The 57671-nt window shown below is 61.4% G+C and carries 49 protein-coding genes, 1 other RNA gene and 1 pseudogene (2 of these 51 only partly in view); 16 read left to right on the plus strand and 35 right to left on the minus strand.

The window, feature by feature from the left end; translation table 11 throughout:
- From guaD to xdhA, 4 genes are all read right to left on the minus strand, one after another.
- Positions 1-401: the beginning of a guanine deaminase gene (gene guaD / locus DYL59_RS07275; protein ID WP_135288558.1), read on the minus strand. Its footprint begins 904 nt before the window's first position; the window shows 401 of its 1305 coding nt (coding positions 1-401); the start codon lies at positions 399-401; its stop codon lies beyond the left edge, outside the window.
- Positions 402-408: 7 nt separating this feature from the next.
- Positions 409-1266 carry a xanthine dehydrogenase accessory protein XdhC gene (gene xdhC, locus DYL59_RS07280; RefSeq protein WP_135288559.1) on the minus strand — a complete coding sequence of 286 codons (858 nt, stop codon included), beginning with the start codon at positions 1264-1266 and terminating at the stop codon, positions 409-411.
- A 123-nt stretch (positions 1267-1389) separates the two neighbouring features.
- A complete protein-coding gene (xdhB, locus tag DYL59_RS07285; protein WP_135288560.1) occupies positions 1390-3789 on the minus strand; it encodes a xanthine dehydrogenase molybdopterin binding subunit in 2400 nt (799 codons plus the stop codon).
- On the minus strand, positions 3782-5230 hold the full coding sequence (gene xdhA / locus DYL59_RS07290) for a xanthine dehydrogenase small subunit (protein WP_135288561.1): 1449 nt from the start codon (positions 5228-5230) through the stop codon (positions 3782-3784). Before xdhA ends, xdhB begins: the two co-directional genes overlap by 8 nt.
- Before the next feature lie 280 nt (positions 5231-5510).
- Here xdhA and DYL59_RS07295 point away from each other — a divergent pair, with 280 nt between their 5' ends.
- From DYL59_RS07295 to ligA, 4 genes are all read left to right on the plus strand, one after another.
- Entirely contained in the window at positions 5511-6170 is a 660-nt protein-coding gene (locus DYL59_RS07295; RefSeq protein WP_135288562.1) for a GntR family transcriptional regulator, read from the plus strand.
- A 2-nt stretch (positions 6171-6172) separates the two neighbouring features.
- Positions 6173-9661, plus strand: a complete 3489-nt coding sequence (smc, locus tag DYL59_RS07300; protein ID WP_135288563.1) for a chromosome segregation protein SMC — start codon at positions 6173-6175, stop codon at positions 9659-9661.
- A 259-nt stretch (positions 9662-9920) separates the two neighbouring features.
- The gene (zipA, locus tag DYL59_RS07305) at positions 9921-10784 is read left to right on the plus strand and encodes a cell division protein ZipA (protein ID WP_135288564.1); all 864 of its coding nucleotides are present in this window, start codon (positions 9921-9923) and stop codon (positions 10782-10784) included.
- A 62-nt stretch (positions 10785-10846) separates the two neighbouring features.
- Positions 10847-13204, plus strand: coding sequence for an NAD-dependent DNA ligase LigA (gene ligA / locus DYL59_RS07310; RefSeq protein ID WP_135288565.1), 2358 nt, complete (start codon positions 10847-10849; stop codon positions 13202-13204).
- 8 nt (positions 13205-13212) lie between these two features.
- Here the strand turns inward: ligA and DYL59_RS32225 are convergent.
- Positions 13213-13323: pseudogene (locus tag DYL59_RS32225) on the minus strand (outer membrane lipoprotein carrier protein LolA); the annotation flags it as partial.
- 57 nt (positions 13324-13380) lie between these two features.
- Between DYL59_RS32225 and DYL59_RS07320 the strand changes: the two are divergent.
- Together DYL59_RS07320 and ffs are read left to right on the plus strand one after the other, a co-directional pair.
- Entirely contained in the window at positions 13381-14544 is a 1164-nt protein-coding gene (locus DYL59_RS07320) for a zinc-binding metallopeptidase family protein (RefSeq protein ID WP_135288566.1), read from the plus strand.
- 237 nt (positions 14545-14781) lie between these two features.
- Positions 14782-14878: signal recognition particle sRNA small type (gene ffs, locus DYL59_RS07325), an RNA gene on the plus strand.
- Between the two features lie 108 nt (positions 14879-14986).
- Here the strand turns inward: ffs and DYL59_RS07330 are convergent.
- Positions 14987-15550 carry a hypothetical protein gene (locus DYL59_RS07330; protein ID WP_135288567.1) on the minus strand — a complete coding sequence of 188 codons (564 nt, stop codon included), beginning with the start codon at positions 15548-15550 and terminating at the stop codon, positions 14987-14989.
- A 247-nt stretch (positions 15551-15797) separates the two neighbouring features.
- Here DYL59_RS07330 and DYL59_RS07335 point away from each other — a divergent pair, with 247 nt between their 5' ends.
- Together DYL59_RS07335 and DYL59_RS07340 are read left to right on the plus strand one after the other, a co-directional pair.
- On the plus strand, positions 15798-16844 hold the full coding sequence (locus tag DYL59_RS07335) for an N-acetylmuramidase family protein (RefSeq protein WP_135288568.1): 1047 nt from the start codon (positions 15798-15800) through the stop codon (positions 16842-16844).
- A gap of 1 nt (position 16845) precedes the next feature.
- Positions 16846-17442 carry a hypothetical protein gene (locus DYL59_RS07340; protein WP_135288569.1) on the plus strand — a complete coding sequence of 199 codons (597 nt, stop codon included), beginning with the start codon at positions 16846-16848 and terminating at the stop codon, positions 17440-17442.
- Between the two features lie 59 nt (positions 17443-17501).
- Here the strand turns inward: DYL59_RS07340 and DYL59_RS07345 are convergent, their stop codons facing one another.
- Both DYL59_RS07345 and DYL59_RS07350 read right to left on the minus strand, forming a co-directional pair.
- On the minus strand, positions 17502-18404 hold the full coding sequence (locus DYL59_RS07345) for a DUF2167 domain-containing protein (RefSeq protein ID WP_135288570.1): 903 nt from the start codon (positions 18402-18404) through the stop codon (positions 17502-17504).
- A 61-nt stretch (positions 18405-18465) separates the two neighbouring features.
- Positions 18466-19329, minus strand: coding sequence for a LysR family transcriptional regulator (locus tag DYL59_RS07350; protein ID WP_135288571.1), 864 nt, complete (start codon positions 19327-19329; stop codon positions 18466-18468).
- 102 nt (positions 19330-19431) lie between these two features.
- Here DYL59_RS07350 and DYL59_RS07355 point away from each other — a divergent pair, with 102 nt between their 5' ends.
- Positions 19432-20328 (plus strand): DMT family transporter, encoded by an 897-nt coding sequence (locus DYL59_RS07355; RefSeq protein WP_135288572.1) that lies wholly within the window; start codon positions 19432-19434, stop codon positions 20326-20328.
- On the opposite strand, the gene DYL59_RS07360 is transcribed toward DYL59_RS07355, so the two are convergent.
- Positions 20282-21040, minus strand: a complete 759-nt coding sequence (locus tag DYL59_RS07360; RefSeq protein ID WP_135288573.1) for a substrate-binding periplasmic protein — start codon at positions 21038-21040, stop codon at positions 20282-20284. The genes DYL59_RS07355 and DYL59_RS07360 overlap by 47 nt on opposite strands.
- 133 nt (positions 21041-21173) lie before the next feature.
- On the opposite strand from DYL59_RS07360, the gene dnaX reads away from it, so the two are divergent.
- The 4 genes from dnaX to recR all read left to right on the plus strand — a co-directional run bounded on the left by dnaX (position 21174) and on the right by recR (position 25401).
- A complete protein-coding gene (gene dnaX / locus DYL59_RS07365; RefSeq protein WP_135288574.1) occupies positions 21174-23183 on the plus strand; it encodes a DNA polymerase III subunit gamma/tau in 2010 nt (669 codons plus the stop codon).
- A gap of 43 nt (positions 23184-23226) precedes the next feature.
- Positions 23227-23565, plus strand: coding sequence for a YbaB/EbfC family nucleoid-associated protein (locus DYL59_RS07370; RefSeq protein WP_003175481.1), 339 nt, complete (start codon positions 23227-23229; stop codon positions 23563-23565).
- 132 nt (positions 23566-23697) lie between these two features.
- Positions 23698-24732, plus strand: coding sequence for an NADP-dependent oxidoreductase (locus DYL59_RS07375; RefSeq protein WP_135288575.1), 1035 nt, complete (start codon positions 23698-23700; stop codon positions 24730-24732).
- 66 nt (positions 24733-24798) lie between these two features.
- Positions 24799-25401 (plus strand): recombination mediator RecR, encoded by a 603-nt coding sequence (gene recR, locus DYL59_RS07380; protein ID WP_027603720.1) that lies wholly within the window; start codon positions 24799-24801, stop codon positions 25399-25401.
- 241 nt (positions 25402-25642) lie between these two features.
- Here recR and DYL59_RS07385 read toward each other — a convergent pair whose 3' ends face one another.
- Together DYL59_RS07385 and fnr are read right to left on the minus strand one after the other, a co-directional pair.
- Positions 25643-26191, minus strand: coding sequence for an adenine phosphoribosyltransferase (locus tag DYL59_RS07385; protein ID WP_135288576.1), 549 nt, complete (start codon positions 26189-26191; stop codon positions 25643-25645).
- Between the two features lie 79 nt (positions 26192-26270).
- Complete coding sequence (fnr, locus tag DYL59_RS07390; protein WP_016979302.1) at positions 26271-27005, minus strand: fumarate/nitrate reduction transcriptional regulator Fnr; 735 nt, start codon at positions 27003-27005, stop codon at positions 26271-26273.
- Between the two features lie 153 nt (positions 27006-27158).
- Between fnr and DYL59_RS07395 the strand changes: the two genes are divergently transcribed.
- Complete coding sequence (locus tag DYL59_RS07395) at positions 27159-27623, plus strand: hypothetical protein (protein ID WP_135288577.1); 465 nt, start codon at positions 27159-27161, stop codon at positions 27621-27623.
- Positions 27624-27629: 6 nt separating this feature from the next.
- On the opposite strand, the gene hemN is transcribed toward DYL59_RS07395, so the two are convergent.
- The 14 genes from hemN to ccoN (DYL59_RS07465) all read right to left on the minus strand — a co-directional run bounded on the left by hemN (position 27630) and on the right by ccoN (DYL59_RS07465) (position 41754).
- Positions 27630-29012, minus strand: a complete 1383-nt coding sequence (gene hemN, locus DYL59_RS07400) for an oxygen-independent coproporphyrinogen III oxidase (RefSeq protein WP_135288578.1) — start codon at positions 29010-29012, stop codon at positions 27630-27632.
- Between the two features lie 103 nt (positions 29013-29115).
- Positions 29116-29799: a sulfite exporter TauE/SafE family protein gene (locus DYL59_RS07405; RefSeq protein WP_135288579.1), complete on the minus strand. Its 684-nt coding sequence runs from the start codon at positions 29797-29799 to the stop codon at positions 29116-29118.
- The gene (gene ccoS / locus DYL59_RS07410; RefSeq protein ID WP_135288580.1) at positions 29792-30004 is read right to left on the minus strand and encodes a cbb3-type cytochrome oxidase assembly protein CcoS; all 213 of its coding nucleotides are present in this window, start codon (positions 30002-30004) and stop codon (positions 29792-29794) included. The genes DYL59_RS07405 and ccoS overlap by 8 nt, the downstream gene beginning before the upstream one ends.
- A 22-nt stretch (positions 30005-30026) precedes the next feature.
- Positions 30027-32471 carry a heavy metal translocating P-type ATPase gene (locus tag DYL59_RS07415; protein WP_135288581.1) on the minus strand — a complete coding sequence of 815 codons (2445 nt, stop codon included), beginning with the start codon at positions 32469-32471 and terminating at the stop codon, positions 30027-30029.
- Between the two features lie 137 nt (positions 32472-32608).
- On the minus strand, positions 32609-33148 hold the full coding sequence (locus DYL59_RS07420) for a FixH family protein (protein WP_135288582.1): 540 nt from the start codon (positions 33146-33148) through the stop codon (positions 32609-32611).
- Positions 33149-33163: 15 nt separating this feature from the next.
- Positions 33164-34567 (minus strand): cytochrome c oxidase accessory protein CcoG, encoded by a 1404-nt coding sequence (ccoG, locus tag DYL59_RS07425; protein ID WP_135288583.1) that lies wholly within the window; start codon positions 34565-34567, stop codon positions 33164-33166.
- Between the two features lie 309 nt (positions 34568-34876).
- The gene (ccoP, locus tag DYL59_RS07430; protein ID WP_135288584.1) at positions 34877-35854 is read right to left on the minus strand and encodes a cytochrome-c oxidase, cbb3-type subunit III; all 978 of its coding nucleotides are present in this window, start codon (positions 35852-35854) and stop codon (positions 34877-34879) included.
- Positions 35851-36036 (minus strand): CcoQ/FixQ family Cbb3-type cytochrome c oxidase assembly chaperone, encoded by a 186-nt coding sequence (locus DYL59_RS07435; protein WP_003193169.1) that lies wholly within the window; start codon positions 36034-36036, stop codon positions 35851-35853. Before DYL59_RS07435 ends, ccoP (DYL59_RS07430) begins: the two co-directional genes overlap by 4 nt.
- A gap of 5 nt (positions 36037-36041) precedes the next feature.
- A complete protein-coding gene (gene ccoO, locus DYL59_RS07440; protein ID WP_025854274.1) occupies positions 36042-36650 on the minus strand; it encodes a cytochrome-c oxidase, cbb3-type subunit II in 609 nt (202 codons plus the stop codon).
- Positions 36650-38092, minus strand: a complete 1443-nt coding sequence (gene ccoN / locus DYL59_RS07445) for a cytochrome-c oxidase, cbb3-type subunit I (protein WP_135288585.1) — start codon at positions 38090-38092, stop codon at positions 36650-36652. Before ccoN (DYL59_RS07445) ends, ccoO (DYL59_RS07440) begins: the two co-directional genes overlap by 1 nt.
- A gap of 470 nt (positions 38093-38562) precedes the next feature.
- On the minus strand, positions 38563-39510 hold the full coding sequence (gene ccoP / locus DYL59_RS07450; RefSeq protein WP_135288586.1) for a cytochrome-c oxidase, cbb3-type subunit III: 948 nt from the start codon (positions 39508-39510) through the stop codon (positions 38563-38565).
- Positions 39507-39707 (minus strand): cbb3-type cytochrome oxidase subunit 3, encoded by a 201-nt coding sequence (locus DYL59_RS07455; RefSeq protein WP_065909612.1) that lies wholly within the window; start codon positions 39705-39707, stop codon positions 39507-39509. The genes ccoP (DYL59_RS07450) and DYL59_RS07455 overlap by 4 nt, the downstream gene beginning before the upstream one ends.
- A gap of 3 nt (positions 39708-39710) precedes the next feature.
- Positions 39711-40319, minus strand: coding sequence for a cytochrome-c oxidase, cbb3-type subunit II (gene ccoO, locus DYL59_RS07460; RefSeq protein WP_135288587.1), 609 nt, complete (start codon positions 40317-40319; stop codon positions 39711-39713).
- Positions 40320-40329: 10 nt separating this feature from the next.
- Positions 40330-41754, minus strand: coding sequence for a cytochrome-c oxidase, cbb3-type subunit I (gene ccoN, locus DYL59_RS07465; protein ID WP_135288588.1), 1425 nt, complete (start codon positions 41752-41754; stop codon positions 40330-40332).
- Between the two features lie 79 nt (positions 41755-41833).
- Between ccoN (DYL59_RS07465) and DYL59_RS07470 the strand changes: the two genes are divergently transcribed.
- Positions 41834-42526 (plus strand): alpha/beta family hydrolase, encoded by a 693-nt coding sequence (locus tag DYL59_RS07470; protein ID WP_135288589.1) that lies wholly within the window; start codon positions 41834-41836, stop codon positions 42524-42526.
- A gap of 94 nt (positions 42527-42620) precedes the next feature.
- On the opposite strand, the gene DYL59_RS07475 is transcribed toward DYL59_RS07470, so the two are convergent.
- From DYL59_RS07475 to DYL59_RS07520, 10 genes are all read right to left on the minus strand, one after another.
- Positions 42621-44186 (minus strand): methyl-accepting chemotaxis protein, encoded by a 1566-nt coding sequence (locus tag DYL59_RS07475; RefSeq protein ID WP_135288590.1) that lies wholly within the window; start codon positions 44184-44186, stop codon positions 42621-42623.
- 100 nt (positions 44187-44286) lie between these two features.
- The gene (locus DYL59_RS07480; protein ID WP_135288591.1) at positions 44287-45462 is read right to left on the minus strand and encodes a glycosyltransferase family 4 protein; all 1176 of its coding nucleotides are present in this window, start codon (positions 45460-45462) and stop codon (positions 44287-44289) included.
- The gene (locus DYL59_RS07485) at positions 45459-46655 is read right to left on the minus strand and encodes a glycosyltransferase family 4 protein (RefSeq protein ID WP_135288592.1); all 1197 of its coding nucleotides are present in this window, start codon (positions 46653-46655) and stop codon (positions 45459-45461) included. Before DYL59_RS07485 ends, DYL59_RS07480 begins: the two co-directional genes overlap by 4 nt.
- A gap of 28 nt (positions 46656-46683) precedes the next feature.
- Positions 46684-47505 carry a hypothetical protein gene (locus tag DYL59_RS07490; RefSeq protein ID WP_135288593.1) on the minus strand — a complete coding sequence of 274 codons (822 nt, stop codon included), beginning with the start codon at positions 47503-47505 and terminating at the stop codon, positions 46684-46686.
- Positions 47502-51056 carry a glycosyltransferase gene (locus tag DYL59_RS07495; protein ID WP_167496664.1) on the minus strand — a complete coding sequence of 1185 codons (3555 nt, stop codon included), beginning with the start codon at positions 51054-51056 and terminating at the stop codon, positions 47502-47504. Before DYL59_RS07495 ends, DYL59_RS07490 begins: the two co-directional genes overlap by 4 nt.
- Entirely contained in the window at positions 51043-52314 is a 1272-nt protein-coding gene (gene wecC / locus DYL59_RS07500) for a UDP-N-acetyl-D-mannosamine dehydrogenase (RefSeq protein WP_135288595.1), read from the minus strand. Before wecC ends, DYL59_RS07495 begins: the two co-directional genes overlap by 14 nt.
- Entirely contained in the window at positions 52311-53462 is a 1152-nt protein-coding gene (gene wecB / locus DYL59_RS07505) for a non-hydrolyzing UDP-N-acetylglucosamine 2-epimerase (protein ID WP_135288596.1), read from the minus strand. Before wecB ends, wecC begins: the two co-directional genes overlap by 4 nt.
- 211 nt (positions 53463-53673) lie before the next feature.
- Positions 53674-54465, minus strand: a complete 792-nt coding sequence (locus tag DYL59_RS07510; protein WP_135288597.1) for a CPBP family intramembrane glutamic endopeptidase — start codon at positions 54463-54465, stop codon at positions 53674-53676.
- Positions 54466-54610: 145 nt separating this feature from the next.
- The gene (locus DYL59_RS07515; RefSeq protein ID WP_135288598.1) at positions 54611-55495 is read right to left on the minus strand and encodes a DMT family transporter; all 885 of its coding nucleotides are present in this window, start codon (positions 55493-55495) and stop codon (positions 54611-54613) included.
- A 52-nt stretch (positions 55496-55547) separates the two neighbouring features.
- Positions 55548-57173, minus strand: a complete 1626-nt coding sequence (locus DYL59_RS07520; protein WP_135288599.1) for a methyl-accepting chemotaxis protein — start codon at positions 57171-57173, stop codon at positions 55548-55550.
- Between the two features lie 391 nt (positions 57174-57564).
- On the opposite strand from DYL59_RS07520, the gene aceK reads away from it, so the two are divergent.
- Positions 57565-57671 carry the 5' portion of a bifunctional isocitrate dehydrogenase kinase/phosphatase gene (gene aceK / locus DYL59_RS07525; protein ID WP_135288600.1) on the plus strand. The gene runs 1609 nt beyond the window's last position, so the window shows 107 of its 1716 coding nt (coding positions 1-107); the start codon lies at positions 57565-57567; its stop codon lies off the right edge, out of view.

The raw sequence follows: 57671 nt of genomic DNA on the forward strand, positions 1-57671 counted from the left end.
GCGGTGGTGGTGCCGTTGCGCAGCAGTTCCTTGATGAAGATATCGGCGACTTCCTCGGCGTGGGCCTTGTCGGCGAACTGGCTTTCGCACGGGAAGGTGTAGGTGTTGAGCCAGTCCAGCAACTGCTCGCCATAAGCGCCGACCATGCCGGTTTGCGGCAGGTGAATGTGGGTGTCGATCAGGCCGGGGGTGATCAGCGCGTCCTGGTAATGGGTGACTTCGATATCGGCAGGCAGGGTCGGGAGCAAATCACCGGCATGGCCGACGGCGCTGATCTGGCCGTTTTCGATCACCAGCAGGCCGTCTTCGAAATACTCACAGGAAGCGTCGATGCCCACTTCGGCGGGGTCGGCGATGCTGTGCAGGATGGCAGCACGGTAGGCTTTGCGAGTCAAAGGCATGGTGGTCTCAGTTCTTGGCAAAAGAAGAAGTGGCTTGGCTGCGGCGTGAAGCCGGCAGCAGTTTGGCAATGGGTTCGGCATTGGCTGTGTGCTGGCCGAAATTGGCGTTGTAGGTGGCGATGATTTCGCCGGCGATGGAGATGGCGATCTCCACCGGCAATTTGCCCTTCACCTCGGTGAGGCCCATGGGGCAGCGCATGCGTTGCAGCTGTGCGGCGTCGAAACCTCGGTCACGCAGGCGGTGTTCGAACTTGACGCGCTTGGTCTTGGAGCCGATCAGGCCGAAGTAGGTGAAGTCATTGCGCTTGAGCAGGGCGGCGGTGAGTTCCAGGTCCAGCGCGTGATTGTGGGTCATGACGATGCAGTAACTGCCCGCTGGCAGGTCGGCAATTTCATCCACCGGCTCTTCGCTGACGATTTTACGCACGCCTTGGGGGATATGTTCTGGAAACTCCTGTTCGCGCGAATCGATCCAGCGCACCCGGCACGGCAGGCTTGCCAGCAGCGGCACCAGCGCGCGACCGACGTGGCCGGCGCCAAACACCGCGATCTGCGCCTGTACCTGGCCCATGGGTTCGAACAGCAGCACGGTCACGCCGCCGCAGCACTGGCCCAGGCTGGCACCGAGGCTGAAGCGCTCCAGGTGGGTGCTCTGCTGGCCACGCACGAGCATGTCGCGGGCGATCTGCATCGCCTTGTATTCCAGGTGCCCGCCGCCGATGGTGTCGAAGCTCTGGGCGGCGCTGATGACCATCTTGGAACCGGCGTTGCGCGGGGTTGAGCCGAGTTCTTCGATGATGGTCACCAGTACGCAGGGTTCGCCGCTGGTTTGCAGGTGGGCGAGGGCGCTGAGCCAATTGTTCATGTCTACCTCAACATCTCTGTTGTCAGTTCGTCCGTCTTCGCGAGCAAGCCCGCTCCCACACTCGAATGTATTCACAAATCGAAATGTGGGAGCGGGCTTGCTCGCGAAGGCAGCACCTCGGTCTTAGAGCGAAGCCATCTCGGTGTCAGCCTCAACCACCTTCGCAACACTCATCTGCCGCATCTGCTCACACCCCCACAACACCCGCTCCGGTGTCGCTGGCGCATCGATCTTCGGCTGATGGCGATAACCACCCAGGCTCGCCACCGCATCCTTGATCGCACACCACGAGGCGATCCCCAGCATGAATGGCGGCTCACCCACGGCCTTGGAATGGAAGACGGTGTCTTCCGGGTTCTTGCGGTTCTCCACCAGCTTCACCCGCAAATCCAGCGGCATATCGGCAACGGCGGGGATCTTGTAGCTGGCCGGGCCATTGGTCATCAGCTTGCCCTTGTTGTTCCACACCAGCTCTTCCATGGTCAGCCAGCCCATGCCCTGGATAAACCCCCCTTCCACCTGGCCGATATCGATGGCCGGGTTCAGCGAGGCGCCCACGTCGTGGAGGATGTCGGTGCGCAGCATTTTGTATTCGCCGGTCAGCGTGTCGACGATCACCTCGCAGCACGCCGCGCCGAACGCGAAGTAGTAGAACGGCCGCCCACGGGATTGGCTGCGGTCGTAGAAGATTTTCGGGGTCTTGTAGAACCCGGTGCTGGAGAGCGACACCTGGGCGAAATACGCCTGCTGGATCAGCGCCTCAAACGTGAGGATCTGGTCACGCACTCGCACATGGCCGTTGTGAAATTCCACATCCGCTTCGCTCACATCGAACTTGCGCGCGGCAAATTCCACCAGGCGCTGCTTGATGGTTTCGGCGGCATTCTGCGCGGCCTTGCCATTCAGGTCGGCACCGCTGGAGGCAGCGGTTGGCGAGGTGTTGGGCACCTTGTCGGTGTTGGTGGCAGTGATCTGTACGCGGTCGATGTCCACCTGGAACACTTCGGCCACCACCTGCGCGACCTTGGTGTTCAAGCCCTGGCCCATCTCGGTGCCGCCGTGGTTGAGGTGGATACTGCCGTCGGTGTAGATGTGGATCAAGGCGCCTGCCTGGTTGAGGAAGCTGGCGGTAAACGAAATGCCGAATTTTACCGGTGTCAGCGCCAGGCCTTTTTTCAGGATCGGGCTGTGGGCGTTGTACAGGCGGATCGCTTCGCGGCGCTCGGCGTATTGGCTGCTGGCCTCAAGCTCGGCGGTCATCTCTTCGAGCATGTTGTGCTCGACGGTCTGGTAATAGTGGGTGACGTTGCGCTCGGTCTTGCCGTAGTAGTTGGCCTTGCGCACCGCCAGCGGATCCAGCGCCAGGTGGCGGGCGATAGCGTCCATCACTTCCTCGATGGCGACCATGCCTTGCGGGCCGCCGAAGCCACGGTAGGCGGTATTGGAGGCGGTGTTGGTCTTGCAGCGATGCCCGTTGACCGTGGCGTCGCCCAGGTAATACGAGTTGTCGGCGTGGAACATGGCACGGTCGACGATCGAGTTGGACAGGTCCGGCGAGCAACCGCAGTTACCCGCGAGGTCCAGGTTGATCCCGTGCAAGCGGCCGGTGTCGTCAAAGCCCACGTCGTATTCGATATAGAAGGGGTGGCGCTTGCCGGTCATCAGCATGTCTTCCACACGCGGCAAGCGCATCTTGGTCGGCTGGCCGGTGAGGCGCGCCACCACGGCGCACAGGCAGGCGGGGCTGGCGGCCTGGGTTTCCTTGCCGCCAAAACCACCGCCCATGCGGCGCATGTCCACCACGATTTTATTCATCGACACGTCCAGCACTTCGGCCACCAGTTTCTGCACTTCGGTGGGGTTTTGCGTGGAGCAGTAGACGATCATGCCGCCGTCTTCGGTGGGCATTACCGAGGAGATCTGGGTTTCCAGGTAGAAGTGTTCCTGGCCACCGATATGCAGGGTGCCCTGGATGCGGTTTTTGGCGCTCGCCAGTGCGCTTGCCGAATCACCGCGCTGATGGGTATGGCTGTCGAGCACGAAGTGTTTTTTGCGAAAGGCCTCGACCACGTCCAGCACCGGTTCCAGGTCTTCGTATTCGATCACCGCTGCCATGGCGGCTTTGCGTGCGGTGTCCAGGTCCCGCGCGGCCACGGCCAGCACCACTTGGCCAACGAACTGTACGGTGTCGATGGCCAGCAACGGGTCGCCGGGCATCAGCGGGCCGATGTCTTTCAGGCCTGGCACGTCTTCGTGGGTGATGGCGATACGTACGCCTTCAAAGGCGTAGCAGGGCGCTGTGTCGATGCTGATGATCCGGGCGTGGGCGCGGTCAGACATGCGTGCATACAGGTGCAGTTGATTGGGGAATTCCAGGCGGTCATCGATGTACTGCGCCTCGCCGGATACGTGTTTGGCGGCGCTGTCATGCTTGACGCTGCGGCCCACGCCCGAGGTGAGGTCCTGGGCGAACAGCTCGGCCAGCTCGGCCTGGGTTTTAACGACGGCGTGATGGTTAGACATAAGCGGTCACCCGAGTCTCGATGTGTGGCGTTTGCAACTCGATAAAGTACTTGCGCAGCAGGTTCTGCGCGCTGAGCAGGCGGTATTCCTTGCTGGCGCGGAAGTCCGACAGCGGGGTGAAATCCTCGGCCAGGGCCGCGCAGGCTTTTTCCACGGTGGCGGCGTTCCAGGTGGCGCCGACCAGCACGGCTTCGCAGCTTTTTGCGCGTTTTGGCGTAGCGGCCATGCCCCCGAAGGCCACGCGGGCCTCGCTGATCACACCGTTGTCGATCTTCAAGTTGAACGCGGCGCACACGGCGGAAATATCGTCGTCCAGGCGCTTGGACACCTTGTAGGCACGGAACAGTGTGTGGCCCTTGGGCACGATGATCTTCTCGATGAACTCACTGTCCTGGCGCGCGGTGACGCGGTAGTCGATGAAGTAGTCCTCCAGCGCCAGGGTGCGTCTCACATCGCCCTTGCACAGCACGATCTGCGCGCCCAGGGCGATCAGCAGTGGCGGCGAGTCGCCAATCGGCGAGGCATTGCCGATATTGCCGCCCAGGGTGCCCTGGTTGCGGATCTGCAGGGACGCGAAGCGGTGCAGCAAGTCGCCGAAGTCCGGGTATTCGTGGTGCAGCGCGGTGTAGCAGTCGGACAGGGCAGTGGCGGCGCCGATTTCCAGGCGGTCGTCGAAGGCTTCGATGCGCTTCATCTCGGCGATATTGCCCACGTAGATCATCACCGGCAGGGTGCGGTGGAACTGGGTGACTTCCAGCGCCAGGTCGGTGCCGCCGGCCAGCAGGCGGGCTTGGGGGTAGGCGTCGTAGAGGTCGGCCAGGTCGGCGACGGTGAGGGGCACCAGGCAGCGCTTGTCGCCGCTGTTGAGTTCACCGGTCTGGGTCGGCGCGATGGCTTTGAGGCGCGCGATGGTCTGGGCCTCGCGGCTGTCGAATTGGTCCGCAGGCTTGTTGCAGCAGGCCTGTTCGGCAGCGGCGAGGATCGGGCGATAACCGGTGCAGCGGCACAGGTTGCCGGCCAGGGCTTCGTGGGCTTTTTGGCTGTCGGGGGCGTCGCTGTTCTTTTGCAGGGCAAACAACGACATCACAAAACCTGGGGTGCAAAAACCGCATTGAGAGCCGTGGCACTCCACCATGGCCTGTTGCACGCTGTGCAGTTGGCCCTGGTGCTTGAGGTCTTCGACGCTGATCAATTGCTTGCCGTGCAGGGACGAGACAAAGGTCAGGCACGAGTTGAGGCTGCGATATCGAATCTGCTCGATGCCCTGCTCATCGACGTGCAACTCGCCGACCACCACGGTGCACGCACCGCAGTCGCCGCTGGCGCAGCCTTCCTTGGTGCCGGATTTGCCCAAGTGCTCACGCAAATAGTTGAGCACGGTGAGGTTGGGGTCCAGGGCGTGCTCGCTACGGAGTTCCTGGTTAAGTAAAAACTGGATCACGGAAGGCCTCGCAGACTCATTATTGTTGTTAACCGCTTTGCGCCGAATCTAGTCATGTCTGACTTTTCGGTCAACGATTTTCTGACCTAAGGGTCAAGAAAATGCAGTCGCAACACTTTCAATTATGGTCCAGTCTTCTGGAACCGGCGTTTTCAGGGGCTTTTGACTGTTGAGCGTTGCTTATTCCGTGCCAAATTCGCCACGGTGGGCGTAGCGCCATCAGCGGGCCAATGCGCTACACTGCCGCGCTTGTACCGATAGAAGATTTTGAAGGGAAAACATGACGTTCAAGGCGCCGGACAGTCTCGCCGAGCAAATCGCTCACCACCTCGCCGAACGCATCATTCGCGGCGAGCTCAAGCCTGGGGAGCGGATCCAGGAGCAAAAGGTCACGCTGGCACTCAATGTCAGCCGTGGTTCCGTGCGCGAAGCCTTGTTGATCCTTGAACGGCGCCACCTGATCGCGATCCTGCCGCGCCGGGGCGCCCACGTTACCGAACTTACCGCGCATAAGGTGCAGAGCCTGTGCACGCTGATGGGCGAGCTGTACATTCTGCTGGGCAATGCGGTTGCCGAAGGCTGGCAGACCCAGGCGGATATGGCGCCGTTCGTGCAAATCCAGCAGCGCCTTGTGGGCAACTTCGAACGCCAGGACATCCGCGCCTTTGTCGAAGAGTGCTTCAACGTGATGCGCGCCGCGTACCCCTTCGCCAATAACCCGTACCTGCAGGAAACCGTCGAGAACCTGCAGCCGGCGATGAATCGTGCCTATTACCTGGCCCTGGATCAGCGCAAGGCTTCCATGAGCGAATACCTGGCGCTCTTCGAGCAACTGCTCGCCGCCGTACTCGCCCGTGACCTGCCGCAGATCCGCTACGTGCTGTCCAACTATGGCCAGCGCAGTTGCGAACTGGTCATCGCTGCGTTGGCGGACGCCTAAACGTGCGGCTCAAGTGCATCAAACTGGCGGGGTTCAAATCCTTCGTCGACCCGACCACGGTGAACTTCCCCAGTAACATGGCGGCAGTGGTGGGGCCCAATGGCTGCGGTAAGTCGAACATCATCGACGCCGTACGCTGGGTGATGGGCGAGAGCTCGGCCAAAAACCTGCGTGGCGAGTCGATGACCGACGTCATCTTCAACGGCTCCACCAGTCGCAAGCCGGTGAGCCAGGCCAGTATCGAGCTGGTGTTCGATAACTCCGATGGCACCTTGATTGGCGAATACGCGGCCTACGCCGAAATCTCCATTCGCCGCAAAGTGACCCGCGACAGCCAGAACAGCTACTTCCTCAACGGCACCAAGTGTCGCCGTCGGGACATCACCGATATCTTCCTCGGCACCGGCCTGGGCCCGCGCAGCTACTCGATCATCGAGCAGGGCATGATCTCCAAGCTGATCGAAGCCAAGCCCGAAGACCTGCGTAACTTTATCGAAGAAGCGGCCGGCATCTCCAAGTACAAGGAGCGCCGTCGCGAGACCGAAAACCGCATTCGCCGTACCCACGAAAACCTTGCCCGCCTCACCGACCTGCGCGAAGAGCTGGAGCGCCAGTTGGAGCGCCTGCACCGCCAGGCCCAGGCCGCCGAGAAGTATCAGGAGTACAAGGGCGAGGAGCGCCAGCTCAAGGCCCAACTGTCGGCCCTGCGTTGGCAGGCGTTGAATGACCAGGTGGGCCAGCGCGAAGCGATCATCGGCACCCAGGAAATCAGCTTTGAAGCGCTGGTGGCCGAGCAGCGCAATGCCGACGCCAGCATCGAGCGCCTGCGGGACGGGCACCATGATTTGTCCGAGCGCTTCAATCTGGTGCAGGGGCGCTTCTATTCGGTGGGCGGCGATATTGCCCGCGTCGAGCAGAGCATTCAGCACGGCCAGCAGCGCCTGCGCCAGTTGCAGGATGACTTGAAGGAAGCCGAACGCGCGCGCCTCGAAACCGAGTCTCACCTGGGCCATGACCGCACCTTGCTGCTCACCCTCGGGGAGGAGCTGGACATGCTCACCCCCGAGCAGGAAATCACCAGCGCCGCCGCCGAAGAGGCCGCCGCCGCCCTGGAAGAATCCGAAACCACCATGCACGGCTGGCAGGAGCAGTGGGACAGTTTCAACCTGCAATCCGCCGAGCCGCGCCGCCAGGCTGAGGTGCAGCAGTCGCGCATCCAACAACTGGAAACCAGCATGGAGCGTTTGGCCGAGCGCCAGCGCCGCCTGCAGGAAGAGCGCATTTTGCTTGCCGCCGACCCGGAAGACGCGGCGATCATGGAACTGAGCGAGCAACTGGCCGAAAGCGAAATGACGCTGGAGGAACTGGAAGCCAGCGAAGAACAACAAGTGGAGCGCCTGGAGCAACTGCGTCAGCAACTGCAACAGGCGACCCAGGCGCAGCAGCAGGCCCAGGGCGATTTGCAGCGCTTGAACGGGCGCCTGGCGTCCCTCGAAGCCTTGCAGCAAGCCGCGCTGGACCCTGGCACCGGCACCGCCGAATGGCTGCGTGACCAGCACCTGGCCGAGCGCCCGCGTTTGGCCGAAGGTTTGAAAGTCGAAGCCGGTTGGGAGCTGGCGGTGGAAACCGTGCTGGGCGCCGATCTGCAGGCGGTGCTGGTGGATGATTTTGGCGGCTTCGACCTTGCGGGTTTCACCCAAGGCGATTTGCGTTTGCTCAGCCCCGCCAGCGATGGCGCGCGGGTGCCGGGCAGTTTGCTGGACAAGGTTGAGGCGCCAATTGATTTGTCGCCGTGGCTGGGCCAGGTCAAACCGGTTCAATCCCTGGAGCAAGCCCTGGCCCAGCGCGGTCAGCTGGCAGCGGGCGAAAGCCTGATCAGCCGCGACGGTTATTGGGTTGGTCGGCACTTCCTGCGGGTACGCCGGGCCAGTGAAGCCGAAAGCGGCGTGCTGGCTCGCGGCCAGGAAATCGTCAACCTGATTGCCGAGCGCGAAGAGCGCGAAGCCACCCTCGAAAGCCTGGAAACCCAACTGCAAACCCTGCGCGCCACCCAGCGCCAGCAAGAGACCGGCCGCGAACACCTGCGCCGCCTGTTGCAGGACGAGGCGCGCCAGCAAGGCGAACTCAAGGCCCAGCTCTCGGCGAGCAAGGCCAAGGCCGAACAACTGACTCTGCGCCGCACCCGTCTCGACGAAGAAGTGGCCGAGATGGGCGAGCAACGCGCCCTGGAACACGAACAGATCGGCGAAGCACGCCTGCACCTGCAGGAAGCCCTCGACAGCATGGCCCTGGACACCGAACAGCGCGAACTGCTGCTGGCCCAGCGCGACAGCCTGCGCGAACGCCTCGACCGTGTGCGCCAGGAAGCGCGCCAGCACAAGGATCATGCCCATCAATTGGCGGTGCGCCTGGGTTCGCTCAAAGCCCAGCACGCGTCCACCGCCCAGGCCCTTGAGCGCCTGGAGATGCAGTCCGAACGCCTGACCGAAAAGCGCGAGCAGTTAAGCCTCAACCTGGAGGAGGGCGAAGCGCCGCTGGAAGAGCTGCGCCTCAAGCTCGAAGAGTTGCTCGACAAGCGCATGAGCGTCGACGAAGAGCTCAAGACCGCCCAGATCGCCCTGGAAGACGCCGACCGCGAATTGCGCGACGCGGAAAAACGCCGGACCCAGGCCGAACAGCAATCCCAGTTGATTCGCGGCCAACTCGAACAACAGCGCATGGAATGGCAAGCCCTGACCGTGCGCCGCAAGACCCTGCAAGACCAATTGCTGGAAGACGGCTACGACCTGCACGGCGTGCTCAATACCTTGACCGCCCAGGCCAACGAGAAAGACGCCGAAGAAGAACTTGAGCGCATTGCTGCGCGTATTCAACGCCTGGGCGCGATCAACCTCGCGGCCATCGACGAATACCAGCAGCAGTCCGAGCGTAAACGTTATCTGGATGCCCAGGACGCCGACTTGGTCGAAGCCCTGGATACCCTGGAAAACGTGATCCGCAAGATCGACAAGGAAACCCGCAACCGCTTTAAAGATACCTTTGATCAGATTAATGGTGGTTTACAGGCGTTATTCCCGAAAGTTTTCGGCGGTGGCAGCGCTTACTTGGAACTGACGGGCGAAGATCTACTCGATACAGGGGTAACGATCATGGCGCGGCCTCCAGGCAAGAAGAACAGCACCATCCATTTGTTGTCCGGCGGTGAGAAAGCCCTGACGGCTTTGGCCCTGGTATTTGCCATCTTCAAGTTGAACCCGGCGCCGTTCTGCATGCTCGATGAAGTTGACGCACCGCTGGATGACGCTAACGTTGGACGCTACGCACGCCTGGTTAAAGAGATGTCCCAGACCGTGCAGTTCATCTATATCACCCACAACAAGATCGCCATGGAAATGGCCGATCAACTGATGGGGGTGACCATGCATGAGCCTGGTTGTTCGCGTTTGGTGGCAGTGGATGTGGAAGAGGCGATGGCGATGGTGGAATCCTGACCCGCGCCTGGAAAGAGAATTATCGGCACGATGTAAGGTCTTTTGCCCGTGTGACAAAGATGGCTAAACGACATAATTGTCCAAGGCATTTTGACAGACGGTGTAAAGTTATCTTTGGTCGTGCTAGTTTAATGTCAATTTTTCGTGTGCGTGGGCAAAACGTCAGTCAGAACATAGAGTTGGCGCCACGTTTTAAAGCGGTTTGCACGGTGCTAAACCCCTTATTTTTCAGCATTTTTTATTAGAGGCACGGGATTACATGGAAATCGGTCTGCGCGAGTGGCTGATCGTCATCGGCATTATTGTCATTGCCGGTATTCTTTTTGATGGCTGGCGCCGCATGCGCGGTGGCAAGGGCAAGCTCAAATTCCGTCTGGACCGCAACCTGTCCAACTTGCCCGACGACGACGGCAGCGCCGAGCTGCTGGGGCCACCCCGTGTGCTGGATACCCATAAAGAACCGCAGTTGGACGAGCACGACCTGCCGTCGATGAGCGCGCCGGTGCGTGAAGCCCGCGAGCCGTCGTCCAAGCGTGGCAAGCGTGCTGCTCCCGCCGCTGCCGAGCCGCATCAGGGCGACCTGAACCTGGACGTCGATGAAGGCCCCAGCTTCAGCAGCCGCGACGATGACTTCCCGGACGAAAACGTCGGCAAGAACGCGCCACGCCAATCGGTGGCCGATCAACCGGCTGCCGAAGAAGTGCTGGTGATCAGCGTGATTTGTCGCGACGCCGCTGGCTTCAAGGGCCCGGCTTTGTTGCAAAATATTCTGGAAAGCGGCCTGCGTTTTGGCGAGATGGATATTTTCCACCGCCACGAAAGCATGGCCGGTAATGGCGAAGTGCTGTTCTCCATGGCCAACGCGGTCAAGCCGGGCACCTTCGATCTGGACGATATCGACCTGTTCAGCACCCCCGCGGTGAGCTTCTTCCTTGGCCTGCCAGGCCCACGTCATCCAAAGCAAGCCTTCGACGTGATGGTGGCCGCAGCCCGCAAGCTGTCCCAGGAACTGAACGGCGAGCTCAAGGACGATCAACGCAGCGTCCTCACTGCCCAGACCATCGAGCACTACCGTCAGCGCATCGTCGAGTTTGAGCGTCGCGCCCTGACCCAGAAACGTTAAGCAGAATAAGCACCACCATTTGAGCAGCTTCGGCTGCTCTTTTGCTTTATGAGAGAACACCCATGACCGCCGCCCACACCCGTATCCTCGAACTGCGCGCTGAACTGGATCAGCACAACTACCGTTACCACGTCCTCGACGAGCCGAGCATTCCGGACGCCGAGTACGACCGCTTGTTCCACGAGCTCAAGGCCCTGGAGGCCGAGCATCCGGAGCTGGTAACGCGTGATTCGCCGACACAGCGGGTGGGCAGTGCGGCGTTGTCGGCGTTTACCCAGGTCAGGCACGAGATCCCGATGCTCAGCCTCGGCAACGCGTTTGATGAAACCACCATGCTGGAGTTTGATCGCCGGGTCACCGAGGGGTTGGACCTTCCGGCTGGCGACCTGTTTGGCGGTGGCGCGGCGGTGGAGTACAGCTGCGAACCCAAGCTGGACGGCCTGGCGGTCAGCCTGCTGTACCAGGATGGCGAATTGGTACGCGGCGCCACCCGTGGCGACGGCACCACCGGCGAAGACATCAGCGTCAATGTGCGCACCGTGCGCAACATTCCGCTGAAACTACACGGCACTGGCTGGCCTGCAACCCTGGAAGTGCGCGGCGAAGTGTTCATGTCCAAGGCCGGTTTCGAGCGTTTGAACGCCTCGCAACTGGAAGTGGGCGGCAAGACCTTCGCCAACCCGCGCAATGCCGCCGCCGGCAGCCTGCGCCAGTTGGACTCGAAGATCACCGCCAGTCGCCCGCTGGAATTCTGCTGCTATGGCGTGACCACCGACATCAGCGACACCCATATCGGCAACCTGCAACAACTGCAGAAGTGGGGCATGCCCATCAGCCACGAGCTGAAGCTGGCCAAGGGCATTCAGGATTGCCTGGACTACTACCGCGATATCGGCGAGCGCCGCAGCAGCCTGCCCTATGAAATCGACGGCGTGGTGTTCAAGGTCAACAGCATTGCCTACCAGCGCGAGCTGGGCTTCCGCGCCCGCGAGCCGCGTTGGGCGATTGCGCATAAATTCCCGGCGTTGGAAGAGCTGACTGAACTGCTGGATGTGGAATTCCAGGTGGGTCGTACCGGCGCTGTTACGCCGGTGGCACGCTTGAAGCCGGTCAAGGTCGCGGGTGTCACCGTATCCAACGCCACCTTGCACAACATGGACGAGGTGGCGCGTTTGGGCGTGATGATCGGTGACACCGTGATCATCCGCCGTGCCGGTGATGTGATCCCGCAAGTTGTATCCGTGGTGCTTGAGCGCCGTCCGGACAACGCCCGCCCGGTGCCAATCCCCGAAAGCTGCCCAGTGTGCGGCTCCCATGTGGAGCGCACCCAACTGGTCAAGCGCAGCAAAGGCAAGGAAACCGTCAGCGAAGGCGCGGTGTACCGCTGCGTCGGGCGCCTGGCCTGTGGTGCGCAGCTCAAGCAGGCGATCATCCATTTCGTCTCGCGCCGGGCCATGGACATCGACGGCCTGGGCGACAAGACCATCGAGCAACTGGTGGATGAAAAACTCATCGGCTCGCCGGCGGACCTCTACAAGCTCAAGTACGAGCAGATCATCGACCTGGAAGGCTTTGCCGATATTTCCAGCAAGAAGCTGATCACTGCCATCGAAAACAGCAAGACCCCGACCCTGGCACGCTTTATCTACGCCCTGGGCATCCCGGATGTTGGTGAGGAGACCGCCAAGGTGCTCGCGCGCTCCCTGGCGTCCCTTGAGCGCGTGCAAAAGGCCCTGCCGGAAGTGCTGACCTACCTGCCGGACGTGGGCCTGGAAGTGGCGCACGAGATCCACAGTTTCTTTGAAGACAGCCATAACCAAGACGTGATCGGCGCGCTGCTGTCGCCCGAAGAATGCGGCTTGCAATTGCAGGATCAGGGCGACCTGAGTGCCGAGTTCGCTGCCAGTACCACCCTGGGTGGCTTGCTCGACAAACTGCACGTACCCAGCGTGGGCCCCGGCGCTGCGCAGAAACTGGCGGACAAGTTCGGCACCCTCGAAGGCGTGATCAAGGCCGACTGGCTGGATATGCGCCAGGCCCTGCCTGAGAAGCAGGCCAAGGCTGTGCGTGACTTCTTTGACAATCCCGACAACGCCAACCGTGCCCTGGCCATTGAGCAACAGCTCAAGGACTTCGGCATGCACTGGGACAGCGAAAAGAAAGTCGTCGAAGGCTTGCCCGAAGCAGGGCACACCTGGGTACTCACCGGCTCTTTGGAGTTGATGAGCCGCGACGTGGCCAAGGACAAACTCGAAAGCCTGGGCGCCAAGGTGGCGGGCTCGGTTTCGGCCAAGACCCACTGCGTGGTGGCCGGGCCGGGCGCGGGCTCCAAGCTGGCCAAGGCCAGCGAGTTGGGCCTTAAAGTGTTGGATGAAGAAGCCTTCGTCGCCTTCCTGGCCAAACACAACATCACCGTCTGAACCGATCCCACTGTAGGAGCGAGCTTGCTCGCGAAAAACTTGAGAACGCCTCGATAAACCAGGAACGCTGCGTCATCGTTGACGTTCTTCGCGAGCAAGCTCGCTCCTACAGAAGGCATGTTGAACGATCGGTAACGGAAAATGATCTAGTCTCAGTCACCCAGGGAGAGATCGCCATGTTCCGCTACTTCGAGCAACTCAGTTCGCGCATCGCCGCACCGTTCAGCGCGCCCTCCCGCAACAGCAAGGTGTGGCAATGCCGTTGCGGCCAGTCCCTGTTCTTTCGCAATAGCCAGTGCCTGGCCTGTCAGGCTTTGCTGGGCTATCAACCCCAGCAAAGCCGCCTGGCCTCCCTGCAACCCGGCCCCGTCGAAGGCACCTGGCTGCAAGACGACAACCTCGACGCCGGCGCCTTCCGCCGCTGCGCCAACCTCGATACCCCGGCCGCCTGCAACTGGCTGATCCCGGCCCACAGCACCGCGCCGCTGTGCGTGGCCTGTAGCTTGAACCGTACCATCCCCGACCTGTCGGTCCCGGAAAACCCCGAACGCTGGCGCAAAGTCGAAACCGCCAAGCGCCGCCTGGTGGCGCAACTGATCAGCCTCGGTCTGCAAGTGGTGCCCAAGACTGTGGATGAAGAGAACGGCCTGGCCTTTGATTTCGTGGGCATCGACCTGGAAGGCAATGCGCCCATGACCGGCCACGCCAACGGCCTGATCACCCTGGATATCAAGGAAGCCGACGACGCCCACCGCGAGAAGGTTCGTGTCCAAATGCGCGAGCCGTACCGCACCTTGCTCGGGCATTTTCGTCACGAGGTCGGCCATTATTACTGGGATCGGCTGATCGCCAATACCCACTGGCAGCAAGGGTTTCGCAACCTGTTCGGCGACGAACGCGCCAGTTATGCCCAAGCGCTGGACCAGCACTACCAAAATGGACCGCGCCCCGACTGGCAACAAACCTGCGTCAGCGCCTACGCCACCATGCACCCCTGGGAGGACTGGGCCGAAACCTGGGCCCACTACCTGCACATGATGGATGCGGTCGACACCGCCCTGGGTTTTGGCATGAGCGCCCGCGAGATGGACTTGGACTATCAGCCGTTTCCGCTCACCACGCTGTACGACCCAGAACACCCCGGCGGCGCGGCGTTCCTGTCGTTCGTCAACGCGTGGATCGAGTTGGCGGGGATGCTCAACGAATTGTCCCGCGCCATGGGCCAGCCAGATTTCTACCCCTTTGTGCTGCCGCCGGCGGTGATTGCCAAGCTGCACTTTATTCACCTGGTGATCCAGGAAGAGGGCGGCAGGGCGGATGAGGTCTTGCAGGCCCAGTGATTGCTTTAATGTGGGAGGGGGCTTGCTCCCGATTGCGGTGTGTCAGTCAACCATTGTGTGACTGACACACTGCAATCGGGAGCAAGCCCCCTCCCACATTGGATAGCGGTGATGTCGGGTTCTACGGCAAGTGCTTGAACCCCTTTGATTTTTAATCCGGTCCGAACGGTTGTAACTTCTGATTAGATCGGTACAATGGCCCCGCTTGCCGAGAGGCATGCGTCGTTATGGTGACCCCATCGGTCCCCCCGCAACGATTACCCGTGAACCTGGTCAGAGCCGGAAGGCAGCAGCCACAGCGGGAACATTGTGTGCCGGGGTGTGGCTGGTGGGGTTGCCTCCATAACGCTCTTCCTGCAACACCCTTCAAAATCCCAATTGTTTAGATGCTTTGCTGGCGACCACTGCCGGCGAATCGCTTTGTGCTGTGCGCTTGACGGCATTAAGGCCGGTAAAGCGGAAAGGCTTCGATCAGTGGCGGTATCTCCTGGCCTACCTTTTCGGCGCTGTCCGACGGGTCATTCGGTTTTGGGATATTCCTGGCGTAGTGGAAGATGATGGTCTGGCCGCTGGCGCCGTCCTTGTAATACTTGAAGTAGCTGATCTCCGAGAATTGCCCGTCTTTGCGCAGTGAGTTGGGATAAAACATCATCGCGTAATCGACCCCGGTTCGATTGTCTGTCATCAGCATCGCCGGCAGGTTCGGGTTTTCCTGCTGATGCAGCGCGATCGCGCGTTTGCCGATGTCGAGGGGCTTGAGATGGTTCATCTCGCGAGGGACCACGGTGAAGTCGACCATTTCGGTCCAGGCATCGACGCTTTCATCTGCCGGGAAATACTCCCACAGGCCCGCTTTCTGGAATTTCAGGACAAACGTCTTGCCGGCAAACTGCACCGATTTTGTTTCGGCAATCGAGGGGCTCGATGGGGTGGAGACGTTGGCACGCTGTGTGGCGCAGCCGCAGAGAAGGAGTAGGGCAGACAAAACGAGCAGTGTGGCTTTCATTTCAATCCTTGAAAGTATGCGTCGGGAGAATTTTGCGCGAGTGACAGTAGCCTAATACGCGGCCCAATACTCCGTTTAAATGCAAATGCCCGGGCCTGTGCGAGTTCTTTCACAACTTTTAACCTCGCCGCTTTACAAGCCAAAATCGCCTTGTTAGTTTCCGCCCGCCATTTGTTTCAGAATATAACAGTGGCATTGGGTTGATGTTGAAGTGCTATCACTTCATGAGCTAACAAGGATGTCTGTGATGAAAAGCCTGCAAGGGTTGCCCCGACTTATCAGCGCTTCAGTCGGCGCGCCCGGTAAAGCCCGTAACTTGCCCGCCGATGTGCAGTGCATCCAGTATTTATTCAATCTGATCATTCCCAAATTGGGTTTTCCGCTGGTGGAAAACGGCAAGTGCGACGGCCAGTTGGTGCAATGCATCAGCCAATATCAGTTCCGCCACCTCAAGTACGCCCACCCCGATGGCGTGATCGACCCCACCGGCCGCACCTTCAACAGCCTGATCGAAGAGGCCGTGAAAGTGCCGGTAAAGTCATTCCCGAGCATGCGTATCCCAAGCTTCTTGAATGTATTCGCCACTAACCAGGGCGATGCGGTGCAGGCCACCGTCAATGTGTACCTGGACCGCATGCGGGCGATGATCGAGGCCGAGCGGCGTAACCGGCAGCTGATGCTGCAGGCCACGTGCGACGGGGGCATGACCCTCAGCGAAACGGACTTTCAGAACGCTGCCACGCAGTTGGGCAGTGGGATTTCGGTGAATATCATCAAGGCCTTCGCCACTGTGGAGTCGGGTGGACGTTCGGGCTTTGGGCCGGCCAAATTGCCGGTGATCGCATTCGAAGGCCACTTGTTCCGCAAGTACACCAAGCACATCTACGACCAGGCGCACCCGCTATTGTCGTACCCCTACAAGAAAAAGGCCGGGCCGCAGTGGCAGGCCAATAACAAGGACCAAACCAAGGCCTGGGAAACCATGGCCACAGCGTTTGCCCTTGACCAGGAAGCGGCCTTGATGTCGGCGTCGTGGGGCATGTTCCAGATCATGGGTTTCAACTTTGCATCCTGCGGCTACAAGACGGTCTTTGAGTTTTCTGCGGCATTGAAAGTCAATGCAGGCAACCAACTAAAGGCGTTTCTCGGCTTTTGCAGCAAGAGCCCGGCGTTGATGAAAGCCATGAAGGCTAAAGATTTTACCGGTATGGCGCGTAACTATAACGGTGAGGACTACGGCAACTATGACGTCCTTATGCAAAGGGCCTACGACAAACTTGAAGGGAAAAAATAAGATGATCCGTTTTCTGGCGGTAAGTGTGTTGTCGTTGTGCGCCGCAGTACCGGCGTTTGCGGGTTCCAGCGCGCTGCATTCGGGCAAGTATGAAGGGTTGATGCTGGCGGTGACGCCAGAGCATCAGGTGGAAGGTTTCTACTCCGAGTCCATGGGCGAGGGCGTCACCCGCAGTTGCGCGTTCTACCTGCAAGGCAAGCCCGGCGCACTGACTACCTGGCTTGACGACGCCTATCCCGGCAGCGTGGCGCCTTCGTCCGATGGCGTGACCTTAACCGTGGAGCAAGGCCGTCAGCATCCCGGCTGCATCAATGTGTTGATGCCCGAGATCGCCACCGGCCTGGACCTGACCCAGACCGCCAGCAAAAAATGGATCGGCCTGGTCACCGTGTCTGCCGACAAGGCTTACCTGCTGAAAAACCCAACCGCCAAGGCCGCCAAGCGCCCTTATATCGTCAAGGACGATGTGGTCGGCGTACTGGCGTTCAAGGACGGCTGGGCGCAGGTTGAATTCATCAACGCTGACGACCGCTCGTTCACCGGTTGGATCAGCCAGGGCCAATACCGTCGCTTGGCTGCACCTGCTGCACTGAACTGAGCCCATAAAAAACGCCGCAACCTGCCCACGCAGATTGCGGCGTTTTTGCGTGTGCGGGTTTAAGCCTTGTTACGGTTGAACAGCTTGCGGATCACCGCGAACAACGCCACCACGCCCACTACCAGAAACTTCTTGGCGGCCAGCAGGAAGATGCCGATCTTGGCGAACAACCCGGCCTTGGCCGCGATGCCGCCAGCCACCAAGGCCGCCAGGCCATAAGTGGCCAACTTGTCTGTTTTAGGGTTGAAGTCGGTGTACAGGTTGCCGTCGGTGAAGTTGGTAAAGGCCAGCACCTTGGGCAGTTCCTGCTTGATGGTGGGCAGGTCGGCCATGGCGGCAACGGCGTTGAGCTCCAGCACACCTTCACGCCCCAGCACGCGGATGCTGTAGTTGAGGGTGTTCTGCTGGGCGTCGTCGGCTTTCAGCTCGCGGGCCCAGTACATCTTGTGGGTGGTGTCGTCGTAGTGCGGCGGCTCGGCCCAGCCCAACAGGTGCAGGCCGGCGTAGCCTTGTTTCTGGCGTTCCTGGTTGTCGGCTTCGTCTTCTTCCTGCATTTGCTTGAGCAGGTCGGCGTAGTCGATTTTTGCCGCGTCTTCGTCAGAAATGTGCCCGTCAGCCTTGTAGCTGACGATCACGCCCCAACCGCGTTCCGACAGCGGGCTGACGGCTTTGGGCACGATCATACCCAGAGTCTTGAAGCCCGGCGGGTTGCCCCAGCCGTCGGTCAGCAGGCGTTCGGTGTCGGACGGGTCGAGGTAATAGAACTCGTCGTTGAGCTTGAGGGTGGCAATGCCACTGGGCAGGGTCACGGTACCGGTCTTTTGCTTGAGCGAGGCGAGGAAGTGCTCGGCGGTTTCGGCAGGTGCGCTTTGTTCGACAGGGGCGGGTGGTTTGGTAGCAAAAGCGGGTGCAACAGGCAGGCTCAGAGCGGCCGCCACCAATAGCAGGCGGAAGTAATTCATGGTAGTCCCTTACAATTAGAATTAATTGCGCGGGAGGATACATGAAACAAGATGTTGCGGGTTAGCCGAACGTCTCCCGCAGCAGCTCGGCAAACGCATCGCGGGCGAGGTGGCGTTGGGTGTCTTTGTGCCAGAACAGCAGGTTGTCCACCGCCTGCAACGCTTCAAAGCGATACGACGCCAATTGATTGGCCAGCTCATAGCGCGCCAGGATGCCCTCAGGCGCCAAGGCCACGCCGATTCCCGCACTGACGCAGCCGATAATCGTGCCCCAACTGGCATAGCTGGCGATGTTGGGCTTGAAGTCGTGGGGCTTGACCCAGTTTTCCAGCGCTGCACGGTAGGGGCAGCCGGCCGGCCACACCAGCAACGTGCGGCCGGCGAGGTCGGCGGCGCTGCGGATCGGGTCGCTGGAGGCGCTGGCGATCAGTACCAGGCGTTCGCTGTAGACCACGCTGTGTTCGAGCTTGGCGCGTTTACCGCCGGACGCCACCAGCGCCACATCCAGGCGGTGGTGTTGCAAGTCATCGAGCAACTGGCCCCAGGCGCCGGTCACCAGTTCGAGGCTGACGTCCGGATAACGTCGGTGGTATTCCGCCAGCAAGGGCGGCAGCCGTCCGCTGGCGCTGGACTCCACCGCACCGATGCGCAAGGTGCCACGGGGAATGGCATTGGCGTCCACGGCGCGCTTGGACTCATCCACCAGCGCCAGGATACGCTCGCAGTACTCCAGAAAAATCTCACCGGCGGCACTGATGGCCAGCCCACGCCCGGCGCGGATAAACAGCGGTGTGCCCAACTCGCTTTCCAGTTGCTTGATGCGCGTGGTGATGTTGGACGGCACGCAATGCAGTTGCACGGCGGCCTGGGCTACGCTGCCGGTTTGCGCCACGGCACGCACCATTTTCAGTTGGGCCAGTTCCATTGCTCAGTTCCAATGATTTCAGAAGTCAGAAACGGTTAATTGTCCTACGCCATGCCCGGCCTAAGACTGGCGGTATTCCTTCTCCGTTTCTGGATACCGTCGATGAATCCCCCGTCACCCGTGAAGCTTACGCTAGTGATTGCCAGCGTCATCCTCTGTTGGGCCTATTCGCCGATTGGAGTGCACGTGGGGCTGCTCAGCTACACCCCAGGCCAGTTGGCGTTGCTGCGGTTTTTGATCGCATCGGTGTTTATGGCCGGGGTGGCGTTGGTGGTGGGTATCGGCCGGCCGCGCCTGGGAGATCTTCCGTGGTTGCTGGTGCTGGGTTTTTTCGGCGTGTTTCTGCACCACACCAGCCTCAACTATGGGCAGCAATTCGTCACGGCAGCAGCCTCAAGCGTACTGGCGCAGTCAGCACCGCTGTTCAGTGTGCTGATCGCGTTTTTTTGCTTGAACGAGCGGGTCAGCGCCTGGCGCTGGGGCTGCGTGCTGCTGGGGGGGCTCGGCGTACTGGTGGTGATCTGGGGCGACCGTGGCTTGGGCGATATTGACCCTCGCGGCTTGCTGATCCTGCTAGCGGCGGTGGCGTGGAGCGTGTATTTCGCCATCCAGAAACGCTACGCCCATCGCTACAGCCCGTTGACCATGGCGTGCTACATGGTGTGGGCGGGCACCTTAATGCTCCTGATAAACCTGCCGGGCCTGCCCGCCGCCGTGATGCAGGCACCGTTGGCGCAGAACCTGGCGGTGCTGGTGTTGGGGATCTTCCCGAGTGCCCTGGCCTACCTGGCCTGGGGGTACGTGTTAAAGCATGTCGACGTCAGCCGGGCATCCGTGGCGATGTACCTGATCCCGCCGGTGGCGATGCTGATGGCGGCGACCTTGCTCGGCGAACACATTGCCTTGCAGGTGGTGATGGGCGGGGTGGTCGTGCTGGCCAGTGTCGCGGCGGTCAGTCTGGAAGGGCGCTGGACGCGCGCTCCCCGGTGTACAGCTTGATAATGTCGTCGATCTCGCCTGACATCTTCATCCGCAACAACGTGCGCAAAATGCGCTGCACCGGCACATTCGGGTCGTTACGTACGGTGCAACCCAGGCTTTGTTCCTCTATGACCGCGACTTTATGCAGGCGCCGGCCCGGTGGCAGGCCCTGGTTGAAGCGGTCCAGGATCCATTCGTTGGTGACCGCGTACTTGAAGCGCCCGGCCACCAGTTTGTGCAGCACTTGTTCTTCGCTGCGCGCGTCGTCGCGAATGAGTTGGCCGCTGGCAAACAGAGGATCGAGCGCGGTGTAACGGTAGTTGAGTACCGTCCCGATCAACTGGGCGGGCAGTTTATCGATCTGCACGGCTTGAGTCGGTACGTGGGTGGCCACCAACAGGTTGCGCTGTACCCACAGCGGCACGCTCCAGGTGTAGTCGCCGGACATATTGTCGACCCACGACTGGGCCACATAGCAGCGCACATCAATGTCGCCGTGCTCCATGGCCCCTGCGATGCGTGCGCGAGCCAGCACATGGAATTGGGCCGGGTGCCCCACCTGGGTGGCCAGGCTCGACATCAAGTCATACAGGATGCCCTGGGTGGGCTGGCCGTCCTCCAGTTGCACCATGGGCATCGCCCAACTGTCGGAAACCGAGAAGCGCAGCGGTGCGGGCGCTGCAAGGCTTGCCGTGGTGATCATCCATAAAGCGCCCAGGACTACGCGCATATGCTCTCCGGGTTCAGGCCTTTCGCGGGCCAGTCAGGAGAGCTTAGTCAGATTAGGCGAGCGTGCCGGATGCAATTTCCCCCTTGCTCCGCTAGCATTACCGGCTTCTGTTTCCCAGTTGCGACGGTTTTCGATGAGTTATCAGGTTCTTGCACGTAAATGGCGTCCGCGCTCGTTCCGCGAAATGGTCGGCCAGACCCATGTGCTCAAGGCTCTGATCAATGCCTTGGACAGCCAGCGGCTGCACCACGCCTACCTGTTTACCGGTACCCGTGGGGTGGGCAAGACCACCATTGCGCGCATCATCGCCAAATGCCTGAATTGTGAAACCGGTATCACTTCTACGCCCTGCGGCACCTGCTCGGTGTGCCGGGAAATCGACGAAGGCCGCTTCGTCGACCTGATCGAGATCGACGCCGCAAGCCGCACCAAGGTCGAAGACACCCGCGAGTTGCTCGACAACGTGCAGTACGCGCCCAGTCGCGGGCGCTTCAAGGTCTACCTGATCGACGAAGTGCACATGCTCTCCAGCCACTCTTTCAACGCCCTGTTGAAAACCCTGGAAGAGCCGCCGCCCTACGTCAAGTTCATCCTGGCCACCACCGACCCGCAGAAACTTCCTGCAACCATCCTGTCGCGGTGCCTGCAGTTCTCCCTGAAAAACATGACCCCCGAGCGGGTGGTCGAGCACTTGACCCATGTGCTGGGCGTCGAGAACGTACCGTTCGAAGACGACGCACTGTGGCTGCTGGGCCGCGCCGCCGATGGGTCGATGCGTGACGCCATGAGCCTCACCGACCAGGCCATCGCCTTTGGTGAAGGCAAGGTGATGGCCGCCGATGTGCGCGCCATGCTCGGCACCTTGGACCACGGCCAGGTCTTTGACGTGCTTCACGCGCTGATCGAAGGCGATGCCAAGGCCTTGCTCGAAGCCGTGCGCCATTTGTCGGAGCAAGGCCCGGACTGGAACGGCGTGCTCTCGGAAATCCTCAACGTGCTGCACCGCGTCGCCATCGCCCAGGCCTTGCCTGAGGGCGTCGACAACGGCCACGGAGACCGCGACCGCGTGCTGGCCCTGGCCCAGGCGTTGCCGGCCGAAGATGTGCAGTTCTACTACCAGATGGGCCTGATCGGCCGCCGTGACCTGCCGCTGGCACCGGACCCGCGCGGTGGTTTCGAAATGGTCCTGCTGCGGATGCTGGCCTTCCGGCCCGCCGATACGGCAGACGCGCCGAGACAGCCGCTAAAGCCAGTGGGGATCAGCCAGGCCACAGTTGATTCCGCCAAACCAGTGGCTGGCGTGGCGGTGGTTGCGCCAGTGGTTGCCGCACCTGCCCCAGCGCCTGAGCCGGTTGTGGACCCTGAGCCGGTGGTCGATCTGCCGTGGAATGACCCTGTAGAAGCCGAGGCCGAGCCCGAAGTCGAGCAGCAGCCCGCCGTGGAACCGGTGCTGGAGACCATTGGCGAGCAGCCCGAGTTGACGCCAATGCCTGCGCCGACGCCGGACAGCGTCGTGCCTGCGGCGCCGGAATGGGTCAGCGCACCGGTGCCCGAGCCGACCGTCGCCCAAGTGGAAGCGGCCGTTCCGGGTATCGACGACGATGAGCCGCCGCTGGACGAAGATTACATCGAGCCGGACATGGATTCGGCCTACAGCTACCTGGACGACCTGGCCAGCGAACATACCGCCGAGCCGGCCCCTGAGCCCGAGGCGGAACCTGCTGCGGCGCCGGCCACCGGGCTGGCCCTGCAATGGCTGGAGCTGTTCCCGAAACTGCCGATCTCGGGCATGACCGGCAGCATCGCCGCCAACTGCACCCTGATCGCCATTGACGGCGACCACTGGCTGCTGCACCTGGACCCGGCCCACAGCGCCCTGTTCAACGCCACCCAGCAGCGTCGCCTCAACGATGCGCTGAACCAGTACCATGAGCGCACGCTGACCATCGCCATCGAATTGATCAAGCCCGAGCAGGAAACCCCGGCCCAGGCTGCGACCCGCCGGCGCATCAACCGCCAGCGCGAGGCCGAAGACTCGATCCATGGCGATCCGCTCATCCAACAAATGATGCAACAGTTCGGTGCGGTCGTCCGCCACGATACTATTGAACCTGTCGAAGCCCCGGTGCCCCAGGCGTCCTGACACCGGGCTACTCACTTGATCCACGAACTTTGAGGGAATTCCCATGATGAAAGGTGGCATGGCCGGCCTGATGAAGCAGGCGCAGCAGATGCAGGAAAAGATGGCCAAGATGCAGGAAGAACTGGCCAACGCCGAAGTCACCGGTAAAGCCGGTGGCGATATGGTCAGCGTGGTGATGACCGGTCGTCACGACATCAAGCGCGTGAGCATCGACCCAAGCGTATTGCCAGGTGTGGGCGAAGATGACCTGGAAATGCTCGAAGCGCTGTTCGCCGCGGCCGTCAATGACGCGGTGCGCAAGATCGAAGCCAACAGCCAGGAAAAAATGGGCGGCGTCACCGCCGGCATGCAACTGCCGCCGGGCATGAAGCTGCCGTTCTAATCGGTGCGCGTTAGCTAGAATCAAATGCCAGGCCCAGTGCCTGGCATTTTTGTTTGTGTGGATCCGATCGAACCCTGGCCCTGCAAACAGGGTCTGCACCCTATACCGATGAATTCGTAAAAGGAGCCCCTGATGCCTCAACAACCGATTCTGAATCAACGCATTGTCCTGGTCTCACGCCCCCAGGGAGCACCGACCCCAGAAAACTTTCGTCTGGAGCGCGTGAACCTGCCGGAGTTGGCAGACGGCCAGGTGCTGCTCAAAACCCTGTACTTGTCCCTGGACCCGTATATGCGCGGTCGCATGAGTGATGCGCCATCCTACGCCGCGCCCGTAGAAATCGACGACGTAATGACCGGTGGGGCGGTAAGCCGAATCGAGCAGTCGCGCAACCCGAAATTCGCCGTGGGTGACCTGGTCGTTGGCTCCACTGGCTGGCAAAGCCACAGTATTTCCGATGGCCGCAACCTGATGCCGGTGCCCAAGGGCCTGGCCAGTGCGTCCATGGCCTTGGGTGTGCTGGGCATGCCGGGCATGACCGCCTACATGGGCCTGATCGACATCGGCCAGCCCAAGGCCGGGGAAACCCTGGTGGTGGCGGCGGCGTCCGGCGCAGTGGGCTCGGTGGTGGGGCAGGTGGCCAAGCTCAAGGGCTTGCGTGTGGTGGGTATTGCAGGCGGTGCGGACAAGTGCCGCTATGTAGTGGACGAACTGGGCTTTGATGCCTGTATCGACCACAAGAGCGCAGATTTCGCCGATGAACTGGCGCAAGCCTGTTTCAAGGGCGTGGACATCTACTTTGAAAACGTCGGCGGCAAGGTCTTCGATGCGGTCGTGCCCTTGCTCAACCCCAAGGCGCGCATTCCGCTGTGCGGGCTGATCGCCGGCTATAACGCCCATCAGGCGCCTAGCGGCCCCGACCGGCTACCGGCGTTGCAACGCACCTTGCTGACCAAGCGGGTACGCATCCAGGGCTTTATCGTGTTTGACGACTATGGTGACCGTCACGCCGAGTTCATTGCGGCCATGGCGCCTTGGGTGCGCGAGGGCAAAGTCAAATTCCGCGAAGACGTGGTGGACGGCCTTGAGCAAGCGCCCGAGGCCTTTATCGGTTTGCTCGAAGGGCGCAACTTCGGCAAGTTGGTGGTGCGCGTCGCGCAAGATTGAGCATTTGACGCTAATCCGAGGCGCGGGTATAAACCGCGTCTCGTTGTTTTGTCGGACCCTAGCCCCATGAGCTTCAGCCCCCTGATTCGCCAACTGATCGACGCCCTGCGCACCTTGCCGGGCGTGGGCCAGAAAACCGCCCAGCGTATGGCGCTGCAACTGCTGGAGCGCGATCGCAGCGGCGGCACCCGCTTGGCCCAGGCCCTGAGCCAGGCCATGACCGGGGTAGGCCACTGTCGTCAATGCCGCACCCTCACCGAGGAAGAACTCTGCCCGCAATGCGCCGACCCGCGCCGCGACGACACCTTGCTGTGCGTGGTGGAAGGGCCGATGGACGTATATGCGGTGGAGCAGACCGGCTATCGCGGGCGCTACTTTGTGCTCAAGGGCCACCTGTCGCCGCTGGACGGCCTGGGCCCGGAGGCTATCGGTATTCCGCAGTTGGTGGCACGTATCGAAGAGCAGGGCACGTTCACTGAAGTGATTCTGGCCACCAACCCCACGGTGGAAGGTGAGGCCACGGCCCATTACATCGCCCAATTGCTGAGCAACAAAGGCCTGGTCACCTCGCGTATCGCCCATGGCGTGCCGCTGGGTGGGGAGCTGGAGTTGGTGGATGGCGGCACGCTGGCGCATTCGTTTGCGGGCCGCAAGCCAATCGCGCTCTAAAACACACCGCATTTCGAAGGATGTACTCGGTCAAATGTGGGAGCGGCGGTGCGACGGTTCGACTTGCCCGCGAAGGCGGCGGGTCAGTCAACATCTTGGTGTCTGATACACCGCATTCGCGAGCAAGCCCGCTCCCACAGTCGACCGCGTTCCAAAGGATGTACTCGGTTAATTGTGGGAGCGGCGGTGCGACGGTCCGACTTGCTCGCGAAGAGGCCGGTACCGACAGTCAAGAAACCCGTTATTGCTCAGTCAACGCAAACTGCGTCAAACAAAACGTCGGAATCCCCATATCTTCCAAACGCTGCGACCCGCCCAGCTCCGGCAGGTCAATAATCGCCGCCGCTTCAAAAATCTTTGCCCCCATGCGCCTTACCAGGTTCGCCGCCGCAATCAACGTTCCGCCGGTGGCGATCAGGTCATCGAACATCAGCACCGAATCGCCTTCGCACAGGCTGTCGGCGTGCACTTCCAGGAGCGCCTCGCCGTATTCGGTCTGGTAACCCTCGGCCAGCACGTCTGCTGGCAGCTTGCCCTGTTTGCGGAACAGGATCAGCGGCTTGTTCAGTTGGTAGGCAATGATCGAGCCGATCAAAAAGCCCCGCGCATCCATCGCGCCGATATGGCTGAAATCGGCCTCGACATAGCGGTGGGCAAAGCTGTCGGCCACCAGGCGCAGGGCGCGGGGCGATTGGAACAGCGGCGTGATGTCACGGAAGATCACCCCAGGCTTGGGGAAGTCGATGACGGGGCGGATCAGGGATTTGATGTCGAACGAATCGAAGGTCATCGTCGAAGAGTCCTGGGGCTGGAAACGGACTCGAAGTATACCTGCGGCCTCGCCGATTGGCGCGGCCGCAGTGTCTGGGTCAGCCTTCCAGCGAGCCACCGGCCAGGGCGCACAACTGGATCGGGTCCAGGATATGCACTTCCTTGCCCTCGGCGGCGATCAGTTCGTTCTGCTGGAAACGGGTAAACACGCGGGACACGGTTTCCACCGCCAGGCCCAGGTAGTTGCCGATTTCATTGCGCGACATGCTCAGGCGGAACTGGTTGGCCGAGAAGCCCCGAGCACGGAAACGTGCCGACAGGTTGACCAGGAACGTGGCGATGCGCTCGTCAGCGGTTTTCTTCGACAACAGCAGCATCATTTGCTGGTCGTCACGGATCTCGCGGCTCATCACGCGCATCAACTGGCGGCGCAATTGCGGCAGTTGCAGGGCCAGCTCGTCCAGGCGTTCGAAGGGAATTTCGCACACCGAGGTGGTCTCCAGGGCCTGCGCCGACACCGGATGAATCTCAGTGTCCATGCCCGACAAGCCCACCAGTTCGCTGGGCAGGTGGAAGCCGGTGATCTGCTCTTCGCCGCTGTCGCTCAGGCTGAACGTCTTCAACGCGCCCGAACGCACGGCATAAACGGAATCGAACTTGTCGCCCTGGCGGAACAGGAATTCACCTTTTTTCAGCGGGCGCCCACGTTTAACGATGTCGTCCAGCGCATCCATGTCTTCCAAATTCAACGAAAGTGGCAAGCAGAGGGGGGCCAGGCTGCAATCCTTGCAATGAGCCTGGCTGTGAGCGCGCAGTTTGACTGGCTCGGACATATCTTAAATCCTTGTGGGAAAACACACATAAGACGTAAGGGTAACGCACTGAGTGAGGGTCAGGCCAGCCTGTACAAAAAACCGACAGGGGTATAAAGAATTTTCACGGTGTGCCGATGGCCTGCTATCAACCATGGAACCTGGACGTTCACCATGCCTTCCTTGACGCTCGATCTGGCGCTGCGCACGCAGATTGCGACAGCGCCTGAAACGAAAAAGCCCGCCACCGCTGTTGCAGTTGCCAATGCACCGACGCCCGATGAGACCAAGCCTGCGGTTTCGGTGGTGATTTCCGGTGCTGCGATGAAAGCGGCAGCCGCCGAGAAAACCTCCAACAGTGATATCGAAGACAGCGGCTTGTCGGATACCGTCCAGCAACTGTTGAAGATGATCCGTGAAATCAAAAAGCAGATCGCCGAGAAGCAAGCCGAACTGGCAGCGGTCATGGCTGACAAATCCTTGAGCCCCGAACAGGCCCAGGCCAAAATCGCGGCCCTGCAATCGGCGTTAGGTGCCCTGCAGGCCAGTTTGACTACCGCCCAGGCGTCTTTGACCAAGGTGATGAAAGACATGGGCGCCGAAGAAGCGATGAAAGTGACCAGTCTGCTGATGAAGTAACCGCACTCAGATCACCCGCGAGAACCGTTGCCGGTTCTGGTGCTCAAGGTAAGCGTCAAACACCATGCACACCGAGCGCACCAGTAGCCGGCCGGCCGGCAACACCTCAATGCCCTGGGCGTTCAGCTCGATCAGGCCGTCTGCGGCCATGGCCTCAAGCTGGGGCCAGATCTCATCAAAATAGCCGCGAAAATCAATGTTGAAGGCCTGTTCGATCGTCTCGAAAGCCAGGCTGAAATTGCAGATCAGTTGCTGGATCACGGCGCGCCGCAACCGGTCGTCGGGGTTGCACACCAGGCCACGGCTGGTGGCCAGTTGCGCGCTGGCCAGGGTGTTCTGGTAGGCGTTGAGGTCGCTGCTGTTCTGGCAATACAAGTCGCCGATCTGGCTGATGGCCGACACGCCCAACCCAATCAAGTCGCAATGGCCGTGGGTGGTGTAGCCCTGGAAATTGCGCTGCAATGTCCCTTCTTCCTGGGCGATGGCCAGTTCGTCATCCGGCAGGGCAAAGTGGTCCATGCCGATGTAGCGATAGCCGGCCTGGGTCAGTTGCTCGATGGTGGTTTGCAGCATCAGCAGTTTTTCGGCCGGGGACGGCAGGTCGTCGGCGTTGATGCGCCGCTGGGGCATGAAGCGCTCCGGCAGGTGCGCGTAGTTGAACACCGATAGGCGATCCGGTTGCAGGCGGATCACTTCTTCCACGGTGCGTGCAAAGTTGATCGGGGTTTGCTTGGGCAGGCCGTAGATCAGGTCGATATTGATCGAGCGAAACTGCAGGGTACGCGCCGCATCGATCACCGCGCGGGTTTCTTCCAGGCTTTGCAGGCGGTTGACCGCCCGTTGCACCTCGGGGTCGAGGTCTTGCACACCGATGCTCACGCGGTTGAAACCCAACTCGCGCAGCAGGCCCATGGTGGCCCAGTCGGCTTCGCGGGGGTCGATTTCGATGCCGTAGTCGCCGGAGTCGTCGTCCAGCAAATTGAAGTGCTGGCGCAGGCGGCCCATGACCTGGCGCAATTCGTCGTGGCTGAGGAAGGTGGGGGTGCCGCCGCCGAAATGCAGTTGCTCCACCGGCTGTTTGGGGTCGAGGTGGCAGGCCACCAATTGGATTTCCTGCTCCAGGCGCTGCAGGTAAGCCTGGGCGCGGCCACGGTCCTTGGTGATGACTTTGTTGCAGGCGCAGTAGTAACAAATGTTGGCGCAGAACGGCACATGCACATACAGCGACAACGGCCGCACGGCCTTGCGGCTGTCACGCAGGGCGTGGAGCAGGTCAAAGGTGCCGACCTGGCTGCCGAATTGGACGGCGGTGGGGTAGGACGTGTAGCGCGGTCCCGCCAGGTCGTAGCGATGAATCAGATCGGTATCCCAACGAATGGCGTCGAGCATGCGGGCGTTCCCCCGGATAGGCTAATGGGCCGAGTCTAGGGGCGTGGCAGGGAGGGCATCTTGATTTGCATCAACGGGGAGCGGCGCTATGCCACATGGCCTTTTAATGGCCCATTAGCCAGTGCTGATGCGGACCGGGCAGCGTCCAGATCCCGAACAGCACGACCAGCAAGCCACCGGCCATGCGCACGCTGCGTTTGCGCAGTAGCGCCGTGACCCGCTCTGCCGCCAAACCGGTTGCCAGCAGCACCGGCCAGGTACCCAGGCCGAACGCCAGCATCAGCAAGCCGCTGTCAATCGCATTGCCCTGGCTGGCGGCCCACAGCAATGTGCTGTAGACCAGCCCGCACGGCAGCCAGCCCCACAGCGCGCCCAGCAGCAAGGCGCGCGGCAGGCTGGACACCGGCAGCAACCGGCTGGCAACCGGCTGGATATGCCGCCACAGTCCGCGCCCGAGGGCTTCGATGCGCGTCAAGCCGCTCCACCAGCCAGCCAGGTACAAGCCCATGCTGATCAGCAACAACCCGGCCAGCACGCGCATGAACATCGCCGCCGGGCTGTTGGCCACGGCCCAGCCCGCCAGGCCGATCAAGACGCCAGCAGCGGTGTAACTGAGGATGCGCCCCAGGTTGTACGCCAGCAGCAGACGAAACCGCCGGCTGCGTTGCTCCTTGGGGATGGCTAGCGTCAGCGCGCCCATCAGCCCGCCGCACATGCCCAGGCAATGCCCGCCACCGAGCAGGCCGAGGATCAGCGCAGAAACCAGCAACGGCGCCAGTTCAAGCATGGGGCGGGTCTTTGGGCGGTTGCTCGGGGTGGTTGGCTTGTTCGACGCCGGCCAGGTGGTTAGGGTCCTGGTCGTCGAACAGCACGCTGTGGGCCGGGCCGTCGAGGTCGTCGTACTGGCCGCTGTCCACGGCCCAGAAGAAGATGTAGATGGCCACGCCCACTAATAGCAGCGCCGCAGGAATCATCACGTAGAGAGCTGGCATCGGTACTCCATGTCCGCGCGGTTCATGCCGGCAGCGGACGGGTGACTGTAGGGGCGCTGGCGGCTGGCGTGCTCGGCTGACGAGTCAGGCGCAGGGCGTTGAGCACCACGGTCAACGAACTGAGAGACATACCTATCGCTGCCCAGATGGGTGTGATCCAACCCAGGGCAGCAAACGGCAGCATAAGGCCATTGTACAGCCCGGCCCACAGCAAGTTTTCAACGATCACGCGGCGGGTGCGGCGTGCCAGGCTAAAGGCTTGTACCAAGGCATCCAGGCGGTTGGACAGCAGCACGGCATCGGCGCTGGTCTTGGCCAAGTCGGTGGCCGAGCCCATCGCCACGCTGATATCGGCGGCGGCCAGCACGGGCACATCGTTCACCCCATCACCCAGCATCAGCACCTTGCGGCCTTCCTTGTGCAACTGTTGCAGCACCTGCAGTTTGTCGTCGGGTCGCAGGCCGCCACGGGCTTCGTCGATGCCCAACTCGGCGGCGACACCGGCCACCATGGGCGAGCTGTCCCCCGACAGCAGCAGCGTGCGCCAGCCGCGGGCCTTGCACGCGGCCAACAGGGCGGGCGCGTCGCTGCGCAGGCGGTCATCGAGTACGAACCAGGCGAGGGCGCCATGGGTATCCCCCAGTAGCAACCACTGCCCGGCTTCATCCGGTGAGGTCGGGATCGGGCAACCGCTCAACGCGCAGACAAAGCCCGGTTGGCCGATGCGCAATTGGCGCTCACCGACACGCCCTTCCAGGCCAAGGCCGGGGGAACTGAGTACTTCGTCGGCGGCCAGCGGTGCGCGGCCAAACGCGCGGGCAATCGGGTGTTCGGAGCGGTTTTCGAGGGCGGCGGCCAAGCTCAGGCAGTCATCGCTGCCCAGCGCACCCAGGGGCCGGATGGCGCGCAGTGCCAAGCGGCCTTCGGTCAGGGTGCCGGTCTTGTCGAAAATCACCGTGTCGATCTGGTTCAAGCCTTCCAGCACATGGCCACGGGTCAGCAACAACCCGAGTTTGTGCAAGGTGCCGGTGGCGGCGGTGAGGGCGGTCGGCGTTGCCAGGGACAGCGCACACGGGCATGTCGCCACCAGCATCGCCAGCACAATCCAGAAGGCCCGCGATGAATCCAGTTCCCACCACGCCACACCGATCACGGCAGCGGCGATCAACGAGCACAGCAGGAACCACTGCGCGGCGCGGTCGGCGATTTGTGCCAGGCGCGGCTTCTCGGCCTGGGCCCGGTCCAGCAGGCGCACGATGGCGGACAGGCGCGTGTCATGCCCCAGGGCGCGCACCTGCACCGTCAGTGCGCCTTCGACGTTGAGGGTGCCAGCGGTGACCGCATCCCCGGCCTGACGGGGCTGCGGCAAGTACTCGCCGGTGAGCAGGGACTCATCGATGCTCGACTGGCCCTCCAGAATCACCCCATCGGCGGGCAGCACCGCGCCGGGATGTACCAGCACGCGGTCGCCCACGGCCAGTTCACTGAGCAGGATGCGTTCGCTCTGGCCGTCAGCATTCAGGCGCAGGCACGAGGCGGGCAGCAGGTTGACCAACTGCGCGGTGGCCGCCGCTGTGCGTTCCCGTGCACGGCGCTCCAGATAGCGTCCGGCCAGCAGGAACAACGCAAACATGCCCACCGCATCGAAATACAACTCGCCGACGCCGGTGATCGCCGTCCAGATGCCCGCCAGGTAGGCACCGCCGATGGCGAGGGACACCGACACATCCATGGTCAGGTGGCGCGTGCGCAGGTCGCGCATGGCGCCTTTGAAAAACGGCGCGCAGCTGTAGAACACGATGGGCGTGGTCAGAAACATCGCCACCCAGCGCAGGATCACATGCAACTGCGGGCTCAGGTCGATATTGAATTCCGGCCAGGTGGCCATGGTGGCCATCATTGCCTGGAACCACAGCAGCCCGGCCACACCCAATTGGCGCAAGGCCCGGCGGTTTTCGCTGGCCAGTTGTTCGGCGGCGCGGTCGGCTTGATAGGGGTGGGCGGCGTAGCCGATATGCCGCAACTCGGCGAGCAGGTGGCTCAAGGGCAATTGCCCATCGGCCCAGCGCACATGCAGGCGATGGTTGGACAGGTTCAGCCGTGCCTCGGCCACGGCGGGCAGGCTGCGCAGGTGTTTTTCGATCAGCCAGCCACAGGCGGCACAGCTGATGCCTTCCATCAAAAGGGTGGTTTCGGCGAGGTCGCCTTCGTGGCGCACGAAGGGCTTTTGCACGTCGGCGCGGTCGTACAGCGCCAGTTCGTCCACCAGTTGCACCGGCAATGCCTCGGGGTTGGCCGAGGCTTCGCTGCGGTGCTGGTAATAGCTTTCCAGCCCACCGGCCACGATGGCTTCGGCCACGGCCTGGCAGCCGGGGCAGCAGAGTTCGCGGCGCTCACCGAGGATGACCGTGGTGAAACGGCTGCCGGAGGGGACGGGGAGGGCGCAGTGGTAGCAGGGGGTGGTCATGGGCTGGAATCTATGGTGGCTGGGAGGGCCTCATCGGGGGCAAGTCGAATCGTCGCACCGCCCCTCCCACATTTGACTGTGTTCACAAATCAAAAGGTGGGAGGGGGCTTGCCCCCGATGCGCGAAGCGCCGGCTGTTTACTTTTTCAGGTCTTCGGCACCTTGCAACGGTTCATCCCCCAACAGCAAATCCTTGTCATGGCTGACCTCTTCTTCTTCGAACAGGCGCCAGGTCTTGTCACCTTCTACTCCGAGCAACTCGACAAAACGCCGCCCTTCGACCTTGTCGGTAACCTGGCCAATATAGCGACCCGGCTCGCTGTCGCTGCGGGCCAGGTTGATCTTGCGGTCTTTGTCTGGCTGGGTCGGGGAAATCAAATTGAGTTCCAGCGTGTTCGGGTTGCTGTAGCCCGTGAGGTTCAGCTCGACTTCACCGGTCAATTCGTCCAGGTGCAGCTTGGCGCGCAATTGCAGGGTCTGGGCCAGCCGTTCACGGTCCAGGGAGCGGTTGATGCCTTTGCCGGCCTCGTAGTAGTTGTCGTTGACCAGGTTGTCCGGGTTGTTCACCGCGATGGTCACCATCGACAAGGTCAAGGTCACCGAGCAGGCCAGGATGGCAATGATGATCCAGGGCCAGAGGTGCTTGTACCAAGGGCTTGCGGCAGTTGCGACGGACATTGTTCTGCTCTCTCGTTAACGAACTTGGGGGCCGATGAAACGGCTCTTGGCTTCAACACGGACGCTGGCGTCATCGGCATCGGTGAGGATGAATTTCACCTCGTTGGTGCTCGACGGCAATTGCTCCGGCGCACTCGACAACTCCACGGGCATGCTGACGATATCGCCAGCCGCCACCTTGATCTCGCGCCGGCCTTGCAGCTTGAGGTCGGGCAGGCCGGCGGCATCGAGCACGTAGGTGTGGTCGCGCTGGTCTTTGTTCATGATCTTCAGGCTGTAGACGTTTTCGATACGGCCTTCGGCGTTTTCGCGGTACAGCACGCGGTCTTTGCTCACGTCAAAACCCACCAACGAGCGCATGAAGAACGCTGCCACCAACAGGCTGATCATCGCCAGCAACACCAACGCGTAACCGATCAGGCGTGGGCGCAGCTTGTGGGTCTTCTGCCCGGACAGGTTGTGCTCGGTGGTGTAGCTGATCAGGCCGCGGGGGTATTCCATCTTGTCCATGATGTTGTCGCAGGCATCGATACAGGCGGCGCAGCCGATGCATTCGATTTGCAGGCCGTCGCGGATGTCGATGCCGGTGGGGCATACCTGCACGCACATGGTGCAGTCGATGCAATCCCCCAGGCCCTCGGCCTTGTAGTCGCTGCCCTTTTTACGCGGGCCACGCAGTTCGCCACGGCGCGGGTCGTAGGAGACGATCAGGGTGTCCTTGTCGAACATCACGCTCTGGAACCGCGCGTAAGGGCACATATAGATGCACACCTGTTCACGCAGCCAACCAGCGTTGCCGTAGGTGGCGAGGGTGAAGAAACCCACCCAGAAGTACGACCAGCCATCGGCCTGGCCGGTGAAGAAGTCGACCACCAGTTCGCGGATCGGCGAGAAGTAGCCGACAAAGGTCAGGCCGGTGACCAGGCCGATCAGCAGCCACAGGGTGTGCTTGCTGAATTTGCGCAGGAACTTGTTGGCGCCCATGGGCGCCTTGTCGAGCTTGATGCGCTGGTTGCGGTCGCCTTCGGTGACTTTTTCGCACCACATGAAGATCCACGTCCACACGCTTTGCGGGCAGGTGTAGCCGCACCACACGCGGCCGGCGTACACGGTAATGAAGAACAGGCCAAACGCCGCGACGATCAGGATGCCCGAGAGCAGGATGAAGTCCTGGGGCCAGAAGGTCGCGCCAAAAATGAAGAATTTACGCTCCGGCAGGTTCCACCACACCGCCTGGTGACCACCCCAGTTCAGCCACACGGTGCCGAAATAGAGCAGGAACAGGGCGGCGCCGCCGAGCATGCGCAGGTTACGGAACAGGCCGGTGAAGGCGCGGGTGTAGATTTTCTCGCGCGAGGCGTAGAGGTCGACGGTTTTGGCAGGGGGCGTTACGTCATGGACCGGTATTTGGTTGCTCATCATTGCATCCCACGGCGGTGGAGATTTGCCTCGGCCAGTACATGCCGGACGGGGTCAAATTAAAGGTCTTGCAGTGGCGTCATGATACGCCCCCGATGATGTTGAACGGGGGCGACCTCTATGATCTGGATCAATTGAATTGGCAAGTATGGTCGGTTTTTCCGGTCTCGGTCTTCAAAGCACTGGAGATTCAATGTGGGAGGGGGCTTGCTCCCGATGGCAGTGTGTCAGTCAGTTAATCTGGCACTGATACACCGCCATCGGGGGCAAGCCCCCTCCCACATTGGTATTTCTGTGGTTTCAGAAACCCTACTGCTCCTCAGCCTTCTTATCCCCATGAGACAAGCTGTACACATACGCTGCCAACAAATGCACCTTGTCATTACCCTGCAACTGCTCTTGCGCCGGCATCTGGCCCTGGCGGCCGAAGCGGATGGTTTGCTGCAGTTGGGCAAAGCTTGAGCCGTAGATGAATGCACCCGGATGAGTCAGATCGGGCGCGCCCAGGGCAGGGGTGCCTTTGCCTTGCGGGCCGTGGCAGGCGACGCAGTAGGTGCCGAAGATTTTCTCGCCGTTGGCCACGTCAGCCTTGACGCCTTCGGGCAGTTTTCGGCCGTCGAGCTTGGTCACCACAAAGGCGGCCACATCGCTCACGCCTTGTTCCTTCAAGCTCTCCAGCCAGCCCGGCATGGCGGCATGACGGCCCTTCATGATGGTTTCCTTGATGGTGTCCGGCGCCCCGCCCCAGCGCCAGTCGGCGTCGGTCAGGTTGGGGAAGCCGTAGGCACCCTTGGCGTCGGAACCATGGCACACCGAGCAGTTGGAGGCGAACAGGCGGCCGCCCATTTTCAAGGCTTGCGGGTCCTTGGCCACTTCTTCAATGGGCATGGAGGCGTATTTGGCGAAGATCGGGCCGAACTTGGCGTCGGACTTGGCCATTTCCTTTTCCCACTCGTGCACGCCGGTCCAGCCGGTCTGGCCGTTGGCGAAAGGGGTTTGCTTGTCGGTGTCGAGGTAGTTGTAGCCCGGCAGCAGGCCTTTCCAGTTACCCAGGCCGGGGTACAGCGCCAGGTAACCCAAGGCGAAGATGATGGTGCCGACGAACAGCATGAACCACCATTTGGGCAACGGGTTGTCGTACTCCTCGATGCCGTCGAACGAATGGCCGACGGTTTCGTCGGTTTGCTCGGTGCGCTGGCCCTTGCGGGTCGACAGCAGCAGCCAGGTCAGGGCGAAGATGGTACCCAGACTGAGGACTGTGACGTACAGACTCCAGAACGTAGTCATTCTTTGTTACTCCTAGAAGCTTGCTCGACGTGCTTGATGGCTTCGGGATCATCCGCAAAGGGCAGCATGGTCGCGTCGTCAAACTCCGACTTGCGCCGTGGGCTGAACACCCACAGCGCCAGGCCGATAAAGGCCACCATCACCACAACGGTGCCCAGGCCTCGAATCATCCCGATATCCATGAAGGTCACCGTTTGCTTTTGATGAGGGTGCCCAGGCCTTGCAGGTAGGCCACCAGTGCGTCCATTTCGGTCTTGCCCTTCACGGCTGCGGCTGCACCGGCAATGTCTTCGTCGGTGTAGGGCACGCCCAGGGTGCGCAAGACTTCCATTTTTTTCGCGGTGTCCTTGCCGTCGAGCTTGTTTTCCACGAGGAACGGGTACGCCGGCATTTTCGATTCAGGCACTACGTTGCGCGGGTTGTACAAGTGCGCACGTTGCCAGTCATCGGAGTAACGCCCGCCGACACGGGCCAGGTCCGGCCCGGTGCGCTTGGAACCCCACAGGAACGGGTGGTCCCACACGCTTTCACCGGCCACTGAGTAATGGCCGTAGCGTTCGGTTTCGGCGCGGAACGGGCGGATCATCTGCGAGTGGCAGCCCACGCAACCGTTGGCGATGTAGACGTCGCGGCCTTCCAGTTCAAGGGCGGTGCGCGGCTTCATGCCTTCGACCGGCTTGTTGGTCACGTCCTGGAAAAACAGCGGAACGATCTGGGTCAGGCCACCGATGCTCACGGCGATGACCATGAAGAAGGCCAGCAGGCCGATATTCTTCTCGACGACTTCATGCTTCATCAGTGGGCTCCCACAACGGCGATCTTGGCGGCGGCTTCGGCTTCTGCAGGGTCGGCGGCACGTACGGTGCGCCAGACGTTGTAGGCCATGAACAGCATGCCGGCGGCAAAGAACGCACCGCCCAGAGCGCGCACGATGTAGCCCGGGTGGCTGGCTTGCAGCGCTTCGACGAACGAGTAGGTGAGGGTGCCGTCATCGTTGATTGCACGCCACATCAGGCCCTGGGTAATGCCGTTGACCCACATCGAGGCGATATAGAGCACGGTGCCGATGGTGGCCAGCCAGAAGTGCGCGTTGATCAGCCCGACGCTGTGCATCTGCACGCGGCCGAACAGTCTTGGGATCATGTGGTAGATCGCGCCGATGGAGATCATCGCCACCCACCCGAGGGCACCGGCGTGTACGTGGCCGATGGTCCAGTCAGTGTAGTGGGACAGCGAGTTGACGGTCTTGATCGCCATCATCGGCCCTTCGAAGGTCGACATGCCGTAGAACGCCAGGGATACCACCAAAAAGCGCAGGATCGGGTCGGTGCGCAATTTATGCCAGGCGCCCGACAGGGTCATCATGCCGTTGATCATGCCGCCCCAGCTCGGGGCCAGCAGGATGATCGACATGGCCATGCCCAGTGACTGCGCCCAGTCCGGCAGCGCGGTGTAGTGCAAGTGGTGCGGGCCAGCCCAGATGTACAGGGTGATCAGCGCCCAGAAGTGCACGATGGACAAACGGTACGAGTAAATAGGACGTTCGGCCTGTTTGGGCACGAAGTAGTACATCATCCCCAGAAAACCGGTGGTCAGGAAAAAACCCACCGCATTGTGCCCGTACCACCACTGGATCATCGCATCCGTGGCCCCGGCGTAGGCCGAGTAGGACTTGAACAGGTTCACCGGCAGGGACGCGTGGTTGACGATGTGCAGCATCGCCGTCACCAGAATGAAGGCACCGTAGAACCAGTTGCCCACATAGATGTGTTTGGTCTTGCGCTTGACGATGGTGCCGAAAAACACCACGGCATAAGTCACCCACACGATGGCGAGTAAAATGGCGATGGGCCATTCCAACTCGGCGTATTCCTTGGTGGTGGTGTAGCCCAGGGGCAGGGTGACGATGGCGCTGACGATGACCGCTTGCCAACCCCAGAAAGTAAAGGCGGCGAGGCCGTCGGAGATCAGTCGCGTCTGGCAGGTTCGCTGCACGACATAGTAGGAAGTGGCAAACAGTGCACAGCCACCGAAGGCGAAGATCACCAGGTTGGTGTGCAGTGGGCGCAGGCGACCGAAGGTCGTCCAGGGCAGGTCGAAGTTCAACTCCGGCCAGACCAGTTGCGAGGCGATGAACACCCCGAGCCCCATGCCAAGGATCCCCCAGACCACCGTCATGATGGCGAACTGGCGGACTACCTTATAGTTATAAGCAGTCGGACTGATTGCTGTGCTCATTCTAAGGTTCCACGGTTTAAGTATTTTTATAGGTAGAAATCGGCCGCAAGTATGTAGAAAGCGAGAGGCCAATGCAACGCAACGCTGACCTGCGTCAAGGCGTTCCACGCCAGATTCTGCGCCCTTTCCCTGTTTGGTGTAAGGACAAAATCCAAAATCGAAAGCTGATCAAGTGGACAGGAAATTTTAGGGGGTGCAACGAATGCCGTTGCGCACGCCAAAACCGGCCTGCTGTGGAGCAAGCGTAGACCCGAATGGCAGGGGGGGAAAGTTGTGCTTTGGAAGGGTGCGACACTTGGTCGCGTAAGTGAAAACGACATAGGATCACTGTAGGAGCGAGCTTGCTCGCGAAGAGCTCAACAGCGCCGCGTTGATTCTGGATAAACGCTTCGCCCTCAGGTTCTTCGCGAGCAAGCTCGCTTCTACAGAAAAAGCGGCTGCCGCTCCTGATCGGTAGCGGCAGTAAAGGGTTACTGAGCGGGGCTTTCTGGCGTTGCGCCATCAGCGGTATGGGACAGGCTGTAAACATACGCCGCCAACAAGTGCACCTTGTCATTGCCTTGCAGCACGTCCTGCGCCGGCATCTGGCCCTGGCGGCCGTGACGGATGGTCTGCTGCAACTGCGCCAGGCCGGTGCCGTAAATGTAGCCGGCGGGCTTGGTCAGGTCGGGCGCGCCCATGATTTCCATGCCGTGGCCCTCTGGACCGTGGCAAGCCACGCAAGTGGTGCTGAACGACGCTTGGCCTTTGGCCAGATCGGCAGTGCTATCGGCGGGCAATGGCAGCTTGGCCAGTTCATGACGCACATAGGCGGCAACGTTCTTCACACCTTCATCGCCGAGCATGCCACCCCAGGCCGGCATCGCCGCGTGGCGGCCGTTCATGATGGTGGTCTTGATGGCTTCGGCCGAACCGCCCCAGCGCCAGATGTTATCCGCCAGGTTGGGGAAGCCGAAGGCGCCCTTGGCATCCGAGCCGTGGCACACCGCGCAGTTGGAGGCAAACAGGCGACCGCCCATTTTCAGCGCTTGCGGGTCCTTGGCCACTTCTTCCACCGGCATGGCGGAGAACTTGGCGAAGATCGGCCCGAACCGGGTGTCGGCCTTGGCCATCTCCTTTTCCCATTCCTTGGCCGAGGTCCAGCCGTCTTCATAGCCCGGCAGTACGCCTTTCCAGTTGCCCAGGCCCGGGTAGAGGACCAGGTAGCCGACCGCAAACACCAAGGTGCCGGCGAACAGCATGAACCACCACTGCGGCAGCGGGTTGTCGTACTCCTCGATCCCGTCGAAGGCGTGGCCCATGGTCTGGTCCACGCTGCCCTTGGTCTCGCCCTTGCGGGTGCCGATCAACAGCCAGGTCAGGCCGAACAGGCTACCGAGGGTCAGTACGCAGATCCATGTACTCCAAAATAGGGTCATGGCCGATTGCTCCTTGTTGCAGGCTCTTCTTGAGCGTCGGATGGAGTGGGTTCGTCGGCGAACGGCAGCAGGCGCGCCTGCTCGAATTCCGCGTTGCGCCGGTTGTTGAACACCCACAGCGACAGGCCGATAAAGGCGATGGCGACCACCAGCGTGCCAAGGCCGCGGATGGTGCCCGCATCGAATTCAAATCCCATGGCTCACCTCTTGCTCTTGATGGCTGTGCCGAGTACTTGCAGGTACGCAACCAGCGCGTCCATTTCGGTCTTGCCTTTGAGGCTGGCCACTGCACCGCTGATGTCGTCGTCGGTGTACGGCACGCCGAGGGTGCGCATCACGCTCAACTTTTTCTCGGTGTGGCTGCTGTCGACTTGGGCTGTGACCAGCCACGGGTAGGCCGGCATTTTCGACTCGGGCACCACGTTGCGCGGGTTGTACAAGTGCGCGCGGTGCCAGTCGTCCGAGTAGCGCGCGCCGACGCGGGCCAAGTCTGGCCCGGTACGCTTGGAGCCCCACAGGAACGGGTGGTCCCATACGCTCTCGCCGGCCACCGAGTAGTGGCCGTAGCGTTCGGTCTCGGCACGGAACGGACGGATCATCTGCGAGTGGCACTGCACACAGCCTTCGCGGATGTAGATGTCGCGGCCTTCCAGTTGCAGCGCGGTGTAGGGCTTCATGCCTTCTACCGGTTTGTTGGTCACGTCCTGGAAGAACAGCGGGACGATCTGGGTCAGCCCGCCGATACTCACGGCCAGCACCATCAGCAGCATCAGCAGGCCGACGTTCTTTTCAATCGTTTCGTGTTTCATCACAGACTCCTCAGGCCAGCTGCGCAGTGGTGGCAGCTTCGACAGGCTGCGCCGAACGCACGGTGCGCCAGGTGTTGTAAGCCATCAGGAACATGCCGCTGAGGAACACCGCACCGCCCACCAACCGCACGATGAAACCTGGGTGGCTGGCCACCAGGGTTTCGACGAAGGAGTAGGTCAAGGTGCCGTCTTCGTTGACCGCACGCCACATCAGGCCCTGGGCGATGCCGTTGACCCACATCGAGGCGATGTAGAGCACGGTGCCGATGGTGGCCAGCCAGAAGTGCGCGTTGATCAGGCCGAGGCTGTACATCTGCTCGCGACCGAAGATTTTCGGGATCATGTGGTACAGCGCGCCGATGGAGATCATCGCCACCCAACCCAAGGCACCTGCGTGTACGTGGCCAATGGTCCAGTCGGTGTAGTGGGACAGGGCGTTGACGGTCTTGATCGCCATCATCGGGCCTTCGAAGGTCGACATACCGTAGAAGGCCAGGGAGACGACCAGAAAGCGCAGGATCGGGTCGCTGCGCAACTTATGCCAGGCGCCCGAGAGGGTCATCATGCCGTTGATCATGCCGCCCCAGCTTGGGGCCAGCAGTACCAGCGACATCACCATGCCCAGCGACTGTGCCCAGTCCGGCAGCGCGGTGTAGTGCAAGTGGTGAGGGCCGGCCCAGATGTACAGGGTGATCAGCGCCCAGAAGTGGACGATGGACAAGCGATAGGAATACACCGGACGCTCGGCCTGCTTGGGCACGAAGTAATACATCATCCCCAAAAAGCCTGCGGTGAGGAAAAAGCCTACCGCGTTGTGCCCATACCACCACTGCACCATGGCATCCGTCGCACCGCCGTAGAGGGAGTAGGACTTGGTCAGGCTGACCGGGATTTCCAGGTTGTTGACGATATGCAAAATGGCCACGGTGATGATGAACGCACCGAAGAACCAGTTACCCACATAGATGTGCTTGGTGTTGCGCTTCATCACCGTGCCGAAGAACACAATGGCGTAGGCCACCCAGACGATGGTGATGAGGATATCGATGGGCCATTCCAGCTCGGCGTATTCCTTGGAGCTGGTGTAGCCCAGCGGCAAGGAGATCGCGGCCAGCAGGATGACCAACTGCCAGCCCCAGAAGCAGAATGCGGCGATTTTCGGCGCAAACAGCTGGGTTTGGCAGGTGCGTTGCACCGAGTAGAAGGAGCTGGCAAACAGCGCGCAGCCACCGAAGGCGAAGATCACCGCGTTGGTGTGCAACGGGCGCAGGCGGCCGAAGCTGGTCCACGGCAGGTCAAAGTTCAGAGCAGGCCAGACCAATTGGGCGGCGAGAAAAACCCCGAGCCCCATGCCGACGATGCCCCACACCACCGTCATAATGGCGAATTGGCGGACCACCTTGTAGTTATAGGCGGTACTTAATGTAGTGTTCATGGTTCCCCATCCACGGTTCAACCCAAGCAAATGCGGCACTTGGGCTGGAGTTATAGGCAGACTAAATAGCGAGGCAAGCATGTCCAAAGAGCACAAGGCCAGTATTGACGGGGATCAATGGGCGCAGTGTGTGCGGGAACACGGGTGGTTGTGGGATGCCGCGACGGGCGTGGCAGGGCATGAACCTGTGACGCTGATCCTGGCCCACGGCGCTGGCGCACCGATGGACTCATCCTTCATGAGCGACATGGCTGCACGCCTTGCCGGGCATGGCGTCAACGTGTTGCGCTTTGAGTTTCCCTACATGGCCCAACGTCGTGCGGACGGCGGCAAACGCCCACCGAACCCGGCGCCGAAACTGCTCCAAGCCTGGCGTGAGGTGTATGCCGAGGTGCGACGTCATGTCACGGGAAAGCTGGCCGTTGGCGGCAAGTCCATGGGCGGGCGCATGGCCAGTTTGCTGGCCGATGAACTGGGCGCCGATGGGCTGGTGTGCCTGGGGTATCCGTTCTATGCGGTGGGCAAGCCGGAGAAACCACGGGTTGAGCATTTAGCCGGTTTGAAGACGCCGACCTTGATCGTGCAGGGCGAGCGCGATGCCCTGGGCAATCGGGCGGCGGTGGGGGCGTATGACTTGTCGCCGAGCATCGAGGTGATGTGGCTGGTGGCGGGGGATCATGACTTGAAGCCACTTAAGGTTTCGGGGTTTAGTCATGAGCAGCATTTGGAGGCTGCTGCGGTGCAGGTGGCCAAGTTTTTGGTGGGCTATTAGGGCCCCATCGGGGGCAAGCCCCCTCCCACATTCGACCGCATTCCAAGGGATGTACGCGGTTAACTGTGGGAGGGGGCTTGCCCCCGATAGCGATTTACCGGTTAAAACGCTCCACCAGCGAATATTGGGTATTCGCGGTATGGGTCAGCTCCTCACTGAGTTGCGCCGAGTTCAACGCCTGCTCCGACGTCTGATCCGCCAACAGGGCAATGGTGCTGATATTGCGGCTGATCTCTTCGGCCACCGAGCTTTGCTCTTCAGTCGCCGCCGCAATCTGCGTGGTCATGTCGGTGATATGCGCCACCGCTTCACTGATTCCCACCAACGCCTGGTCCGCTTCCATTACCCGCGCCACGCCCTCTTCGGCCTGGCGATGCCCGGCGTCCATGGTTTGCACGGCGGCGGTGGCGGTTTGTTGCAGCTTGGCGATCAGGGCGTGGATCTGCCCCGTTGACTCGGCAGTGCGCTGCGCCAGTTGGCGCACTTCGTCAGCCACTACCGCGAAGCCACGGCCCATCTCACCGGCGCGGGCCGCTTCGATGGCGGCATTGAGGGCCAGCAGGTTGGTCTGGTCGGCAATGCCTTTGATCACATCAACCACACCGCCGATTTCATCGCTGTCCTTGGCCAGCTGGGTGACGGTCACGCCCGTTTCACCGACGGCAACGGACAAGCGCTGGATGGCCTCGCGGGTTTCCCCGGCAATGTCGCGGCCGCGACCGGTCAGGCGGTTGGCTTCCTGGGTGGCATCGGCGGTGCGTTGGACGTGACTGGCCACTTCCTGGGTGGTCGCCGCCATCTGATTGACGGCGGTGGCCACCTGTTCGGTTTCCACGCGCTGGCGTTCCAGGCCGCTGGAGCTGTTGTGCGCCAGGGTGTTGGATTGCGCCGCTTGGTCGTTGAGGTGCTCGGCGGTGTCTTGCAGGCGCGTAAGGCAGGTCTTCAGGCGCGCTTCCTGACTGAGGATCGACATCTCCAACCGCGCCTGTGCGCCACGGCTGTCGGTGTACATCTGCGCGATCAAAGGGTCGGAGGTGGTTTGCTCGGCCAGGCGCAGCAGGCGCTTGAGGCCGCGTTGTTGCCAGCTCAGGCCCAGCAGCCCCAACGGCACCGACAACCCCGCCGCCAGGGCGAAGCCCCATTGGGAGTTGAGCGTGGCACCGATCATGAAACTGAGTTGGCTCACCAGGATAAACGGCAGCCAGTCCTGCAACACCGGCAGCCACTTGTCGCGCTGGGGAACGGCCGACTTGCCCTGGTTGATGCGCTGGTAGAGCGCTTCGGCGCGGCGGATCTGCTCGGCGGTGGGCTTGATGCGCACCGACTCATAGCCGACCACCTGGTTGCCTTCGAACACCGGCGTGACATAGGCGTTAACCCAGTAATGATCACCGGTCTTGCAGCGATTCTTGACAATGCCCATCCATGGCAAGCCTTGTTTGAGCGTGGACCACATATGCGCGAACACGGCCGGCGGCACATCCGGGTGACGTACCAGGTTATGCGGCGCACGCAGCAGCTCGTCGCGGGTGAACCCACTGATCTCGACGAACGCGTCGTTACAGTAAGTGATCACGCCCTTGGCATCTGTGGTGGAGATCAACCGTTGCTGAGCGGGGAAGGTACGTTCGCGCTGGGTAACGGGTTGGTTATTACGCATGATTGTTCAATCCGCAAGGCTTTCAGGGGGTATCGGCCGTTGCGTGGGTTTATTTAACTTATTTTTGCAACAATCCGGGGGCCATACGTACCTCACTGTTCTATTTGGGGTTTCCTGTTTTGAGAATGTCGATCGCCATTCGCTGCTGGATGGAAGCCCTGGCGTAGTCGTGTATGAACGCGCTTCGGTCAGTGGCCGTCAGGCTCAACTTGGCCAGCGCAGCCACGGCCGCATCGGGGTTGGTGGGAGCAAACACCGACGCGTTGCTGATGCAGTGAAGGGTGAACGCTTTCGCATAGCCGTCCAGACCCGCCAGGATCGGCTTTCCCGTGGCGGCATACTCAAACAGTTTTGACGGGATGACTTTGAGAAACGCCTTGAAGTCATTGAGGTGCAGAAACAGTACATCGGCCCGCTGGTAGTAGTGAATGAGTCGTTCGCGAGGCATGGGGGGAATCAGTTCGACGTTGTAGACCTGTCTCCTTTTCAGGGCTTGCCTCAGTTTGTTCCGGGTATTGCCATCGCCGATCACATAAAAGCAGGCCTTGCCTGCCAAGCGTTCCGCCAGTTGCGGGAGGATTTTTTCCAGGCCTTGGCCCACGCCGATATTGCCGGCATACACAATGTTCAGTGGAGCGTTGGGGGCGTTTGTCGTACCCGCTGAGCACACTGGTTGACGGAACAGTTCGTCGACGCCGTTGGTGTGAGTGGAAAACGTCTTGTGCGGATAGCGTGTCGAAAAGTAGTCCAGGAACCCAGGCGACACCAGGTTGACGTGTGCAGCGCGCTGGAGCGTGAGCGCTTCCACGCGACGAAACAACCCAGCCAGGACCTTGCCCAGGCGACCAGGAAACAGCTCGGGCAGCACATCGACGAAAATATCGCGGATATCCAGGTAGAGCGGCACCTGCGTCTTGCGCGTGATCGACGCAGCCAAGGCCGCCGTCATCAGCCGGGAGGAGGTCGCGACAATCACGTCATAGGGTTTGCCCCTGATCGCTCTATGCACGCCGAAGGCATAGTGAGCGAACCCCAGCGCCTGGCCCAGTAGCCCGCAGCTCCACGGGGGGAGGCCGACACGGGTGACTGACAGTGCAGGCGGGCAGGGGGTGTGATCATCTCCAGGTCGGTAGGACCGATACCGGTTGGGACGGGTTGTCACCACGTCAATCTCGACCTCGTCGTGTGCCAACAGCGCATTGACCAGGGCCTGGGCGCGAGACGCCGACAGATCCGGTGGAAAGTAGTAGCTCAACACCAGGATGCGCGTGGTCATGGCCGCACCTCGACAGGCCTGGCGAGCAATTGTTGATACACCGCCAGCAGCTTGCTTTCCTGCTGCTCCCAGTTCAGATGCTGCGCGGCGTGTGTCGAGTTAACCGCCAGTGTCCTACGCAATCCTGGGTCATCGATCAACTGCTTCAACGCCTCGCGCAGTGAAGCGTCCCCCTCGGCGCGGATCAGCAGGCCGGTAGCGTGGGCCTGCACAACGGCGCGAATTTCCGGGAAGTTCGTGGCCACTACTGGCAGCCCGGCCATGATGTATTCGAAGAGCTTGTTGGAGTCGGTGGTGAAATGGTTCAGGCAGGTGTTTTCGATCGGCTGAACCCCGATATCGGCCGATGCGGTATAGCTCGGTAAATCGGCCAGCGCGACGGTGGGGATAAAATGCACCCGCCCGGTCAGGCCAAGGTCCTCGCTCAATTGCTTGAGCGGCGGGGCCAGCTTGCCGTCGCCGATCAATACAAAATAAGCCTCAGGCAGTGTTGCCGAAACCCGCAGCAGGCGCTCCAGCCCACGCCCCTGCTGCAGGCCACCTTGATAGAGAACAATGGGCCAGGGATGTTGCAGGCCCAGTTCGTGGCGAATTCGCTGGGTGTTGGGGTAGTCGGTCAAACGCGGACGATTTTGCAGCACCAGCGGGCGTGCAATCTTGTAGGCCCTGGCAAAGAAACGGGCGCGACTGTCGGTGGTGGTGATCGTCGCCTGGGCCCTGGGCATGAGTTGCCCTTCGATACGTGCTACCCATCGGCGAAAGCGACCATAGCCTTCACGGCTGGTGCTGATCTCGTGGGCGTCATACACCAGCTTGGCGCCGCTCAGGCGAGCAGCCAGCCAGGCAGTGGGCAGGGTGTTGACGTCGTGGGCATGCACCACCGCTGCACGGTGCAGCGCAATGCGCACTGCCAGTCCTGCGTTTACCCACAGCCGTGAAAGCACGCGCCGTAGGGGCAGACGCGTTGGGGCAGCGGCGGGGCGTTCTGATCGCGAGCGTGCCTTGCGCCCCCCATGCCCCACGCGCACGATGCGGATACCGTCGGCCAGCACTTCATGGCGGCGGGTGACGCCGGGCGTGTGCAGGGCAAAGACCGTGACTGGGTAGCCCGCCGACTGCAGCGTCTGGGCTTCTTTCAATACACGGGCGTCATTGCGAAATTCATTCCAGACGATCATGGCAATACGGGGCACGGTCTTGCTTCCTGTTAACGGTAAAACCTCAGGGGCAACGCTTGGCCGCAGGACGCATCGATGTGATGTGGCGGGCATGGCTGCTGAGAAAAAGAATGTCCTGGCTCATGGATTTCAACCGGTTCAGGCTCTGGCGCAGCACAATCAGCGAGATAAGCGCGACGTACAGCGGCGGCGGTATCAGGTAGAGAAAGTCCAGGATCATGAAGGCGAATGTGGCGAGAAACCCCGTCGAGTAGAAGGCGTCGCAGACGGCCAGCGGGTGGCACGCCAGGATCGACCGTATCCGTGGGTGCCGGCTGTGCAAGGCCATGAGTGCAGCGGTTGCGAGTGCAAAATAAACCAGGCAGACCAGCATCAGGGACGGGTAGAGGCACAGCAGCCCCGTGAAGGCCATCAGGGCAAATGATGCGTCCGATAAACCCCGGGTGAACCTGGAAAACACCCGAGTCGCCAGCGGCAGTTGTGCCGCCAGCACGCTGGCGTTTTCGCCTTGGTTTATCAGCGCGCGCGCACCGGCCCTGGCGTAACGATTCACGACGATCCCAGCGCCTAGATGCAGTGCGTACAACAGCACGGTCAGCACGCTGAGGCCGACGATCAGGGCGTTTTTCTGCACCCCCTGCAGCCACGGCGGCAAGTAGGCGGGGACCGTATCGGAGCCCAGCAGCACGACAATCTTGATCGGCAGGAAAAACGTCAGGATCAGCAACACCTGGGCGCACAGGTGCGCCACCTGCACCGTCAGGGTGGTGCGTGGGGCGATTGTCATGAAGTCATGGCCCAGAGAGATGCACCAGGCGAGCGTCGCTGCGATGCGTTGGTACAGCGGTTTGACGCGTTCAGTCACGGGAGCGCTTCTCGGATCAGGCTCAGCTCCGACGTGCACACCGGGTGCATGTCCCGTTGCAGGCACACGCGCTGCCTGGCGTTGAGGGACTTTTGCGTGAACAGTGCCGGGTTGAGGAACAACGCCTCTATCGCCTCGGCAAGCTCGCTGAAACTTTCGGCGGTACACAGGAAGCCGCAGCGGTCATCCACAAACTCGGCAATGGCCCCGACCCGGCTTGTCACGGGCACCAGCCCCGAGGCCATCGCCTCATCACGGGAGACGCCCTGCGTATCCATTCGGCTAGGGCACAGGAACACCCCGTAGTCTTTGTGCAGCCTGGCGATGTCGGCTTGTTTCAAATAGCGCTTTTCGATTTTCACGTTCGGGTAGTGGCGCAGTGGCGCCAGGGTCTCTTCAAACAACGGCCCATCGCCCACCATCAGAAACTCAAGCTGGTTGAACCAGGGTTTGCTGGCCAGCAGCTGGATGGCTTTCACGCTCAGGTCATTGGCGTAGGTGCGCGACACATAGGGGCGGATCGACAGGATTTTCCGGCGTTGCTGCGGCGGTTTTTCCTGGAAGGAAAACAGCCGGGTATCAATGGGGTTGTGGATGATCCGATAGTGTTCTTGCGGTAGCTCAAACCCCAGGTCCTGCATCACTTCGTCGGCAAATTGGCGGGACACGAACACCAGTTGCAGGTTGGCCGGCATCGGCTGCAGCACGCCGCGCCAGAAGCCCAGGCGCTGGTCGCTGTCGAGCTTGGCCAACTGCAATTGTTGCGCGTCGCTGTAGTTATAAGCGCGGCGCCACCAGGGTTGGATCTCGGCGCCATGGACCCACACGATGACCTGGAGGGTGGGCAGGAATGGGCGCAACACCTCCCACATCGGGGCATCGAGAAAGTGCACCAGCACTGACCGGTAGCAACCCGAGCCCAGCAGATTCGCCAGGGCGGTTGGCGGGCCGGTGGTTACATCGATGTTTTCGAATTCCTGAAAATCCAGCGCCTGATTGAGCCGCAAGCGGAACACATCCATCTCGAGCCCGCGTGCTCGGTAGGCCATCACACGCGTGTGAATAAAACCGTTACGATACAGGTCGTCATAGGCCGGGTAGTGGTTGGTCAGCAGCAGGTGTTGCGCCTTTGCAAGCAGTGTCGAGGGCGGTGTGTCGCGGTGCCCCTTGATCAGGGCCTTGATCGTCGTACTGCCGCTGCCATACACCCGCAGGCCAAGGCGCAGGTAGGCGGCCTCGGGTGGAACCTCCCAGGCCTGATTGCGATTGGCCAACTGCATGACGTGGCTGATGCGTTGCTTGTGTGCATCCAGGAACAGCACGACCCACTGCAGGTGAAGGCCGGGCGTGGCGTCGAGCAGTAGCCTCAGAGTGGAGCGGTCCTCCAGCACGTCAATGCTCCAATCCTGCCGGGCATAGCAGTATTCATGTTGCCCGTCTGCGAGGGTGGCGCGCAGGTGCCAGCCCTCCTCTACGACCTGGACGTTCAGGTGCTTGCTGCGCACAGGGCCAAACAACTTGGCCAGGGCCGCTCCGCTGATTTGCGGGCAGGTGACAGGCGCTTGCTGTGGGCCAAGCGCTTCGCTGCTGCGCACTAGGCCTGGCCAGTCGACGCCCGTAAACAGCGCAACATCGTCCACCACGGCCTGGACCTGCTGTTGATCGCAGTGGGCGGCATTTTCACAATAGTTGAAAGGGTCAAGTGCCAGCGATTGCGGGTGGGTGAAGGTGAGGCTTGCCAGGTTTTCAAGGCAATCACGGGCCGGTTGGTGCGCCAGCACGCAGGTTTTGATCAGGGCGCGGCGCGCCGCCATGCCTGGGCAGCAGCGGTACTCCTGGCCGGCGTTTTGCAACTGGATGTCATGTGCGTGGGCGGCATAGTGAGCCCGCTTGCCGATGACCCGGGCCTGGCTGTAACGCGTGGCCAGGGCGAGGTCGAGCAGGTAGTGGGGCCCGTAGTAATCCTCGGCGCGCAGGACGCCAAACCACGCCGCGTCGCCTGCCAGTTCGCCCAGCGTGAGGCCGCCGAGCCGTTTGCAGTCGATCAGTTGGATGCGCGAATCAGCGACAATGGGCCCCCTGACGCCTGCGGCTTTGACCACACAGAGTCTGACGTGGGGGTAGCGTTGCCGTTGCAGATGCTGTGCCAGAGCGTGCATTTGAGCGTCATCGGCCGCCGTGGCAAACAGGCAGATACTCGGTAGCGGCACCTCCTGCGCGTGGCCTTTCGCCTTGCTCAGTACGTAATTCAAGCGGTGGGCGTAGGTGTGTTCCTGCATCACTTTGCGCAAGCCCAGCAAGCGCCATTTGGCATGCGCGGCGGGGCTGTCGAGCCGGCGTAGTACTTCCTCGCCGTGATCGGAACAGACCACCAGGTCACCCAGCAGCATGCGAAGCCCCCGGGAGAAGTTGCTCACGGTCAGCGTGTTGGAGCCCAGCAATTCGAAGACACGACGGGCAAACATCGATTGAGAGTGTTTGATCGAGTTGAGGTTGAGCGCGTAGCGGTAGCCCTTGTAGGCCAGGTCGGTTTCTGCCGCGTCCAGGGTGCCGACGATGCAGCCGCGATAGGCCGGCGGAAACTGGTAGTCGAGGGCTGTTTTACCGCCATTGCGGTCATAGATTTCCAACGGCCGCCAGGCTGACAGGGCACTGGCCAAATGCGCGAGGTCGCGGCTGCGCTCGGGGTAGCGGGCATAGTAGGAGCCGGCGAAACAGAAGGCCTCCTTGCGCTCGAACAACTCGATCGGATTGTGCACGGCAGGCTGGCAGGCAAAGGGCAGCAGATAGACCCGCTCATGGGCCAGCGCGCTTTTGTAGCGCGCGATACAGTCGATATCCGTGGTAAAGACGATATCGAACTGTTTGGCGGTGCCGAGGAAGGTCTCGAAATGCACCGGGTCTTCCTTGTTCCAGAACACCGTGGGCACCTGGTGCGTTCGGCACCAGGTCAACACGTCTCGCAGTTCCTGGCAGTTGGGGGCGATCTTTCTTGTCCAGCGATCATCCTTGCCGCACCAGGCGGACTCGACAAACAACAGGTCGGGTTGGAAAGCGTGCAGTTCGGCCAGCGCCTGCTCCGGGGTCAGTTGCAACAGCTCACTTTCATAGCGAAAAGCCTCGTAGCTGAAGGTGTCCAGCACGCAGGCGATCTTGACGGAGTTTGCCCGCTCCTGGGGGGGAATCATCAACTGGCTGCGCAGGTATTCGGCCTGTGGCAACGGGCGCGGCGCGGGCGTCGGCGGGTGAACGACGAGGTCCGGTGATGCAAGGGCCGTCGGTGGTATTACTTGCGGTGCTCGGGCTTTGCGCCGCGCACTGGCGGCTCGGTAGAGTTTGAACAGGGCTACCGGCAACTGCAGGAGCCCACGCACCGAAGTCACCCCCAGGCGCAATTGGTAACCCAACTGATAGGTGGTGCTGGTGCGCGTCTGGATCAATCGGCTTTCCAGGCGGTGACACTTGGCCTGTAGCTGACGAAGCTGTGCCCTGAGAGCCTCCAGTTGCTGGTGCTGGGCGGCGACAGGCGCCTGGGCCTCATCCATTGACATCGGCCAGTACCCCGGCGGCATCAATCACCACGCCGTGGGGATGCAGCGTGGGCATCGACCTGAATTCGCGATGCCCCACCAACACTACATGGATGTGCGCGCTCTCGCGGGCACAGGCGATATCGGTCAATGCATGCCCCCGCAGTTCGGCGGGCAGCGCGTCGATATTCGGCTCCACCAGCAGCAGCGTTACCCCCAATTCGGCAGCCAACTGGCGGGCGATGGCGACAGATGGGCTTTCGCGAAGGTCATCGATGTCGGCCTTGAACGCCAGGCCATAACAGGCAATACGCACGGTGTGCGCACTCAGCCCAGGCTGCCTGAACAGCAGGTCGGCCACTGCCAGCTTGACCTGCTCGATCACCCATTGGGATTTGCGCGCATTGACCTCGCGAGCCGTGCGGATCAACTGCGCACAGTCCGGGCTTTTGCTGACAATGAACCAGGGATCGACCGCAATACAATGGCCGCCGACGCCCGGCCCCGGTTGCAGGATGTTCACCCGCGGATGATGGTTGGCCAGGCGAATCAGCTCCCAGGGGTTGATCTTCAACGGGGCGCAGATCATCGACAGCTCATTGGCGAAGGCGATATTGACGTCGCGAAAACTGTTTTCCACCAGCTTGCACATCTCGGCGGTGCGGGTGTCGGTGACGATGCATTGGCCTTCGACAAATTGCTGGTACAGCTGCACCGCCGCTGCGGAACAGGCAGGGGTCATGCCGCCGATGATCCGGTCATTGGTGACCAGCTCGCGCAACACATGACCCGGCAATACCCGCTCAGGGCAATGGGCGATACGGATGTCACTGGCCTGCCCGTGGGTGGCTGGGAATGTCAGGTCTGGTCGAGCGCGGGCCAGCCACTGGGCGACCCCTTCGGTGGTGCCGACCGGTGATGTGGATTCCAGGACCACCAGGTCCTTTTTTTTCAGCACCGGGGCGATTGCCCGGCACGCTGCCTCGATACAGCTCAGGTCGGGTTCACGGTTTTCCGTCAGCGGCGTGGGCACGGCAATCAAGAAAGCGTCGGCCGGTTCGGGCCGGGTGGTCGCGCGCAAATAACCTTGGCTGACCACCGCGTGAACCAGTTGCTCAAGCTGCGGCTCCACAATATGCACCTGGCCGAGGTTGATCCTGTCCACCGCGTGCGGGTTGATATCAACGCCAATGACGTGCCGGCCACGGGAGGCGAACGTTGCGGCAGTGGGCAGGCCAATGTAGCCAAGGCCGATCACGCAGAGGGTTGAAACACTCATGCGGCCGCCTCGTTTGTTTGCCAGGTGGTGACCAGTATTTCGCAGATGCGCCGGCAGGCATTGCCGTCGCCATAGGGGTTATGGGCACTGCTCATGGCGTGGTGAGCGGTTTCATCGCCGAGCAGGTCCTTGAGGTGGTGGGTAATCGACGCGATTTCGGTACCGATCAAGCGGACTGTTCCCGCTTCGACGGCTTCGGGGCGCTCGGTAGTGTCGCGCATCACCAGGACCGGCTTGCCCAGGGAAGGGGCTTCTTCCTGGATACCGCCCGAGTCCGTGAGGATCAGGTACGCGCGGGTCATCAAGTAAACGAACGGCAGGTAATCCTGAGGTTCGATCAGGTGCACATTGTTGATCCCCGCCAACAGGCGTCGCACAGGCTCCTGCACATTGGGGTTGAGGTGAACCGGGTAGACAAAGGCCACCGCTGGAAAACACGCGGCGGCCTCGGCCAGCGCCTGGCAAATACGTTCAAGACCTTCACCAAAGTTTTCGCGGCGATGGCCCGTCACCAGCACCATCTTCTGGCCCTGGGGCAAAAACGCAAATTGCTGGTCCAGCCGGGTGCGCAACGATGATGTCGAGGGGGACAGTTTGGCGACCACGCTGAACAACGCATCAATCACAGTGTTGCCCGTCACATGAATACGCCCGTAGGCGACGCCTTCATTGAGCAGGTTCTGCCGGGCGGTTTGCGTGGGCGCAAAATGCAACGCGGCGAGGCTGCCGGTAAGGCGGCGGTTGCCTTCCTCGGGCCATGGCGAGTAGAGGTTGTTGCTGCGCAGCCCGGCTTCGATATGGGCCACGGGTATCTGCTGGTAGTACGCGGCCAGGCTGGTGGCGAAGGTGGTTGCTGTATCGCCATGCACCAGGATCACATCGGGCTTGAAGTCTTCCAGTACGCCTTGCAGCCCCTGGATGATCGCCGTGGTCACATCGGTCAGGCTCTGGCCGGCCTTCATGATGTTCAGGTCGTAGTCGGGGGTCAGCTCGAACAACTCAAGTACCTGGTCCAGCATCTGCCGATGTTGGGCCGTGACACAGACTTTGGAGATAAAACGGTCGTCGTCCGCAAGATGGATAACCATCGGCGCCATTTTGATGGCTTCCGGACGGGTGCCGAAAACGGACAGCGTCTTGATGGGCATAGAGGGCTTCTTGTCTTGAGGAAAAAACCGACGCCTGAAACGCGGGTGCACAGGTGCCGTAAACGCAGAGCCGCGCCTGTCAGGGCAGCGGCTGCGCGTTATTGCACGGTTTCAGGCAATGAAGGGGCTTGGGCAATTCTGCCCATGGGACGAACGGTCGGCTACTGACCGTTCGGATAGGTAGTGCGCGATTGCGCGAACGCGAGGAGGGTCAGCCCGCCAGCATCGGGTAGGTAAACAAGCCAAAGTGCAACAGGTTCAAGCCAAAGTGCGTGGCCACCGCTGCGCCAAGGCCGCCGAAGCGATAGGCCAGGCCATAGCCCACGCCGGCAATGCTCGCCAGCAGCACCCAGTGCCAGCCCGCGCCCAGGTGGACCAGGCCAAACAGCAGCGAGGCCAGTAACAGCGCAAGGTTCTCGCCGTAGGGCAGGTGCTTGAAGCGCCGGCGCAGGCCACCCTGGACGTAGCCCCGGAACAACGCCTCTTCCACCAGGGTGACCAGCAACAGGTTGTTCAGCACCCACAGCCAGGCTTGTTCGGGCCATTTCGGTGCCCAACTAATCACCCCCAGCAAAGCCGCGCCACCCAGGGCGGCGATGGCGGTGAGGGTCAGGGCCAGGGCCGTGACACACAACGTCAGCCGCAGGCTGCGCCGCGCGACAATCCACGGGCAGGCCAGCATTAACCAGAAGCCAATCAGCGGCTTGTCCTGGTTCAGGTACATCGAGAAGGGCACGGCGTCAGCGGTGAAATGCTGGGAAGCAATGCCGCGTCCGTTGTAGAAGCCCGGCAGCCAATGCATCGCCAGGCTCACGGCCAGCACGACAAACAAGCCGTGGCCCAGGTAGCGTGCCCAGGGTGTGTGTTGCTGGCGCACGGCAAAGCCTGCGATCAGCAGCAGGGCAACGGACACCGCCGCCAATATTCCCAGCTGCCCGTAGGTCAGGGCCATTGCATAGCCGATGGAAAGAAGGGCCAGGTACAGCCAGGGCAGTGCAATCATGGGGGATCCTTGGGAAAAACTCGGCGGCATTATAGCGACCAGTCCTACGCCACTTGGATGAAACCTCCTCCATGCGAGCGCCCCGGCAAGCCGATGCTGCAGGCTGCGGTGATGGACGCTTTGATCTTCGGCAACACGCTCGCGGCTACAGCCTCTTGGGCCGCAACACCAACCACAGCGCCCCTGCAATCAACACCCCGCCATACAGATGGGCCATCGACAACGGCTCATCCAGCAACAACGCACCCCACAACACGCCAAAGGGCGGGATCAAAAAGGTAGTGGTCATCGACTTCACCGGGCCGATGGCGGACAGCAAGCGGAAGTACAGGACGTAAGCGAGCGCCGTACACACCAGCCCCAAGCCCAACAGCGACATCCACACCTGCCATCCACCCCAACTGGCAGGGGGGTGGCGGAGCGCGCTGTAGGCAAAGAACGGCAACAAGAACAGGCTGGCGCCGAGCATGCTGCCCAAGGCCGACAGGCGACTGTCCAGTCCGCCACGCTGGTCCAGCCAGCGCCGTGCGAGGAACCCGGCAAAGCCATAACAGGTGGTGGCCACCAGGCAGGCCACGGCACCCATCAACAAGGGCACGTCAAATGCCACCGGCCCGGCGCGGGTCAATACGCCCACGCCCAGCAGGCCGAGGAACACCCCGGCGACTTTCGACGCAGTGAGCCGCTCGCTGAAAAACAGCCCGCCAATCAACACGCCCATCAACGGCGTGGTGGCGTTGAAGATCGCCGAGTAACCCGCCGGCAACACTTGGGCGGCCACCGAATACATGGTCGCCGGGACCCCGGAGTTGATCACGCCCAAGAGCAAGACCGTCTTGAACTTGCCCTGGAAATCCCAACTCACCCGCATCATCGCCAGGATCGCCAGCAACCCGGCGGCGGCAATGGATACGCGGAAAAACGCAGTCGGCACCGCGCCAATCTCCGGCGCGATGATGCGCATGAACAGAAAACTTGCGCCCCAAATGGCGGCGAGTCCCAGCAAGTAAAGGGTGTCGACAGGTCTCACGGTAGGCTCCTACCTCAATAAGGCGGCGAGTGTTGCACGCCGCCTCGATTGATTACAGGACAAACCGCGTGACCAACCCATTCAGGTCCACCGCCAGGCGCGACAATTCCTGGCTGGCGGCGGATGTCTGGGTGGCGCCGGCGGCGGTCTGGGTGGACAGGTCACGGATATTCACCAGGCTGCGGTCCACCTCCCGCGCCACCAGGGCCTGCTGCTCGGCGGCGCTGGCGATCACCAGGTTGCGCTGGCTGATCTGCGAGATGGCTGCGGTGATTTTTTCCAGGGCGCTGCCGGCGCTGTTGGCCCGTTGCAAGGTCTGCCCGGCGTGTTCGGCACTGCTGTTCAACGCATCGACGGTGCCCTGGGTGCCTTGCTGGATGCCCGTGATCATCTGCTCGATTTCTTCGGTGGAGTCCTGGGTGCGTTGCGCCAGGGAGCGCACTTCATCGGCCACCACCGCAAACCCACGCCCGGCCTCGCCGGCACGCGCCGCTTCAATTGCAGCGTTGAGGGCCAGCAGGTTGGTTTGCCCGGCGATGCCACGGATCACTTCCAACACTTTGCTGATGCCCTGGGCCTGGAGCGCCAGGCTTTCGGCCTTGTTCGAAGCACCGAGCACTTCGTCCACCAGGTTCTGGATCGAACTGATGGTTTCGCTGATCTGGTAGTGACCGTGCTTGCTGTCTTCATCCGAGGCCTTGGACGCCTCGGCGCTGGACACCGCATTGCCCGCCACTTCATCCACTGCGGCGCTCATCTGGTTGACGGCGGTGGCAGCCTGTTCGATTTCATCGTTCTGTGTCTGCAGGCCTTGGGTGCTCTGCTCCATCACCGAACTCATCTCTTCGGCGGCCGACGCCAACTGCTGCGCCGACTCGCTGATGCCTCGGATGGTCGATTGCAACTGCGTCTGCATGGTGGCCAATGCCGTGAGCAACTGCGCCGGTTCGTCCTGGCCACTGACGGCAATCGGTTGGCTCAGGTCGCCGGCGGCAATGGTGCGTGCCACGCGCAGCGCCTGGCCAATGGGCGCGGTGATGCTGCGGGTCAGCAGCCAGGCCAGCAGCAACGTGACGATCAGCGCGACAACGATGATCAGGCCGACGATCCACAGCGCACTCGTATACATCTGCGCGGCCGAATCCGCCGCAGCCTCGACACCGTTCTGATTGAACACAATCAGGTTTTCCAGGCTCTGGTTGAGGATCACGCCCTGGGGCGCCAGGCGGCTGGTCAGCAGGTCGATGGCGTCTTGCTGTTGATCCTTGTCCACCAGCGTGACCATCTGCCCGACGATGGTGAGGTAGGTGCTGATGTCGTTTTTCACCTGTTTGAGCAACTCGCGTTCCTCGTCATTGCTCAGCAGGTTTTCGTGGCGGTCCAGCAGGGTTTGCAGTTCGCCGCGCTGGCGGGCGATCAGGTTTTTACTGGTGTCGCGAACCCGTGATTCGTCGCTGGTGGCCAGGCGCAGGGCTTCCAGGCGAATGCTGGCCACAAGGGCGGCGCTGTCGTGGATGTTCTCGATGCTCGGCATCCACGTCTCTTCGATGACCAGCGCGCTCTCGCGCAGCTTGGCCATCTGGCCCAGGCCAAACAGGCCGACGATTACCAACAGACTGGCCAATACTCCAAAACTCAGACTGGCGCGCAGGCCGATCTTCATATTCCTCAATGACATCTCAATGCTCCTTGGGCGATTAAAACCGTATCCCGGATCGGTCTTCAGACCTTGTTAGGGTGGGAACGGGCGCGCTATATAGCAAAGTGCCATTACTGTGGTAATCAGGGTTTCCCTTACGCTGTATCACGTTGGTTACAAAGGCATGTTGCCCAGCTACGCCTGTACGATGACGCGCTTTGAGCGCCGAGCCACAGCGTTGCAGGCGCCGCGATGAGAGGGCGTGCAACTTTTTCAGTGCGTTATCTGACCAGTTGGTCGATTTATGACATTCGAAAATAAATGTACGAAATGTACGAAGTTGTACAACGAGGGCCAAAAAAACGGCCTTCTCCTGCCTCCCTACACTGGCTAAGCTCAGGTCTTCCAGATGCCCGTAGAGGTTTCCCGCATGTCCCAGCCCGCCCTCGCTATCGCCCAGATGATCCTCGATGGCTTCGACGACTACCGTGAGCACTTCCGCCAGATCACCGACGGCGCCCGCGAGCGCTTCGAAAA

Origin of the sequence: Pseudomonas kairouanensis (genome assembly GCF_004682055.1) — a bacterium.
Classification (GTDB): Bacteria; Pseudomonadota; Gammaproteobacteria; order Pseudomonadales; family Pseudomonadaceae; genus Aquipseudomonas; species Aquipseudomonas kairouanensis.

Coding starts and splice junctions, on each gene's coding strand:
- dnaX (WP_135288574.1), top strand. CDS start 21,174: ATGAGTTATCAGGTTCTTGCACGTAAATGGCGTCCGCGCTCGTTCCGC.
- ccoP (WP_135288586.1), bottom strand. CDS start 39,510: ATGACCCTATTTTGGAGTACATGGATCTGCGTACTGACCCTCGGTAGC.
- DYL59_RS07455 (WP_065909612.1), bottom strand. CDS start 39,707: ATGGGATTTGAATTCGATGCGGGCACCATCCGCGGCCTTGGCACGCTG.
- ccoP (WP_135288584.1), bottom strand. CDS start 35,854: ATGACTACGTTCTGGAGTCTGTACGTCACAGTCCTCAGTCTGGGTACC.
- fnr (WP_016979302.1), bottom strand. CDS start 27,005: ATGTCCGAGCCAGTCAAACTGCGCGCTCACAGCCAGGCTCATTGCAAG.
- DYL59_RS07345 (WP_135288570.1), bottom strand. CDS start 18,404: ATGAATTACTTCCGCCTGCTATTGGTGGCGGCCGCTCTGAGCCTGCCT.
- DYL59_RS07355 (WP_135288572.1), top strand. CDS start 19,432: ATGAATCCCCCGTCACCCGTGAAGCTTACGCTAGTGATTGCCAGCGTC.
- recR (WP_027603720.1), top strand. CDS start 24,799: ATGAGCTTCAGCCCCCTGATTCGCCAACTGATCGACGCCCTGCGCACC.
- DYL59_RS07295 (WP_135288562.1), top strand. CDS start 5,511: ATGACGTTCAAGGCGCCGGACAGTCTCGCCGAGCAAATCGCTCACCAC.
- ccoO (WP_135288587.1), bottom strand. CDS start 40,319: ATGAAACACGAAACGATTGAAAAGAACGTCGGCCTGCTGATGCTGCTG.
- DYL59_RS07335 (WP_135288568.1), top strand. CDS start 15,798: ATGAAAAGCCTGCAAGGGTTGCCCCGACTTATCAGCGCTTCAGTCGGC.
- DYL59_RS07370 (WP_003175481.1), top strand. CDS start 23,227: ATGATGAAAGGTGGCATGGCCGGCCTGATGAAGCAGGCGCAGCAGATG.
- ligA (WP_135288565.1), top strand. CDS start 10,847: ATGACCGCCGCCCACACCCGTATCCTCGAACTGCGCGCTGAACTGGAT.
- DYL59_RS07405 (WP_135288579.1), bottom strand. CDS start 29,799: ATGCTTGAACTGGCGCCGTTGCTGGTTTCTGCGCTGATCCTCGGCCTG.
- DYL59_RS07340 (WP_135288569.1), top strand. CDS start 16,846: ATGATCCGTTTTCTGGCGGTAAGTGTGTTGTCGTTGTGCGCCGCAGTA.
- xdhC (WP_135288559.1), bottom strand. CDS start 1,266: ATGAACAATTGGCTCAGCGCCCTCGCCCACCTGCAAACCAGCGGCGAA.
- ccoO (WP_025854274.1), bottom strand. CDS start 36,650: ATGAAGCATGAAGTCGTCGAGAAGAATATCGGCCTGCTGGCCTTCTTC.
- wecB (WP_135288596.1), bottom strand. CDS start 53,462: ATGCCCATCAAGACGCTGTCCGTTTTCGGCACCCGTCCGGAAGCCATC.
- DYL59_RS07320 (WP_135288566.1), top strand. CDS start 13,381: ATGTTCCGCTACTTCGAGCAACTCAGTTCGCGCATCGCCGCACCGTTC.
- DYL59_RS07510 (WP_135288597.1), bottom strand. CDS start 54,465: ATGATTGCACTGCCCTGGCTGTACCTGGCCCTTCTTTCCATCGGCTAT.
- wecC (WP_135288595.1), bottom strand. CDS start 52,314: ATGAGTGTTTCAACCCTCTGCGTGATCGGCCTTGGCTACATTGGCCTG.
- ccoG (WP_135288583.1), bottom strand. CDS start 34,567: ATGAGCAACCAAATACCGGTCCATGACGTAACGCCCCCTGCCAAAACC.
- DYL59_RS07360 (WP_135288573.1), bottom strand. CDS start 21,040: ATGCGCGTAGTCCTGGGCGCTTTATGGATGATCACCACGGCAAGCCTT.
- zipA (WP_135288564.1), top strand. CDS start 9,921: ATGGAAATCGGTCTGCGCGAGTGGCTGATCGTCATCGGCATTATTGTC.
- ccoN (WP_135288585.1), bottom strand. CDS start 38,092: ATGAGCACAGCAATCAGTCCGACTGCTTATAACTATAAGGTAGTCCGC.
- ccoN (WP_135288588.1), bottom strand. CDS start 41,754: ATGAACACTACATTAAGTACCGCCTATAACTACAAGGTGGTCCGCCAA.
- xdhB (WP_135288560.1), bottom strand. CDS start 3,789: ATGTCTAACCATCACGCCGTCGTTAAAACCCAGGCCGAGCTGGCCGAG.
- DYL59_RS07480 (WP_135288591.1), bottom strand. CDS start 45,462: ATGACCACGCGCATCCTGGTGTTGAGCTACTACTTTCCACCGGATCTG.
- DYL59_RS07330 (WP_135288567.1), bottom strand. CDS start 15,550: ATGAAAGCCACACTGCTCGTTTTGTCTGCCCTACTCCTTCTCTGCGGC.
- DYL59_RS07475 (WP_135288590.1), bottom strand. CDS start 44,186: ATGCGTAATAACCAACCCGTTACCCAGCGCGAACGTACCTTCCCCGCT.
- DYL59_RS07350 (WP_135288571.1), bottom strand. CDS start 19,329: ATGGAACTGGCCCAACTGAAAATGGTGCGTGCCGTGGCGCAAACCGGC.
- DYL59_RS07470 (WP_135288589.1), top strand. CDS start 41,834: ATGTCCAAAGAGCACAAGGCCAGTATTGACGGGGATCAATGGGCGCAG.
- DYL59_RS07495 (WP_167496664.1), bottom strand. CDS start 51,056: ATGTCAATGGATGAGGCCCAGGCGCCTGTCGCCGCCCAGCACCAGCAA.
- ccoS (WP_135288580.1), bottom strand. CDS start 30,004: ATGCCAGCTCTCTACGTGATGATTCCTGCGGCGCTGCTATTAGTGGGC.
- DYL59_RS07420 (WP_135288582.1), bottom strand. CDS start 33,148: ATGTCCGTCGCAACTGCCGCAAGCCCTTGGTACAAGCACCTCTGGCCC.
- DYL59_RS07435 (WP_003193169.1), bottom strand. CDS start 36,036: ATGGATATCGGGATGATTCGAGGCCTGGGCACCGTTGTGGTGATGGTG.
- hemN (WP_135288578.1), bottom strand. CDS start 29,012: ATGCTCGACGCCATTCGTTGGGATACCGATCTGATTCATCGCTACGAC.
- DYL59_RS07375 (WP_135288575.1), top strand. CDS start 23,698: ATGCCTCAACAACCGATTCTGAATCAACGCATTGTCCTGGTCTCACGC.
- DYL59_RS07415 (WP_135288581.1), bottom strand. CDS start 32,471: ATGACCACCCCCTGCTACCACTGCGCCCTCCCCGTCCCCTCCGGCAGC.
- DYL59_RS07520 (WP_135288599.1), bottom strand. CDS start 57,173: ATGTCATTGAGGAATATGAAGATCGGCCTGCGCGCCAGTCTGAGTTTT.
- DYL59_RS07385 (WP_135288576.1), bottom strand. CDS start 26,191: ATGACCTTCGATTCGTTCGACATCAAATCCCTGATCCGCCCCGTCATC.
- DYL59_RS07395 (WP_135288577.1), top strand. CDS start 27,159: ATGCCTTCCTTGACGCTCGATCTGGCGCTGCGCACGCAGATTGCGACA.